Annotated in this window: 43 protein-coding genes and 2 pseudogenes (1 of these 45 running past the window's edge); 5 read left to right on the plus strand and 40 right to left on the minus strand. The window is 44.1% G+C overall.

Annotated features, from left to right (window positions below):
- Positions 1 to 988: 988 nt before the first annotated feature.
- From pckA to FU659_RS20045, 5 genes and pseudogenes are all read right to left on the minus strand, one after another.
- Positions 989 to 2487, minus strand: a pseudogene (gene pckA, locus FU659_RS20020) (phosphoenolpyruvate carboxykinase (ATP)).
- 49 nt (positions 2488 to 2536) lie between these two features.
- Complete coding sequence (locus tag FU659_RS20025) at positions 2537 to 2683, minus strand: GapA-binding peptide SR1P (protein ID WP_315971340.1); 147 nt, start codon at positions 2681 to 2683, stop codon at positions 2537 to 2539.
- Positions 2614 to 2817: a glyceraldehyde-3-phosphate dehydrogenase gene (locus FU659_RS38375; RefSeq protein WP_147949198.1), complete on the minus strand. Its 204-nt coding sequence runs from the start codon at positions 2815 to 2817 to the stop codon at positions 2614 to 2616. Before FU659_RS38375 ends, FU659_RS20025 begins: the two co-directional genes overlap by 70 nt.
- 378 nt (positions 2818 to 3195) lie before the next feature.
- Positions 3196 to 5949 (minus strand): aconitate hydratase AcnA, encoded by a 2754-nt coding sequence (gene acnA, locus FU659_RS20040; protein ID WP_147949200.1) that lies wholly within the window; start codon positions 5947 to 5949, stop codon positions 3196 to 3198.
- A gap of 35 nt (positions 5950 to 5984) precedes the next feature.
- Positions 5985 to 7115: a PrpF domain-containing protein gene (locus tag FU659_RS20045; protein ID WP_147949201.1), complete on the minus strand. Its 1131-nt coding sequence runs from the start codon at positions 7113 to 7115 to the stop codon at positions 5985 to 5987.
- 208 nt (positions 7116 to 7323) lie between these two features.
- Between FU659_RS20045 and FU659_RS20050 the strand changes: the two genes are divergently transcribed.
- The gene (locus tag FU659_RS20050) at positions 7324 to 7878 is read left to right on the plus strand and encodes an RraA family protein (RefSeq protein ID WP_147949202.1); all 555 of its coding nucleotides are present in this window, start codon (positions 7324 to 7326) and stop codon (positions 7876 to 7878) included.
- 64 nt (positions 7879 to 7942) lie between these two features.
- On the opposite strand, the gene FU659_RS20055 is transcribed toward FU659_RS20050, so the two are convergent.
- The 8 genes from FU659_RS20055 to FU659_RS20085 form a co-directional block, all read right to left on the minus strand.
- Positions 7943 to 8815 carry a LysR family transcriptional regulator gene (locus FU659_RS20055; RefSeq protein WP_147949203.1) on the minus strand — a complete coding sequence of 291 codons (873 nt, stop codon included), beginning with the start codon at positions 8813 to 8815 and terminating at the stop codon, positions 7943 to 7945.
- 23 nt (positions 8816 to 8838) lie between these two features.
- Positions 8839 to 10284 carry a bifunctional 2-methylcitrate dehydratase/aconitate hydratase gene (locus FU659_RS20060; RefSeq protein ID WP_147949204.1) on the minus strand — a complete coding sequence of 482 codons (1446 nt, stop codon included), beginning with the start codon at positions 10282 to 10284 and terminating at the stop codon, positions 8839 to 8841.
- 44 nt (positions 10285 to 10328) lie between these two features.
- Positions 10329 to 10670: a beta/alpha barrel domain-containing protein gene (locus FU659_RS37395; protein ID WP_261807939.1), complete on the minus strand. Its 342-nt coding sequence runs from the start codon at positions 10668 to 10670 to the stop codon at positions 10329 to 10331.
- Positions 10667 to 11209 (minus strand): isocitrate lyase/phosphoenolpyruvate mutase family protein, encoded by a 543-nt coding sequence (locus FU659_RS37400; RefSeq protein WP_261807946.1) that lies wholly within the window; start codon positions 11207 to 11209, stop codon positions 10667 to 10669. The genes FU659_RS37395 and FU659_RS37400 overlap by 4 nt, the downstream gene beginning before the upstream one ends.
- A 61-nt stretch (positions 11210 to 11270) precedes the next feature.
- Entirely contained in the window at positions 11271 to 11567 is a 297-nt protein-coding gene (locus FU659_RS20070) for a cache domain-containing protein (protein ID WP_187274282.1), read from the minus strand.
- A gap of 295 nt (positions 11568 to 11862) precedes the next feature.
- Positions 11863 to 12957 carry an ABC transporter substrate-binding protein gene (locus tag FU659_RS20075; protein WP_147949206.1) on the minus strand — a complete coding sequence of 365 codons (1095 nt, stop codon included), beginning with the start codon at positions 12955 to 12957 and terminating at the stop codon, positions 11863 to 11865.
- 46 nt (positions 12958 to 13003) lie between these two features.
- Positions 13004 to 13852, minus strand: a complete 849-nt coding sequence (locus FU659_RS20080; RefSeq protein WP_147949207.1) for an ABC transporter permease — start codon at positions 13850 to 13852, stop codon at positions 13004 to 13006.
- Positions 13830 to 14657: an ABC transporter ATP-binding protein gene (locus tag FU659_RS20085; protein WP_147949208.1), complete on the minus strand. Its 828-nt coding sequence runs from the start codon at positions 14655 to 14657 to the stop codon at positions 13830 to 13832. Before FU659_RS20085 ends, FU659_RS20080 begins: the two co-directional genes overlap by 23 nt.
- A 215-nt stretch (positions 14658 to 14872) precedes the next feature.
- Between FU659_RS20085 and FU659_RS20090 the strand changes: the two genes are divergently transcribed.
- Both FU659_RS20090 and FU659_RS20095 read left to right on the plus strand, forming a co-directional pair.
- The gene (locus tag FU659_RS20090) at positions 14873 to 16465 is read left to right on the plus strand and encodes an ATP-binding protein (protein WP_147949209.1); all 1593 of its coding nucleotides are present in this window, start codon (positions 14873 to 14875) and stop codon (positions 16463 to 16465) included.
- Positions 16465 to 17154: a response regulator gene (locus FU659_RS20095; RefSeq protein ID WP_147949210.1), complete on the plus strand. Its 690-nt coding sequence runs from the start codon at positions 16465 to 16467 to the stop codon at positions 17152 to 17154. Before FU659_RS20090 ends, FU659_RS20095 begins: the two co-directional genes overlap by 1 nt.
- Positions 17155 to 17758: 604 nt before the next feature.
- Here FU659_RS20095 and FU659_RS20100 read toward each other — a convergent pair.
- From FU659_RS20100 to FU659_RS20110, 3 genes are read right to left on the minus strand one after another with little or no spacing between them, the layout of a single operon-like run.
- On the minus strand, positions 17759 to 19801 hold the full coding sequence (locus FU659_RS20100; RefSeq protein WP_147949211.1) for a WD40 repeat domain-containing protein: 2043 nt from the start codon (positions 19799 to 19801) through the stop codon (positions 17759 to 17761).
- On the minus strand, positions 19792 to 21930 hold the full coding sequence (locus tag FU659_RS20105; RefSeq protein WP_147949212.1) for an NACHT domain-containing protein: 2139 nt from the start codon (positions 21928 to 21930) through the stop codon (positions 19792 to 19794). Before FU659_RS20105 ends, FU659_RS20100 begins: the two co-directional genes overlap by 10 nt.
- Entirely contained in the window at positions 21920 to 22936 is a 1017-nt protein-coding gene (locus FU659_RS20110) for a ComEC/Rec2 family competence protein (protein ID WP_147949213.1), read from the minus strand. Before FU659_RS20110 ends, FU659_RS20105 begins: the two co-directional genes overlap by 11 nt.
- Positions 22937 to 23423: 487 nt before the next feature.
- Here FU659_RS20110 and FU659_RS20115 point away from each other — a divergent pair, with 487 nt between their 5' ends.
- Entirely contained in the window at positions 23424 to 25004 is a 1581-nt protein-coding gene (locus FU659_RS20115; RefSeq protein WP_147949214.1) for an ATP-dependent nuclease, read from the plus strand.
- The gene (locus FU659_RS20120; protein ID WP_147949215.1) at positions 24986 to 26095 is read left to right on the plus strand and encodes a DEAD/DEAH box helicase family protein; all 1110 of its coding nucleotides are present in this window, start codon (positions 24986 to 24988) and stop codon (positions 26093 to 26095) included. Before FU659_RS20115 ends, FU659_RS20120 begins: the two co-directional genes overlap by 19 nt.
- Positions 26096 to 26753: 658 nt before the next feature.
- Here FU659_RS20120 and FU659_RS35680 read toward each other — a convergent pair.
- From FU659_RS35680 to FU659_RS20230, 24 genes and pseudogenes are all read right to left on the minus strand, one after another.
- On the minus strand, positions 26754 to 26966 hold the full coding sequence (locus FU659_RS35680; protein WP_187274283.1) for a hypothetical protein: 213 nt from the start codon (positions 26964 to 26966) through the stop codon (positions 26754 to 26756).
- The gene (locus tag FU659_RS20125) at positions 26954 to 27139 is read right to left on the minus strand and encodes a helix-turn-helix domain-containing protein (protein WP_147949216.1); all 186 of its coding nucleotides are present in this window, start codon (positions 27137 to 27139) and stop codon (positions 26954 to 26956) included. Before FU659_RS20125 ends, FU659_RS35680 begins: the two co-directional genes overlap by 13 nt.
- A gap of 126 nt (positions 27140 to 27265) precedes the next feature.
- The gene (glmS, locus tag FU659_RS20130; protein WP_147949217.1) at positions 27266 to 29095 is read right to left on the minus strand and encodes a glutamine--fructose-6-phosphate transaminase (isomerizing); all 1830 of its coding nucleotides are present in this window, start codon (positions 29093 to 29095) and stop codon (positions 27266 to 27268) included.
- A 435-nt stretch (positions 29096 to 29530) separates the two neighbouring features.
- Positions 29531 to 30870, minus strand: a pseudogene (gene glmM / locus FU659_RS20135) (phosphoglucosamine mutase).
- 30 nt (positions 30871 to 30900) lie between these two features.
- Positions 30901 to 32145 carry a CdaR family protein gene (locus FU659_RS20140; protein ID WP_147949218.1) on the minus strand — a complete coding sequence of 415 codons (1245 nt, stop codon included), beginning with the start codon at positions 32143 to 32145 and terminating at the stop codon, positions 30901 to 30903.
- Positions 32138 to 32956, minus strand: coding sequence for a diadenylate cyclase CdaA (gene cdaA, locus FU659_RS20145; protein ID WP_147949219.1), 819 nt, complete (start codon positions 32954 to 32956; stop codon positions 32138 to 32140). Before cdaA ends, FU659_RS20140 begins: the two co-directional genes overlap by 8 nt.
- A 177-nt stretch (positions 32957 to 33133) precedes the next feature.
- Positions 33134 to 33739: a zf-HC2 domain-containing protein gene (locus FU659_RS20150; RefSeq protein ID WP_147949220.1), complete on the minus strand. Its 606-nt coding sequence runs from the start codon at positions 33737 to 33739 to the stop codon at positions 33134 to 33136.
- 69 nt (positions 33740 to 33808) lie between these two features.
- Positions 33809 to 34405, minus strand: a complete 597-nt coding sequence (gene sigW, locus FU659_RS20155; protein ID WP_147949221.1) for an RNA polymerase sigma factor SigW — start codon at positions 34403 to 34405, stop codon at positions 33809 to 33811.
- 57 nt (positions 34406 to 34462) lie between these two features.
- Positions 34463 to 35185: a DMT family transporter gene (locus tag FU659_RS20160; protein WP_147949222.1), complete on the minus strand. Its 723-nt coding sequence runs from the start codon at positions 35183 to 35185 to the stop codon at positions 34463 to 34465.
- Positions 35186 to 35455: 270 nt separating this feature from the next.
- Complete coding sequence (gene ppc, locus FU659_RS20165; protein WP_147949223.1) at positions 35456 to 38242, minus strand: phosphoenolpyruvate carboxylase; 2787 nt, start codon at positions 38240 to 38242, stop codon at positions 35456 to 35458.
- 377 nt (positions 38243 to 38619) lie between these two features.
- The gene (locus tag FU659_RS20170; protein ID WP_187274284.1) at positions 38620 to 40926 is read right to left on the minus strand and encodes a glycoside hydrolase family 95 protein; all 2307 of its coding nucleotides are present in this window, start codon (positions 40924 to 40926) and stop codon (positions 38620 to 38622) included.
- A 59-nt stretch (positions 40927 to 40985) separates the two neighbouring features.
- Positions 40986 to 42701 carry a sensor histidine kinase gene (locus FU659_RS20175; RefSeq protein ID WP_261807941.1) on the minus strand — a complete coding sequence of 572 codons (1716 nt, stop codon included), beginning with the start codon at positions 42699 to 42701 and terminating at the stop codon, positions 40986 to 40988.
- A gap of 113 nt (positions 42702 to 42814) precedes the next feature.
- Complete coding sequence (locus tag FU659_RS20180; RefSeq protein WP_147949226.1) at positions 42815 to 43834, minus strand: response regulator; 1020 nt, start codon at positions 43832 to 43834, stop codon at positions 42815 to 42817.
- Positions 43835 to 43922: 88 nt separating this feature from the next.
- Positions 43923 to 46058: a TIM-barrel domain-containing protein gene (locus FU659_RS20185; RefSeq protein ID WP_147949227.1), complete on the minus strand. Its 2136-nt coding sequence runs from the start codon at positions 46056 to 46058 to the stop codon at positions 43923 to 43925.
- Between the two features lie 30 nt (positions 46059 to 46088).
- Positions 46089 to 47051, minus strand: a complete 963-nt coding sequence (locus FU659_RS20190; protein ID WP_147949228.1) for a Gfo/Idh/MocA family protein — start codon at positions 47049 to 47051, stop codon at positions 46089 to 46091.
- A 14-nt stretch (positions 47052 to 47065) separates the two neighbouring features.
- Positions 47066 to 48091, minus strand: a complete 1026-nt coding sequence (locus tag FU659_RS20195) for a glycoside hydrolase family protein (protein ID WP_261807942.1) — start codon at positions 48089 to 48091, stop codon at positions 47066 to 47068.
- Between the two features lie 143 nt (positions 48092 to 48234).
- Complete coding sequence (locus FU659_RS20200) at positions 48235 to 49809, minus strand: type 2 periplasmic-binding domain-containing protein (RefSeq protein WP_147949229.1); 1575 nt, start codon at positions 49807 to 49809, stop codon at positions 48235 to 48237.
- Between the two features lie 195 nt (positions 49810 to 50004).
- Positions 50005 to 51576 (minus strand): extracellular solute-binding protein, encoded by a 1572-nt coding sequence (locus tag FU659_RS20205; RefSeq protein ID WP_147949230.1) that lies wholly within the window; start codon positions 51574 to 51576, stop codon positions 50005 to 50007.
- Between the two features lie 125 nt (positions 51577 to 51701).
- Positions 51702 to 52571, minus strand: coding sequence for a carbohydrate ABC transporter permease (locus FU659_RS20210; protein ID WP_147949231.1), 870 nt, complete (start codon positions 52569 to 52571; stop codon positions 51702 to 51704).
- Between the two features lie 29 nt (positions 52572 to 52600).
- Positions 52601 to 53557 carry an ABC transporter permease gene (locus FU659_RS20215; protein ID WP_147949232.1) on the minus strand — a complete coding sequence of 319 codons (957 nt, stop codon included), beginning with the start codon at positions 53555 to 53557 and terminating at the stop codon, positions 52601 to 52603.
- 130 nt (positions 53558 to 53687) lie between these two features.
- Positions 53688 to 54494 (minus strand): hypothetical protein, encoded by an 807-nt coding sequence (locus tag FU659_RS20220; RefSeq protein ID WP_261807943.1) that lies wholly within the window; start codon positions 54492 to 54494, stop codon positions 53688 to 53690.
- Between the two features lie 92 nt (positions 54495 to 54586).
- Positions 54587 to 54880, minus strand: coding sequence for a hypothetical protein (locus FU659_RS37405; protein WP_261807944.1), 294 nt, complete (start codon positions 54878 to 54880; stop codon positions 54587 to 54589).
- A 33-nt stretch (positions 54881 to 54913) separates the two neighbouring features.
- A complete protein-coding gene (locus FU659_RS20225) occupies positions 54914 to 55906 on the minus strand; it encodes an aldo/keto reductase (protein ID WP_147949233.1) in 993 nt (330 codons plus the stop codon).
- 35 nt (positions 55907 to 55941) lie between these two features.
- Positions 55942 to 57671, minus strand: the 3' portion of a protein-coding gene (locus FU659_RS20230) for a glycoside hydrolase family 36 protein (RefSeq protein ID WP_147949234.1). It continues 46 nt past the right edge of the window; 1730 of the gene's 1776 nt are visible here — the last part of the coding sequence; the start codon falls outside the window, past its right edge; the stop codon is at positions 55942 to 55944.

Here is a 57671-nt window from a genome sequence, read left to right on the forward strand (position 1 = left end):
CCTCCTTGATGTATTGGGTTAAAACCCTTCGACAAATCCATCATACCGAGGCGCTCCTTTTTTGACAAAGCCCAAATCTTAGGCCTTACAGGAATGTTTGGCTTAACGCCATCGCCAGTCTACAACTTTTTTTACGTCTAACGCTTTTTCGCGAATCGAATGATTTCCAATGCTAATGCGAAATTAAAACAAAAACAAGCCCAAGTAATGCTTTCCCTCGGGCTTATTCACCAATGTCTCATAGTACATCTTGAAATCTGATCCAATCCCAGTCCTCTCCCCCGTTGAACAGATCAAGGGTGTCCAAACGAAATTCTCCATGCTTGCTGCGCGTCACTACACCCGAAACAGTTCGGAACTGGTTTTGTCATATATCGTGAGTTGTACAGTTCTTTTGTATATGGGATTGGCTAAGTGTAGCAGAAATGAAATGAATTTCATGCTTATCGAGTACTTGTCGCTGAATGTATTGCTTTTCTTCAGGCAACTGATTGCGGTCTCTCTATGTTGGGGAAGCATCATCCGATTTGAATCCCATAAACCATTCACTTCTAGTTTTTTGCTCATTTATAATGCCCCCAATTTTCCCCAACCCGTCCGCTGCCAATCCTGATTTGTTACGTCACAATATATTGCCTTTCTTGATTGATTCTCGAATGTAAAGCTAGCTACGCTTATCTGCCCTTAGCTTAATAGCGATCCAGTAGTAATACTATCTTTTCACTAACAAGAGGCTAACTAATTCTCCAGTTTTCTAAGTTCTAACTTTAGTTTCATAATCTCCATTATTTCATTTTGATGATGGGTTGCTATTTCCCTACTCTATCTCACTAAGATTCCCTTGTAAAAAAAGAGCCCGAACTTTGTTCGGGTCCCAAAAAGTCAAGATATAATACATCTTTCTACTTCACTTCGATTCTGATTTACTGAAAATATACACAATAGTATTTAAAAAAAATACCGCCACAAGGCGATATCTTTACTTGTCTTAATAATTGGAAAACTTCCCGTAATTTTGAATAAAACGGTTTGAAAGCTCCTTCGCTGCTGCGTCATAAGCCTCTTTATCCCGCCATGTGTTGCGAGGTTGCAGAACTTCGCTGGGAACATCTTGGACGAAGTCGGGGCAATGAAGCCCAAATACTGTATCGGAAGTGAAATTCGCTTGCTCGATAGATCCGTCTAAGGCTGCGGAAACCATAGCCCGGGTATAAGACAGGTTCATACGTTTCCCGCCCCCATAAGGACCGCCGGTCCAACCGGTATTGACCAGATATACTTTGACTTGATGCTCCTCGATTTTTTTCCCCAGCATTTCGGAGTAAACAGTTGGATGAAGCGGCAGGAACGGCGCACCGAAGCATGCGGAGAAGGTAGCTTCCGGCTCCGTAACTCCTCTCTCGGTTCCTGCCAGCTTAGAAGTATAGCCTGACAAGAAATGATACATCGCTTGTTCTTTAGTCAGCCTGGAAATCGGGGGCAGCACTCCGAAGGCATCGGCCGTCAAGAAAATAATGACTCCTGGATGTCCGGCCTTACCCGGAATCAACGCATTCGGTATCATCTCGATCGGATAAGCCGCTCTAGTATTTTCGGTAATGCGGATGTCATCATAATCGGCTTCCCCGGTCTTCCGGTCCAATACGACATTTTCTAAGACCGAACCGGAGCGAATGGCTTGCCATATTTGCGGCTCCTTCTCCTCAGAGAGATGGACGCACTTAGCATAACAGCCGCCCTCAAAGTTAAATACGCCTTCATCCGACCAGCCGTGCTCATCATCACCTATCAACCGGCGGTTCGGATCGGCGGAAAGCGTCGTTTTTCCCGTACCGGATAGTCCAAAAAATAAGGCAACGTCATCCTTTTCACCCATATTTGCCGAGCAGTGCATAGGAACGACACCTTTGAAAGGAAGCAAATAATTCAATACGCTGAAAATCGATTTTTCATCTCTCCCGCATACTCGGTGCCGCCGATTAATACCAGCTTTTTTTCAAAGGACAAGCAGATGAACGTTTCGGAACGGGTTCCGTCAACAGCCGGATCGGCCTTTAAGCCGGGAAGCGCGATTACCGTAAACTCCGCTTTATGCGTCAGCAGTTGCTCCTTCGAAGGGCGGATAAAAAGCTGATGGACAAACAAATTATGCCATGCATACTCATTCACAATGCGGATAGGCAGCTGGATCTTTATATCCGCTCCGGCATATCCATCAAAAATGAACAGTTCTTTTTCCTCCATATAGTCCAGCGCTTTTTTGAATAATTGATCGAATTGAGCTTCGGTAATTGGCTGGTTGACAGGCCCCCAATCGATTTGAGACCTCACGGACGGGTCGTTGACAATAAATTTATCTTTAGGGGAACGGCCGGTGTATTTGCCTGTGAGTACCTGCAGCGCTTCTGTGGATGCAAGCTTCCCTTCGTTTCGTTCCAGAGCGATCTTTATTAGTTCAGTTACAGGCAAATTATGGTGTATAGTCATTACTTCGACGGCTCCACCTTAACATTCATCTTCTCTTCACCCCTTCTTTTCAATCATTATCCGGATTTTCCGTTATGGCCCTTTTTGCCAAGCATTCTTGAGCCTGGCAGTCCGAATAGTAAGTTGTTACCTTTTCCGCATCGAACGTTGCGATCTCATTCTGACAATGCTTACATAAGATGCGATTACCGCTGATTTAGAACAACCGATGTAATCTGAGGATACTAAAGGCTCGTCCGTATAGCCCATGTAAGGAGATAAATTTTGTTCGGATGCCGTTTTAAAAATCCTTTTGACCTGCTCGGAAGTGTAGGAATGAACGGTTGTCATCCAACCTGCCTGAGCCTCGAATGCTTGATCCAAAATTCCTTTCGGAGACAATATTTATGACATTTTCATTGATTATTAATTTGCCTTCGGAGACGGAGATGTTGGCGTCCCACCCCCGATGAACAGTGTCATATTTCAGGAGGTGAGTCCAAACGACCCATTCCACTGATCCCTACACCAACACCCAATATAAATCACTCCTTTACGCGTTTAATAGTGTGTATCATTCGGTATTTAGTGTATCCTATTCAGGAATTGATGTACACAATAATATAAAAATTAGGCTAACAACAAAGTTTTATCAGTGTTTCAAATTATTTATGACATACTATTTAACTAAAATAACCCCGCCGAGAATATTCGATCAGGTTATTTTAGTTAAATGCTTGCTTGTTTGTTCGTCATTATATTTTCGGATAATTTGCCTCGAATGACCATTGGCAATACTCCACCGTGGCGATAATAGTCGATCTCCACTTCGCTATCAAATCGGACAACCGCTTCAAATTGTTTATGGTTCCCATTCTCATCCACCGCGGTCACTTTTACCGTTTGACGCGGTTGAATATTCTCATCGATATCAACCTCATAAGACTCTCTGCCTGTTAAATCTAACGTATCCGCATTATCGCCCTCTTTGAATTGCAGCGGAAGAACTCCCATTAATGCAAGATTGCTTCGATGAATACGCTCAAAGCTTTCTGTCAATACCGCCTTGACACCAAGAAGCTGCGTCGCTTTTGCCGCCCAGTCCCGTGAGCTTCCCATGCCATAATCGATTCCAGCTATAAGGATAAGTCCGATACCGTCTTTCTTGTATTCCATACCTGCATCATAAATGGACATGACTTCTCCAGTTGGGAAATACGTCGTGACGCCGCCTTCCGTTCCCGGAGCAACTTGGTTTCTGAGCCGGATGTTGGCGAAACCGCCGCGCATCATAACATGATGATTACCTCGACGGGCTCCAAATGAACTCAAATCGTCCAATTCAACACCTTGCTCCAGCAAATATTTTCCAGCGACGCTGTTTTTCGGAATCGTCCCGCCTGCTGGTGAAATGTGGTCCGTTGTTATGGAGTCGCCCAACTTAGCAAGCACTCGAAGACTATGTAACGGGAGAATTTTCTGAGGCTCACGGGCCATATTTTCGAAGAATGGAGGATTTTGAAGAAAAGTCGAATGTTCTTCCCACTCGTAAAGCAATCCTTCACTTGTTTTCAACTTGTTCCAGTTTTCGTTTCCGGTGAAAATATGTTCATTTCGATATTCGAACAGATCCGGTGTCACTGTGTCGGCAAAAACTTTATGTATTTCCTCATTAGAAGGCCACAAGTCTGACAAGTAAACGTCCCTGCCCTTATTATCCTGACCGATGGGTTCAGTCCGCAGATTTATATCAATCGTCCCCGCAATGGCATATGCGACAACGAGGGGCGGGGAAGCAAGGAAGTTCGCTTTGATCAGCGGATGAATGCGGCCTTCAAAGTTGCGGTTTCCGGAAAGAATACCGGATACGATCATATCATTCTCTACAATTGCACTGCTGGTTTCCTCAGGAAGGGGACCGGAGTTGCCGACACAAGTGGTGCAGCCGTAGCCCACAAGATAAAAGCCGAGCTGTTCAAGAAAAGGCAGCAAGCCTGCTTTTCGCAAGTAGTCTGTCACAACTTTGGAACCCGGCGAAAGGCTTGTTTTGACGTAAGGAGGAACGGTCAAGCCTCTCTCTACAGCCTTTTTGGCAAACAGCCCTGCACCGATCATTACATGAGGATTGGACGTATTGGTGCAGCTTGTGATGGCAGCAAGGACGATTGATCCTGTTTTTAATGTTGATATTTTTCCGTTTGGGTGATTAACTTGCACCTCTTTGTTGATTTCATCCTCAGGAAGACCATAACCATGATTACCGACTTCGTGCCTTAACACTTTTTTGAAGGTTTCTTTTACTTCTGAAAAACGGATCAAATCCTGCGGTCGCTTCGGTCCTGCCAAGCACGTTTCTATGACAGAAAGATCAAGGTCAATTACCTCGTTATAAACAGCTTCTTCGGATTCCGATGTCCAGAACAAGCCGTTCGCTTTGCAATACGCTTCAACAAGCTGAACCTGATCTTTCGTTCGCCCGGATAAGCGCAAATAATTAAGCGTCTCCCGATCAACCGGGAAGATGGTAATCGTTGCTCCATTCTCGGGAGACATGTTGGAAACCGTAGCTCTATCGGCAGCAGATACATTGGCGACGCCTCTTCCGAAAAACTCGACGAATTTGCCAACCACCTTTTTCTTCCGAAGAAGATTCGTTACATAAAGCGCCAAATCTGTACCAGTCGTTCCGGCAGGTAACATGCCGCTCAAGCGAATGCCTATAACCTCAGGTGCCGGAAAACAGGATGGTTGACCGAGCATGCCTGCTTCCGCTTCAATTCCTCCGACACCCCAGCCGACCACGCCGATACCATTTATCATCGGAGTATGTGAGTCAGTGCCGAAGCATGTGTCGGGAAATGCCAAGTATCCCCCGTTTCCATCTTCTTCACTTTGAACTACGGACGCAAGGTACTCCAGGTTTGCTTGATGAATAATTGCTGTAGAAGGCGGAACGGCGAGAAACTTATCTATAGAATTAGTAGCCCATTTAAAAAACTTGTATCGCTCACTATTAAGCTCGAAACCACGGTCCACGTTATATTGAAGCGCATCGGGCGTGCCGAATTTATCCACCTGTTCCGCGTGGTCAATAACTAGATCAACCGGAATCTCAGGGTTAATCCGCTCCGGGTCCCCACCCATATCCTTCATTGCTTTTCTTAAAGAGGCAAGATCGACGACAACAGGTACTCCGGTGAAATCCTGCAGTACAATGCGAGCCGGCTTGAAAGGAACATCAACGTTCTCTTTCATCTCGTTTGTGCCCCATTTGCAAAGATTTTCAATGTGCTCTCTTTGGACGGCTTTTCCGTCATACTGGCGCAGAATAGATTCCAACAATATTTTGATCGAATAAGGAAGCTTTGAAATGTTACCCAATCCTGACTCTTCCAATACTTGAAGCCGATAGTACGTATATGTTTTTCCGTTCAATTCAAAGCTTGTGCGGGCATTAAAAATATCATTGCTAATAGTCGCCATTCTGTTGCCTCCCTATCCTATACTGCAGCAGTGTTTTATTCCGGGATAAATAAATCCCCTTTCATGATTCTCCGAGCCGTTCTATCGAGCCCGACCGAGACCACATCTTTACCGTCCTCCGTTAAAGAAACACGAACCTCCGTAACTCCTTCCGGGTGTCCGATTCGTATGATTTGTCCCTGGGAGCCGTCTTTCTTGGCTGCGAAGCGGTTTGGCAAAGTTCCCGGCAATAAAGCAGCTGCAGCAATATTATAAAGTCCGCTGCCCGCATAAGTCCGATGAAATTTCCCCATCGAAATCATCTTAGCCACAATGTCGACTTCTTCCTTCTTGATCAGCTTACCTACTGAAGTGACATAGTCCTGCGGCTCGGTAACAATAGCAATTTTAGGGACTGATCCCGCAATATCCTCCGTAGATTTGGCCATTCCCGAATATATAGCCATCCGGCTGCGAATCGTTTCTATTTCAGACAGCAGAGCCTCGTTCAATGACAGCTCGCTGTTCAGCTCCGTCCCTTTGATTCCTAAATCTTCCGCAGCAACGTAGACGAATGGATTGACAACATCCACGAAAGAAACTTCGTAGGCTCTTGACTCTGTTTCCACGGAATTCTGAACGCCAACCGGAAGTGTCTTCCCCGTCTTACCCCCGCCAGGAGATAGGATATCGACAATAAATTTCGCGCCTGTGCCATAAATCCCGGGCATTGCATAATCGCCGGACACTTTTGCTTTGCCGTTCACAACCGGTACTTTCAAACGGAGTATTTTCTTAATATTCGTGTTAAATACTGTAACATCCACATAATTAGCAGTAATATCCACTTTAACTAACCCCTCATCGATTGCAAAAGCGCCTACTGCTGCCATTAAATTTCCACATGTCCCTTTGTCGTCAACAACTTCTTCTCCGATTCCGATCTGGTAAAAGGTATAATCGACATCGGCGTCATCCAGCGTGGAGGGGGAGATGACACATACTTTACTTGTATGAGAGGTTCCGCTGCCCAATCCGTTAATTTGGGACATGTTATAAGCATCGATTCCGTTAAGAAATATTTTCTTTTGAATATGTAAATCTTCCGGCAAGTTACTTTTTGCGAAAAATAACCCACGGCTCGTACCTCCTCTATAAACTGCGCAAGGAACTAAAAATTGTGACATGTCAAACCGCCTCCTTTTAATATGACCGATCAATATGGCTTCATTCTAAAGCGAATTCATTCAAAAAAATAATACAAATCCTGTATCACCGGCGATCAGAATTTTAAATATCTAAAGGTATCTGTTTTATTTATGACTGTGCATAGTTTTTTTGAATTTCATTTATTTGTATGCCAAGCATATAGTTATGGACAAGGGGGCGATAAGCATGAGCAACATTATTGAGCAGTTTCAAGTGATTCCAACAACTTGTATTTCCGATGCCATGCAGGGACTGAATAATTTGGATCCCCATATTAAGCCGTTAAAGGAAGCATATCAGGTAGCAGGCAGAGCCCTTACCGTAAAAATGCCTGTAGGGGATAACCTGATCGTCCTCAAAGCGATTAGGGAAGCGAAACCTGGAGATATTTTGGTCATAGACGCCAAGGGCGATGATTACCGTGCCGTAGCAGGCGATTTTGTTGTTGGGATGGCGATGTCCTTAGGAATCAAAGGCATTATTGTCGACGGCGTCATACGGGATCTCGTAGGCATCAAGCAGCTCAATTTCCCTGTTTTCTCAAGGGGGACCACGGTTCAATCGGGTGATATCGTTGTAGGAGATGCGGATGGTGTCGTTGTCATACCCCAAGCTATAGAGGAGCAGGTGCTTAGAGATGCACTGAACAAACTGGACAAAGACAACCATCGGGCTGCACAAATTTCCGGTAAACCGGAAATGATCATTCAATATCTGGATGAGATTATTGGAAACGGATAATACAAAAAAAATGGGTTGAGGAATGATCCTCTTCCCCATTTTTATCCCCAGCCATCCTTCACCGCTACAATGGTTTGCTCAAATCCAAACCCTGTACATAATGAACGAAAGCGTTCACTAGATTTAACTCCAACGATTCCTGGTGATAATACATCCACGTTCTTTTTAATATCGGATTCCCGTTTTTATCGGTAATATTTATTTTGTGAATATTCGGCGCTCCCTCAAGAACTAAGCTGGGCATAATGGCGTAGCCTAAACCTTTAAGAACCATCTCTCGGCACGTTTCTACTTTATCCACTTCCATGCCGACAACCGGGGAATAGGCATAGTTTTCTGACCACCAATTATTCACAAGCAATTTAAACAAGTGGTCCGTTTCGTAGTCTATTCGTGATAAGCCTGGAAGATCATCCGCATTTATTTCTTTTCTCGAGGCGATACAAATCGTCTCTTCAAATAAGAGATGCTTCTGTCCCCCCCATTGATAATCACCCCGAACAATACCAATATGAACCTGCTGGTTATAGATCTGATTAAACATGTCTCTGCTCCAGCCTGTAACAACTTTGAATTCCACGTCAGGATAATTGTTTTTAAACAGCTCTAAAATTCCGGGTAGTTTACTCCGCGTAAAATAATTAGAAACACCAAGTCTTAATGTTCCCGCAACCTCACCGCGCATGTTTATTACATGATCTTTAATTTTATTGATGTTTAGGAGCATCTCGTTGGCACATTTAGCTAAATACTCGCCTTCTGGCGTAAATGCAATACCCCTTCTTCTTCGTTGAACGATTTGAACGCCGAATTCCTTTTCAATCTGCTGCAATCGGTTTGTTAGAGCAGGCTGGGAAATAAATAGAATCTGCGCAGTTCTTGTAATATTCTGCTGCTCGTAAAGCACCTTTAGAATGGTCCAATCCCTGTCCTCCATGAAGTCTTCCTCCGATAAAGCTTTTAACTACACACAAACCGGTCGACAAAGAGATGGACAGGCATTTGCTCCAGTTCCTGCTGGTTTAAGCAGAGCTCTTTAATGGCTTGCATTTGCTTCTGTGGAAACCGTGTAGCAAGGTTCGAGACAAACTTCTGTTCCAGCAGCGGAATCCCCTCCGCACGTCTTCTTTTGTGACCGATCGGAAACTCAACTTCCACCCTCTCCGTGCAGCTCCCGTCGTTAAAGAAAATCTGCACCGCATTAGCTATCGAACGCAGGTCAGGTTCGTGGTATTCACGGGTGTAACGGGGATCTTCCTCCGTCATCATTTTATCCCGCAGCGCGTCGATCCGGGGATCGCTTGCAATTGCGTCTTCATAATGATCCGCAGTCAGTTCGCCAAAAATCAAACCTATCGCGACCATATACTGTAAACAGTGATCGCGGTCTGCAGGATTATGCAGCGGCCCTTTTTTATCGATGATGCGAATAGCCGATTCGTGCGTTGTTAACACAATGCGATCGATATCTTCCCACCGCCCCTGTAATTCGGGATGCAGCCTTATGGCACACTCCACGGCGGTTTGCGCATGGAATTCAGCCGGATAGGAAATTTTAAACAGCACGTTCTCCATCACATAGGAGCCGTAAGGCCGTTGAAACTTGAATTCGTTTCCTTTGAATAAGACATCGTAAAAGCCCCATGTTTTTGCGGTAAGCGCAGAAGGATAGCCCATCTCGCCTATTAATGCCATTAAGGAGAGACGAACGGCCCGGCTGGTGGCATCACCTGCAGCCCAAGATTTACGTGATCCTGTGTTAGGCGCATGACGGTATGTGCGAAGCGCCTGCCCATCTACCCATGCGTTTGAAACCGCATTGATCATCTCCTCTTTCGATCCGCCCAACAGCTTCGTAACAACCGCTGTAGAAGCCACCTTTACAAGCAGCACATGGTCCAACCCTACGCGATTAAAGCTGTTTTCAAGCGCAATTACGCCTTGTATCTCATGGGCTTTGATCATCGCGGTCAGCACATCTTTCATCGTCAAAGGCGCTAAACCTTCGGCGGCGTTCCTTCTGCTGATATAGTCGGCCGTGGCGAGAATTCCTCCAAGATTATCGGAAGGATGTCCCCATTCGGCGGCAAGCCATGTATCATTGTAGTCCAGCCAGCGGATCATACAACCGATATTAAACGCCGCCGTCACGGGATCTAATTGATATGGGGTTCCCGGCACCTTTGCCCCGTGAGGAACTACGGTTCCCGGAACAATAGGGCCGAGGTGCTTCGTGCACTCCGGATAGCGCAACGCCAGAAAACCGCAGCCGAGCGCATCGATCATGCTAAAGCGAGCCGTTTGATAGGCTTCCGGGCTCTGAATCTCAACATCGTATACATAATCGGCCAGGTCCAACAATACCTGATCCGGGTTTGGTCTTATATTGCTAATATGGGATGACATAGAAATCCCTCCGATTTGTCTGTATAGTTTTGCTTTTATAAAGGCTATTTTTCAATTTCTTGTTTAAATAACCGGTCAAGCTTTTGTTCGTATTCGTGGTAATTAAGGAAATCGTAAAGCTCCATCCGCGTTTGCATAAGCTCTACCACATTCTTTTGTGTACCCTCACTGCGAATCCCCTGATAAACTTTCAAGGCGGCGGCATTCATAGCGCGAAAGGCGGATAATGGGTACAACACTAGATTGACGCCCGCTTGTTCCAGTTCATTGACAGTAAAGAGGGGGGTTTGTCCGAATTCGGTAATGTTGGCAAGCACCGGCACTCCGACAGCCTTAACGAATATATCGTATTGCTCCAGAGTAAGTACAGCTTCAGGAAAAATCATATCGGCGCGGCTTCCACACACGCACAGGCTCTCTCAATGGCGGCATCCAGACCTTCGACGGCAAGCGCATCCGTCCGCGCCATCACCACAAAATCCGGATCCGTCTTAGCATCTACGGCCGCCTTGATTCGATCCACCATCTCGGAGAGGGTGACAATTGCCTTGTTGGGCCGATGACCGCAGCGTTTGGCCGATACTTGGTCTTCGATATGAATTCCGGCCGCGCCGGCTTGAATCATCAAGCGGACCGTACGTCCGATATTGAAGGCGCCGCCGAAGCCGGTGTCCGCATCGACCAATAGCGGCAATGAGGTTGCGTTCGAGATCCGCCGAACATCCTCGATAACGTCATTTAAAGAAGTTATGCCAAGATCCGGCAGCCCGAACGAAGCATTGGCCACGCCGCCGCCGGATAAATAAATGGCGCGATAACCTACACGCTCCGCCATCATAGCCGTATATGCATTAATAGTTCCAACTACCTGCAGCGGTTTTTCTGCTTTCAAGGCTTCCCATAGCCGAGAGCCGGGCGATATCATGCTGTTCAAAAACGTCACTTCCTTTGGTTAAATTAATTAGTGATCCTTAAAAATCAGAAATTTAGTCAAGTGCAAACGTCGGAGTTTTCGCGCCCATGCTCCCACCTGAATAAACATCCTCCCGAGAATCTAACCATACGGTACCGCTGTTATTTCCAACAATCTTTTTAAACCAATCCTCTTGCGAGAATTGCTCTTTTCTCGATCCATTGTCCATTGAATTTATCAGTTCGCCGTTCGGTTTGATCAAAAGAATCGACTTGACAGCTATGTTGGAGTTGGAGTAAGCGAACATCTTTTCACTGATTTTTTGCTGAAGCTGCACATATTCGTAGCTTCCTTTCTTGGCGTTTTCCATATCCAATAGGACCTTTATTACATCCTCGTCAAGTACGATTTGCGATGACAAACCCGACGGAAATAACAAAAAACAAAATGCTTATTAAAAAAAGGATAAATATCCTGGTACCCATAGTCTTCAACGACTGCATTGGTATGCCTCCTGTAGTTTACCGAACTAAAAGAGGCATCTACAACGCCTCTTTCAGATAAATGGACCGCGTGCTACTTGTATTCTCATCATGTATATAGCACTGAAGCTTCATCGTTCCGGCAGCAAATGGAGGTCTCACTTTGATACTTGAATCACTTATTTATTTTTTCACTTTATCCACGTACTCGTTGGAGAATGTTTTGCCAAGGTCGATTTTGGCGTCCTTAAGTGTCGGAGTATTTACCGTTAAAATTTCCAGCACTTTTTCCGGTCCGCCGGCAGGCATTTTTCCGTCAGGTGTGAACATGGAAAGGCTCGCCTGGAGCGACTTCACATACAAGTCTTTATCGCCTGCATAATATTCCTTCGGCAATTTATCGGCAATTTCTTCCGCTTTATGCGTGCTCATATATCTCAATGTTTTGACAAAAGCATTAGCTAAACGCTGAGCCACTTCCGGATTCTTCTTAACATAATCCGCATTCATGTATAAGCTTGGGGCCGGGTAAGTGCCTCCGAGAGTTTGTTTCGAGCCTTCCTGACTCTCCATGTCCACAAACGATGTAGCAATGCCTCTTTGCTCAAGCACCGCTGTGGTAGGCTGAGTCGCCCATGCTACATCTACCTTCCCTTGTTCCATGGCGGCAACCAATGTTGCGCCGGCGCCTACAGCCAAAGGAACATAATCTTTCGAGGTGTTACCGCCTTTCGTCACTAAATAGTTGACCAAAAAGTGCGATGAAGCTCCTGAGCTGGTAATACCGATATTTTTACCCTTCAAATCGGCTAAGGTTTTGAACTGATCCTTCACTTTGTTCGCAACCATTATTCTGCCTCCGGGGTTCGAAGCCAACAAGACTACAGCTTGAAGCTCTTTACCCTTAGCCTGCATATCGATTGTATGGTCGTAAAAACCGACAACCCCCTGCACTTCACCGGCAATAAGCGCCTGCTCGGCATTGACACCGGAAGCCTGGCTCGTAAGTTCCACTTCGAGTCCTTCCTCTTTGAAATAGCCCAGGTTTTCAGTCAATTTAGCAGGAAGGTAAATAATTTTTTCCAACCCGCCAACCATAATATTGACTTTCGGAAGCTTAACCGGAGCTGGAGTTGGAGTTGGAGTGACGGCCTGCTGATCATTCCCTTTTGGAGCCGGTTGAGAGGCTGGCTTATCCGTAGTGCCGCAGCCTGCCAAAATCAAACCCAATGACATGATTATACTTGCGCCAAACTTTGTGCTTTTACTAAGTTTCATCGATCATTACCCCTTTATATTATGAAATAAATTCGTAAAACCGCAGCTATTGACGAACATGCCTCCACGCGATAAAGCGCGTTTCCAATTTGGTAACTGCCCAGTTAGCGGCCAAAGCCGTAACCGATAAGAGTACCATCCCCGCAAAAACCCCGGTCGTGTTGAAAGCACCTTGGGCTTGCGCAATGAGAAAACCAAGACCTTTGGTAGAACCTATAAATTCCCCTACGACCGCGCCAACCAGCGCAAAGCCGAAGCTGGAATGCAAGCTGGATAAAATCCAGGTTAACGCCGAAGGAATGATGACATGCTGGGCCAGCTGTCTCCTGTTGGCTCCGAGCAAACGGGCGTTGTTGAGCAAATTTTTATCCACTTCACGCACGCCTTGGAAAGCATTGAAAAATACGATGAAAAAGGTAAGCGTTACGCCAAGCGCTATCTTCGATGGCATGCCGAGTCCGAACCAGATAATAAAAATCGGCGCCAGCACAACCCTCGGAAGCGCATTCAACATTTGGATATAAGGTCCGAAAATAACCGAGAGAATATCGTTTCTGCCTAGGGCATATCCGGCAACGACCCCCAAAATGACCCCGATAAAAAAGGCAATGACTGTTTCCTCAAAGGAAACCACGAAATGAACATATAAAGGACCTTGACTCGTACCTTCCATAATCCATTCCATAATTTGTTTAATAACGGAAAACGGACTGGAGAAAAAGAACGGGTCAATAATTTTATTAGCCGACAAGATTTGCCAGGAACCGAATATCGCTATGAAAACAATAATTTGTAATGTCAGATTGCGGGCCTTGATTTTTGCGGCTTTTGCCCTCATTTCCTTTTTCCGTGTTACAATCTCCTCTTGCGTGTTAAGCGTTGTTTGCATTTGCATAGCTGATCATCACCTCATCCCGTAAATCATTCCAAATTTGCTCATGAAGCTCCGCGAACTGCCGTTCAAAACGAATTTCCGCCACATTACGCGGCCTATCCAGATTGATCTTATAATCGCCCTTGATAGTTGCTGCTGGGCCTGCCGTCAGAACAATAACCCGATCACTCAGCGCAATCGCTTCTTCCAGATCGTGCGTGATGAAAAACACGGATGCGGACGTCTCCTCCCAAATTTTCAGAAGCTCGTTCTCCATTAAATGCCGGGTGTGTACGTCAAGCGCGGAAAATGATTCGTCCATAAGTAAAATTTCCGGTTGGGTGATCAAGCATTGCGCCAAGGCGACACGCTTTCTCATTCCGCCGGAGAGTTGGTGAGGATAATGTCCCTCAAAGCCTTTCAATCCCACCTTTTCGATCCAGTGTCTCGCCTCTTGAAAGGCATCACTTTTGCTCGTGCCCTTTAGTCGTAAACCGAGAGAAACATTGTCAATGACGGTCTTCCATGGGAATGCATTCTCTGTTTGAAAGACGCATGAAGCCCAGGGATTGATCCCCGTCAACTGCTCTCCCTTGATTCGAACTTTCCCCAGTGAAGGCTCCTCAAAACCGGCGATCAGACTTAATGTCGTCGATTTCCCACATCCGGTCGGTCCGACAATGGCACAAAACTCCCCTTTTTCTACTCGAAGATTAATATTGCGCAAAACGGTATGAACCTCGCCCGAAGGCTTTAAAAATTCTTTAGTTACGGCTTGCAGATCAATCATTGGAGAATCTGACAAACGAGTGCTCGGCTGATCCATGCTGGTGTCTCCTTTATAAACGTTTTTGTTAGCGCTTCCACTTTATTCTAAATCAATCCATTGAGTTTGAAATATTTTGCCGATATTATGATTATTCTCGGTAAAATTAATTTTGGCGATATTGTTAACGGGCATAAAGGGAATTACCTCTTTACTCCATAGAACATAAAACATTAAACTATAAAAAAAACCTTTTCATCAAGGGAGCAGCTTTTATGGGCAGATTAAAGAAGATGACACTTCGAAGTAAAATTAACGCGCTGGTCACTTTGAATGTTCTTTTTGTTCTAATCTTGGTTATCTCAGCCATGTTCTATATCATCGTTGACAAACAATTCAGGGAAACAGGCGAGAAAGCGCTGGGGGTAGCCAAAACTGTAGCCGGCCTTCCGCAAAGCGTGGAAGCGTTTGAACAGACCGACCCTTCTTTGACGTTCCAACCGATCTCGATTCAAATCCAAAAAAATTTCGGGGCCGACGCGCTTGTCGTCAGTAATATGGATTTAATCCGTTACAGCCATCCCAACCCGGAGAATATCGGCAAACGTATGGTGGGTGACGATAACGAGGCGGTTTTAAACGGGAAAACAAGCATTACCCAAGCCAAGGGTACTCTTGGTTATTCCGTTCGGGGAAAAGCCCCCATCTTTGACGGCAACCATAAACAAATTGGTGTGGTTTCCGCTGTTTTTTTGGTCGATAACGTTTGGAGCCAATTGTTTATTTTACTGAAAAAAGTAGTCGGGATCGCTGCGGCTGCCCTTCTCTTTGGCCTGTTGGGCGCATACCTGTTGTCCGGTCATATAAAAAAACAAATTTTTAACATGGAGCCGCATGAAATCGCTTTCGTTACGCAAGAGCAAGCGGCAATTCTGGATGCGATTTGCGAGGGGATTATTGCCGTCAACAAAGAAGGGAAAATCGTTACCTGCAACCGGGAAGCCAAAAAAATGCTAGGCATGGAAGATATGGAGCTTATCGGCAAAAGAATTTCTGAAGTTGTTCCTATGACCCGTTTACCTGAGGTGCTTGACAACGGAATTTCGCAGAAGGACCAGCCTACGATCATCGGCAACACGCTAGCCGTCGCTAACCGCGTACCCGTAACACTTTCCGGACGGGTGGTCGGTGCGGTCAGTACCTTCCGCGACAAAATGCAACTCGATCAAATCGACGATCACCTTGCCGGCATCGGTCGTTACGCCGATACATTACGGAGCCAAAGACATGAGTTTATGAACAAGCTGCATTTAATTTCCGGCTTAATCAAAATATCCGAATATGATAAGGCTAAGGCGATTATTCAGCAAATTAACGAAGAATATCAGGAAGCGGTCGAGTTTTATTTAGCCTGTATTCGGGATCCAGCCATTGTGGGAATATTAATCGGTAAAACTCACCGGGCAGGAGAACTTGGCATTCAACTGCATGTCAGTTCGGATTCCTATATACCTGAAAACTGCCCCTATCGGGAAATCGTCCTTACGATTTTAGGGAACACAATTGAGAACGCTTTCGAAGCCTTCCAAATGTCCGCAGTCAAAAAGGACTCCCCTACGGTAACTGTGTTTCTAAAGGAAGAAGATGACGACCTGCTTATCTATGTGAAGGACAACGGACCCGGCATCGATCCCGCAGTTAAAGAATCCCTGTTCAACGATGGGATAACAACCAAAGGAGAAGGCCACGGCTTCGGGCTGGCCTATGTTTCCAGATTAATATACAAAAATGAAGGCTTTATCACATGCGAAAGTTCCCCAGACGGAACGATGATTCGTGTTAGCCTGCCCATTAGGAGGAATCTGTAATGGACCAAACAAAATTGCGCGTGATGGTCGTCGATGATGATTTTATGATCGCCAAAGTTCATGGAAGCTATATCGAGCAGCAAAAAGGCTACGAACTGGTCGGATTAGCCGGCAGCTTTGATCAAACCATAATGAAGGTCCGTGAACTGCAGCCAAACCTGCTTATTCTTGACGTGTATTTGCCCGATCGTTCAGGTATTGATGTATTGAGAACCATCCGATCGGAGAAAATTTCCTGCGACGTGATTCTAATTACCGCCGCCAAGGAAATTGACATTATTGAAGAAGCGTTCCGGCTCGGAATCTTTGACTATTTGATCAAACCTTTTGACCTCGATCTGCTTCAAGACACATTAGAGAAATATAGACAGTTTAAAATCCACCTGCAATCCCCTTCTAAACCAGATCAACAATTTGTCGAAGGGCTGAAAAAATTCAGGTCGGCCAAGCCGATGACGATGCAGCAGCCGCAAAAAGGAATCGATCTCCGTACATTAGAGCGAATCAAACAATATATGATGAAAGACGAGGAGCCCAGCAGCGCCGAGGTCATCGCTCATATGTCCGGAGTCAGCCGTTCGACGGCACGCGCTTACTTGGAATATTTAATGGAACAGGGAATTGCGGACGAGTTCCTGCAATACGGTACGGTTGGACGCCCCCAACGGTTATTCCGCTTAAAAAGATAGCATTAAGAAAAGGACCTAGTGGAAGAATTAATGCGACTCATTTCACTCTAGAAAATCTTTTTTTACCTTCCGATAGTGCAAATAGCTGAATCGTCCCGCTCTACATTAACGTCAGAGAAGCTGCTTCAACACTAGTGCTCATTTTCCCGACTTCATCAAGTTTACTTTCCCATACAAGGAAAAAAGCCCGTCATCACTGAGTTACTTCAGTGCCGGGCTTCAAATTTTGTGACGTTTTATAATATATATCTGTGCGTTTATTTATGATATCTTATGCTATTTGTTGATATAACCCAATGTTAGATGATATAAATGTCTGGAACTAATTTTGTTGATTTTACTGGGTTTGCCGCGGTACGTGATAAAGATGAAAAAAAGAAAGTGTGGAACCACTAAAAATTTCCATATAAAGAATGTTAGAAACCATTTTTCGCCACAGTAGTTCTACACACTTTGTCACAGAAAAATCTTTCCAAAATGCATGAATCACTAAGAGGCCAACATGGGAAAGAAATAGCTCCTTCTCTGGGCATGAACGAAAAGGGGAAAGTCCAGCAACAGATAGCACCAGTTTCACAGTGACGTTATTGCAATAAACCTTGCTCTATGACCTGACAATTCCACCGTAAGTCCTTACCATCTCTTTCAGTTGTTCCGTGTCAAACTCCGCATTTGAAAAGTCGCAGTCAACGATATCTATGCCGGGCGTGATAGGAGACCTCCACATACATTCCTTTCTCTCAATACTCCATATCTGCATGCTTCCATCATAGGAACAAAATACGAATTCTTCGTCCCCAGGCAAATATTGTATCTTAACATTGAATTTGTGACTATACCAGTCCGAGCGGTAGAGGGGTATCTCCTCGATGACAAACTCTTCAAAATTGCCAGTTTCCAAATCCCATTCTCTAATCCTTCCAGAAGACGAGTAACTAAGCATCCTAGATAAACACTGCGTTACCGCAATGCCAAGCATTTCCTCGTTAGTAATGGCTTTTCGAACTCCATGGCTTCCATTCTCGAGACTTATCTCGACTAGAGACCCATCATGTAAGCTTAGTAAGACAAACTTTTCATCTACGTAGAACACACTTGCATTGATCTTCGATGTGGCATGATAAATTGTCCTCTTTTGCCCAGCCAGTAAGTTAATTACAACGAAACTCTCATTCTCTATACAATAGAGGTTATTCTCAGAATACTTGATGGCGCGAAGCCCAGTTTCATTTGAAATCGTCTGAATACGTTGTCCAGTTAATATATCCCATTCTTGAAATTCTAACTCTTTTTTACACATGACGATAAGACGTGATCTATCCTCATCATAAAAACCGACCGAATCCAACTGTTTGTCGACATTGATCCTCTGAACGAGGGCTCCCGTTTTTATGCACCATTCTTCAAGGTAATGACCTATTCTAAAGTCATCATAGCGATTTAGAAACATTCTGCCCTGCATTTGGGAATAGGCTAAGCATTCTATTATGCTGCTAGATGTTATACCTGGGAACTGTTTCATAATGAAATTTCGAGTTTGGGATTCTAAATTCCATATGCTCAAGCTCACATCACTATTGTTAATGTAACAACTTATTCCTTCGTTTCTGCATAGATAGCTGTAACTTTTAGTGAATTTATCTTTATAATAACCCTTAATCGTTTGGATTTCTCCACCTGTGTCCACATCCCACTCCTGTAAAGACAGATCGCTGTTCCCGCTAATAATACGCTTTCCATTCGGCGAATAACCCAAGGTGTACACGCTTTTTGACGAACTCATTTCACTGAATACTCTAAGGCAGTTTCCAGTTGTTAAATCCCATACCCGAACGGTGCCGTCATAAGAGCCACTAATCGCCTTTTTCCCATTGGGAGAGCATCCTACATCACTTACTTTCTCTTCATGCCCTCTTAGGACTCTGAGACATCTCCCGGTCTCTACGTCCCATACTCTTACAGTTCCATCATCGGATCCGCTTAACAAATTATCCCCTATACTTGTAAAACGAACGCATCTTACAGCCCCGTTATGACCTGAGAATGAGAGCAAGCAAGCCCCTGTCCGTATATCCCACACTTTAACGAATCCGTCGTAAGAAGCCGTGGCGACTTTCATCTGATCAGGCGAATAGTCGATCCCTCTAATTCCTTTGGAAGTGCAGCGTATTGACTTAATGCACGTAAAGGTATGAGCATCCCACTCTTTTAATAAATTATCAAATGAGCCGCTAATTACTTTTTTCCCGTCTGCCGAATATTTAACACCGTAGACTGCCGAATCGTGCCCTTGTATCGAGTGCAGGATTTCTCCCGTTCTCAAGTCCCACTCGATCATCAGACCGTTATAAGATCCAGCGAGTACTCTTTTCCCATCAGGCGAATAAGCGACAGAATTCACATACCAGGAATGTCCCAATAATACTCTTATGCACTCACCTGTAGTAAGGTCCCATTCGCGAACGCTTCTATCAGCAGAGCCAGTCAGTACTCTTCGACCATCAGGTGAGTAGGCAATTGAATAAATACTATTCTGATGCCTGTCGTCAAAGAATGTACGCTGACTGATTTTAGAATATCTAAAACTTGCTTTTTGCTTATTCGTTGACAATATAACCCCATTTAAGGAAATATATCTTAAATCCATATGATCAAAGGAAAGGTCTGAAAGATCGACAATTTCATGTTTCCGACGAAAACTACGATAGATCTGGAGCGCATTAAAAATCGTATAGTCTGTAGGAATTCGTGACTTCCCCCCATGAATCCCCACGCACGTTGTACAATAGCCTCCTCTAATAGATCTGTAAGAAAGTTCAATACATAATAATCAATCGGCCTTCGCGCAAATTGGGTAAACTCTGAATCGTTCCGTAAAAGCTCGATATAGTGCACTGCGCTAAAGAAGTCTCGGAACTGCTGGTGCATAAACGATACTTTGTTATCGGCTCTTAAGTGAAATAAATGCAATTCCTGAATAAGTATGCGATACTGCCTTTGCGGATCCTCCCACGGTTTTGACATGCAAGAATATTGGCGCGCTAGAGAACTAATTCTTGAAGGAATTCCTCCGCACCACAGGGCTTGATAATATGTATTTGCTTCATTAATGAGCGCATAGAATCGATCTTCGTCGATAAGATAAAGCGACTCCGCTTCAAACCGAAAGCCAATAAAAGGCGTAACGAATTCCAGTGCATATAAGTAAGCAAGTATCTCCGGTCCGTCAAACTTAATGGACATTACTTTGCCGAATTGGCATTGGAAGTAATTCCAAATCAATGCTCCTGTGTTCACCCTGTCATGGTACCAAAATAAGCCAACCGTAGACTTGAATTGATTGTATTGAGCTTCCGTGTTTGCATATAACGTTAACAGCATAGGAATTTCTAATAGGTTCATTAAAGTTTTGTTTTCGGAAGGAATCTCAAGTCCCAATGATATTAAGTAATTACTAATCTGACGTTGATCCAAACTCTCCAAACGCAAGTGTTCTAATTGAGATAACCAGCCGTAATGATATTTAAAGTTGGTTCTCGAGGTTACAATCAGCTGTACTCCTGATTTTTTGGTCCACTGATCAATTTCTTGCACTACCATTTTCTTGCTATCTTCAGGCAATTCATTCATGCCATCTAAAAAGAGAAGAAGTGAAGGTTTTCCGTCCCTCGAATGTTGCTGCCCAATTCTGAAGAATAGATCCGCTTGTTCCTGATCACCTTGCCAGATGTATTCCACCAAATAATTTTTTATTGGCGCGTTCGTTCCCGTCTCAAGTGATACCATTGGAATATAAGCAGCGAAGATATTCTGCTCCAAAACATAATCGCACGTCGACAATAGGGATACCGTTTTTCCAGTGCCACCTTCACCAGTAATCAATAAGCTTTTGCATAACGAAACTGATCCCACCCAGGAGTTTCTTAAGTAAGTTAAGAGCGATGCTTCTCCTTCGGCACCGAACGTTTCTCCTTTGTCATTCACCATCTTAGGGAATAACTGGTCGTTTAAGGAATCCAAGTAATAAGTGCCTGCTTGTTGCTTCGCCTTACCTTGGTACTCTTTGAAAAGTCGACGATTTTTAATATAACTTGCATCTAGATCTTCATTTTGCCACGGGAGCTTAATTCCGTATAATTCGAATGCGGCACGAATACACCAATCGTAGGTAAGTACGTTTGTGATATAATACGACTTTTCTTGGCTAGGCACATTTTTTTGCATACCAAGGAAATAGAAACGTCCGTTTCTATGTGTATACATAGGACAACCCGACATACCTACAATGGCTTCGTATAAATAGGTGTCAGGTTCCGAAGGCTCACTCAGTTTTACCATCCATTTTGACTTTTTCTCGTCGTTATACCCTTGTATCTTTCCTTCTAACGGAAGAAACGGTAAATCCAATGCTTCTATGGCCTTTGGATACCCCGCAAAGAGAACCTCAGAATACAATAAGTTTCCGTCACCATTAGGAATTACCATATTATCGTCTGGTTGCAACCAAGTAAGTTTCTTTACAAAGATGAATGCTATGTCGTACTGGTCCCTACTACTTCGCTCGTACAACAACCTTGTAATTGTAAACAGGTCTGTTCGACCTGACCATGCTTCCAAACCTATGTTGTTCATATCGCCGGAAAACCCATCGAATAAATGGAATACTGTGATAACAAGATCTTCTTCCGTATTATCAGGTAAGGAGATTAGCATGCCCGTAGCTTGTCCGTTTGGGATTTTTATTTTTACAATAAGCTTCGTAATATCAGGGAACATAAATACTCCTTTGAACGATGCATTGTCGCTTATACGGACTCAGAGGCTCGTTCCTAAATAATTCCTCGATTCTTCCTTCGTAATTAAAATAAAATACGGAGTTTCTGTTGTATTGCCAGATACGTGCTAATGTTTTCTTATCCGGATGATTGTATCTAGTCCCATCCGTTGATATAAGGAAATTGGAACAATCCACAAGCTCAAGGAACTCGTTGGATAAATTACCGACGCTGCCGTGGTGTGATAACTTTGTGTAATTTGCCATTAATTTATTGTCTCTTGTAAATCCCATGCTAATTAGTTTATCGCATACAATCTCATAATCGCCGTCGCCTAACATTATCAATGCACTCTCGGTAGAATTTTCTTTAATGATAGCTGCAATGCTAACGCGATTATATGCGCTAAGCTTGTGTATTTCCGTGTTTAACATTAAAGTCTCTATCTCGCTATCATAATCACTTTCTCTCTTCCCTCTTGTTTCGGCATCTTTATCCACTCTCTTCTGCATGTCTCGCAGATATTGATCATGAAATGCCTCCAAAGTCGATTCGGTTGGAGCTAAGTAGGTTATGGAAATTCCGTTCTCCTGAATATCTCCATTCCCGTCGTTTAACACAACCTTATCTTCTAGCAATTCCAAATCGAACAACAGTTCTTGAATTTCTTTTGCCGATGCCGCACTAGTGTCGGTAGATAGATCCCTCGTTTTCTTTACTAATGGGTAGGTCGGGCGTTGTAGATGCTTTGCAATCTCGTGTGGGGAGTTATAAATCACTTTCTTTATTCTAGACCTCTTAGTCGGGCACTTTAGTAATTTATTGAACAATCGAGAAAACCCTTTAATATGGTCTTCATCGCTATGAGTAATGATTATTAAATCCAGAATATTTTCTTCCAAAAACTTATCGATTATTTTCTCATTGTGGACCGAATATGAAATGGCAGTTCCACTGTCCACTAGAATATTATATGGGGTGTCATCGTCTGTTTTTAATTTGATCAAGAAGCAGTCTCCATGCCCCGCTTTCAACATTTGTATTTCCACTCTATCGCTTCCTCCAAGTTGTCGGAGCTACCCACTATTCGCCCCTCAAATTCATTCCAAAAAAATGTTTATTGGTCCCCGATAACATTCGAAAAAAAGTCTCTGGAACTATCTCGAATAGCTTCAATTAAAATCCCCCCTCCCAAAGACCCACTTCTTTTTATTAACATTATTCGACGAAATAAATAATTATCCCTCTCTATTTACCATGTTATTCACTGTTTAATTTAAATATTAGATCTTACTAACTAATAGAAAAAGAGTTCCAAAGGAACTCCCATAACATTTACTACTTTTCTACTATAGAATGGTGTATACAAACATTCCCAGCTAAAGTATTCTTAAAATGATGCTCGTCTTGTTAGTGCCATCATTTAACTAGAACCTCATATATTAATTTATTAATAATCGCTGATGATTTCCCGGCCGATTGAGGAGGACCTACATGTATATAGAACAGATAAAGATTAAAGGTTTGAAGAAGTTTAAAGATTTTAATATTGCCTTCAATAAAAATATTAATGTGCTGATTGGTGAAAATGAAGCTGGCAAAAGTACCATATTAGAGGCTATTGATATCGTACTTAATCAAAAAGTCTTTAATTCTACAAATAACTCAGAAAAATATTTCAACAATGATATTATTAATCAATATAAATCTAATCCTTCTATAGATACTCTCCCTAGAATTGAAATCGAGTTATTTTTTAATGATGAAGAAGAATTGAATTCTGAGTATTTTAACGGACTCCATTCATCATTTGCTCCTAAACTAAAGAACGGTATTACTTTCACGTACAAATTCGATGAGAGTTATCGTGAACTTCTCGAAAATATGTATGACGGGAGTTATGATGAAAACTTTATCCCAACAGATTACTACATAGCAGAATGGGTTACTTTTGCTGGAAGAAAATACATTAACAAAAAATCCCCTATAAAAAACGTATTGATTGATAATTCAATTAGAAAAAATAATCTCTTTGATTCTTATTCAAAAAGAATTTTTAATAACAATATTAAAGTAACAGATAGACAAAATCTTTCGTATCAATTCAGAAAGAAAATTCAAAACTTTGTAAATGAAAATACCCAACAACTTAATATAAAAGAATACAATTTTGGAATTGATGAAGACAAAACTGTATTAGAAAATTTACTCGATCTAAAGAGTGATGGGGTCTCAATTCAAAACAAAGGAAAAGGGAAGGAAAATTTAATTAAAACTGAAATTGCCTTAGAGGTCGAGTGTGATCTAATTTTATTAGAAGAGCCCGAAAACCATTTGAGCTATATCAATACCAGGAAGCTAATTAATGATATTCAAACTATGTGCCGCGATGCTCAAATGATTATTACTACGCATAATCCATTGATCGTCAGCAGATTAAATTTGCAAAATACAATATGGATTAATAAAGAAAAAAGTCATTCTCTAAATAAAGTTGATGAGGTTGCCGCGGATTACTTTATGAAAACAGATAATTTGCAGTTATTAAATTTTATATTAGCTCAAAAGGTAATTCTTGTAGAGGGAAATAGCGAATATATTCTATTACCACAACTTGTAAAGAATTCTCTATCGTATACATTAGAAGAAAAGAATGTTGAGATTTTATCTGGTGGAGGTATTACTTATAAACATTATATTGAACTATCAAAAGTAGTTAATAACTCTTTATTAGTTATAACCGATAATGATGGAGATCAGGAAACTGTTGATTCTATTCGTGAGTTAAACAAGAAAAATACTAATATTCAAATTCAATGTTCAGTTTCTGTTAATGAGTTTACATTTGAAGTTTGTCTTTTTAATAAGAATGCGTCAAAACTTAGTAATATTTCGGATGTTAAACCAGGTACAAAAGCTGAATATCGTGACGCACCTACAGATAAAAATTTAGCCTATATGCTTAAAAATAAAACTGAAGCTGCTTTAAGGATATCCGAAGAAGATGTTTATAAAGAGGTCGTTGTATTACCGGAGTACATCCAGGAGGGGATTGAATGGCTCGTTCAACAATAATGCTTGCAGCAGCCGGTTCAGGAAAAACGTATTATATTGCGAAGCATTTAAATCCAACTTCAAAAAATCTAATCATTACATATACTAAACAGAATGTAACGAATCTCAAGAGAGAGATAAAAATTATACATGGAGAACTACCTAAAAACACACAAGTTTTAACGTTTACTAGTTTTGTATATAGATGGCTTTTGAAACCCTTCGAGCCGATCTTAGCCATTGGAGATAGAACGTCTATAATAACTGCTGGAGTGGAAATAAATAAAGAACCCGAGCCTCAAAGAATTAATGGAAAGCCAAATTATAAATATCGTAAACAAGATGACTATAGACACTATCTAAATAATCAGAAATATTATTCATCAAGAATCTCCAATTTAGTTTTAGCTCAATCGAAGGAAGTAAAAAAAGTAATAATTCAACGTTTACTTAAATTTTGTGATCAACTTTATTTTGATGAACTACAGGATTTTATGGGTAAAGATTTTGATTTATTATCAATGCTTATAAAAGAAAAAAATGTAAAAGTCTTTGCTGTAGGGGACTTTCACCAACATTCAGTTAGTAAGTCTAATTTTACAGCCAGTAAACCATTTACAAAAGGGAAAGACTATATTTCAAAAGATGAATACAAATTACTATTTAAAGGAACACATATAGATGAAAACACTCTAATAAAAAGCAGACGTGTTCCAAGAGAGATATGTGATTTCATTAGTACTAAACTAGGTATCCATATACAATCATCAAGCATAGTTAAAGGGCACTTTGAGTTATTAGAAGAAAATTCTAGAATAATCGAGGTTATAGAAGATATCAATGTAATAAAGTTGTTCTTTAGAGATAGTCGTAAGTATAACTGCTTGCCAACTATAAACTGGGGCTATTCTAAAGGTGATACCTACAAAAAAACTTGTATTATACTAACCAAGACGTTTGAATCATTATTTGAAGAAGATTTCTCTTGTGCTCATTTAACACCTGCTCAAATAAATCCACTCTATGTAGCAATGACTAGAGTTACAAATGAACTTTATTTCATTAAAGAAAAAGACTTTAAGAGTCTCAAAGAAAAGTATACTGTTCTATAAGAATTGGGCAACACTTACGCTTTGCCCGCGAACGCACCGAGGAATCTACTGATGACCGTGTCGATTATCTGAACTCCCGAGCCGAGCGCGGAACCGCAGTAAATCCGTCAACCCGTTCATCCTCAACAATGAGTTGTTCCATTCTGTTGTGGAAGAATGATTGATCAGATCGTCCAAGTTGACTGTTACGTTAATCTTGCATCGACCTGCACAGAAGTAATTACAGGCCCACTTTCAATAGGTATTTGAAGCTTCATGAGCTCGAGGGGTTTGCTTTTATTGTTGGTAAATATTTTATCTAATATTCCGTTGGTATTGCCAACTGCTGTGTTTTTAAGTTCGTTACCTTACTTCTTCTCTTTAAGGAAAGATGCCGGCCATAAATAGCTTTGCGTTGATACACTACCTTCACTTCGCGGTCCACTCCATTCACTGAAGGAGCAATTAACTTAACCTTGTTAGTATTTAAGTTCTTCACAATTTCTGAACTTTTGTTAGGATTGCCCCCAATCGCTCATTTCTGAATCACCTCATAATCATTATGGGTCAACTTCTCACGAATCTCCCCTTAATATTAAAATGTTATAATAAGAAGATGCTTTAAAAAACACACTCATTCGTAATCGCAACTTCGACAGATCTGTAAATCGAAAATCATTTAATTCCATTGTTTAGTTAGCTTTATTTTTATAATCTCCACTACTTCTTCCTGATTATTAAGATGAAGTTTACGGAATAGAGATACTGACTCTATTTCAAGGTCAGATAAGTATATTTCCTCATCAGTGAAATTATATACTTCACCTTCCTTAAATATTCTGAATGGCGGCTTATCGCCATCTTTATAATTGCCGAAAATTAACCATTCCATATTAATAAAAATTGTTTTCCTAATGCTTCCATTGTCTCAAATGACGGTTTACACCTATTGTTTTCGATATCGCTTAATGTGCCTTGTGAAACACCAATGAATTGTGAAAATGATTTTTGTTCAAGATGATTTGTCTTTCTAATAGATTTAATGCGTTCCCCGACTGTTTTCAACGAAGATCAACTCCTATGTAAAGTGAAAAGAACCCGACGTTCATCGGGTTCTTTTCGTGACCTTGATACAACTGCGGTTCCACACTTTTTTATCACCAGACACCCAACAGACTGAAACTTTCAAACCTACTCCACAGTCACACTCTTCGCCAAATTCCGCGGCTTATCCACATCATTACCACGAGCCAATGATGCATAATACGACAGCAGTTGCAACGGAATTACTGCTAGAGCCGGTGAGAGCACATCCAGCGTTTTAGGAATCAAGAAGGTGCTGTCCACAGATTTCTGCAGCTCACGCTCGCCTTCTACGGCAATACCAAGAACATTGGCGCCGCGCGCTTTTACTTCTTTAATATTGCTCACTGTTTTCTCTTGAAGTTCATGCTGTGTAGCCAGAGCAATAACAGGGATATCATCCTCGATCAACGCAAGTGTTCCGTGTTTAAGTTCACCGGCTGGATAAGCTTCTGAGTGGATGTAAGAAATCTCTTTCAGCTTCAATGAACCTTCCAACGCCACGGCATAGTCCAAGCCTCTGCCAATGAAGAATAGATTGTCATGTTTAGCCATTTCTTCGGCGACAACTTTAATCGCTTCTGCTTGCCCCAGAATCTCTTCTACTTGAGCAGGAAGCTCCCTTAATGCGGTAATCGCTTCTTTAATTTCCACAGCGGATTGCGTTCCCAATGTTTGCGCAAGGTGTAGTCCTAATAAATAGAAAGCTATCAGTTGTGAGGTGTAACCTTTTGTCGAAGCAACGGCAATCTCCAGCCCTGCCCATGTTGTAATCACATCATCTGCTTCACGTGCCACTGAACTTCCAACTACATTCGTAATCGCAAGAACATGCGCACCTTGGTGCTTAGCTTCACGAAGAGCAGCAAGCGTATCCGCTGTTTCACCGGATTGGCTAACCACGATGACTAGCGTATCTTTGGTGATAATAGGTGAACGATAACGGTATTCAGAAGCCACATCGGTTTCCACCGGAATGCGAGCCAGCTTTTCAATGACATACTTTCCAACCATACCTGCATGATAAGCAGTTCCGCAAGCCACAATATGAATGCGGCTAATGTTACGAATAGCTTCGGCAGATAGCACAAGTTCATTCAATGTTACTGCGCTGCCATCTGTCGAAATACGGCTTCCCATGGTATCACGATAGGCTTTGGGTTGGTCATAAATTTCTTTCAGCATAAAGTGATCATATCCGGCTTTTTCAGCTGTAATAATATCCCAATCGACATGAAACATTTCCCGGGAAATGAAATTACCTTCCAAAGTCATCAATTCGACACCATCTCGTGTCAAAAGTGCCATTTCGCCGTCATTTAAAATGAACACATTTCGCGTGTATTCCAAAATAGCCGGAATATCCGAACCGATAAAGTTCTCTCCTTCACCGATACCGATGATCAATGGGCTAGCTTGACGAACAGCAACTAGTCGATCTGGTTCATACTCTGTCAAAACACCTAATGCAAAAGCGCCAGTCATATGCGTGACCGCTTTTTGTACCGCTTTGAGAATATCTCCTTCGTACAAATCAGCGATAAGATGAGAAATGACTTCTGTATCTGTCTCCGAAACAAAGTTGTGCCCTTTGGCCGTCAACTCTTCCTTCAAAGTGATGTAATTTTCAATGATTCCATTGTGTACAACAGAAAATTTCAATGAATTATCCGTATGAGGATGAGAATTTACGTCCGATGGTTTACCGTGGGTTGCCCAACGTGTATGTCCAATTCCTACGCTTCCTTGCAGGGGAGTTTCTTCTAATTTAGACTCCAGATTGGCTATACGTCCCTTGGCTTTCTTAATCTGCAGCCCGTCAGCTGTAAATACCGCTACACCTGCTGAATCGTACCCTCTATATTCGAGCTTTTTGAGCCCTTCTAATAAAATTTCCTGAGAATTCCGCTTACCAATATAACCAACGATTCCGCACATAGTGTAGTACCTCCATAGTTTTATAAGCCTCTCCTAAAAGGGCTTTTTTTCAAAGATCTTGTTTTTGGGCAAAACAAATAAACCGTATATAATCGACTTTCATTACGTTCATCTCAAAAATTGAATTGATGTTGGATACTTGTCAGCCTGGTCGCCCAAGCGTTTTTGCTTTCCAACTTAACGGCATTCAAGATGCCGGAAGGTCCCCGCCGAATGTTTCGAACACCTTCACCTCGTCAACTCGCTGCGTAGTAGGTTCGCTACTTTTCCGATCGCTTGCGAGTTCTGGCGCTATTTATTCCATGATTAACCTCTACCCTGCCTTTCCTTCTTGAGTCAAATCCATCATATTCATTTTGGAGCGAGCTTGCAACTCCTTTTTTCTTGAGAAAATCCCCATTTCGCCAAATCAAACGAAAAGGGGACTCGAAAACACTACACTAACTGTTCTTGAATCACCTTGGCAATATCATGAACGTAGGCTTCTACTTGCTCTTTATCAGGGCCTTCTGCCATGACTCGAATCAATGACTCCGTTCCGGAAGGACGTACCAATACACGCCCGTTGTCGCCTAATTCTTCTTCAACTTTGCGAATGGCCTGTTCAATGATCGCGTTATCTTTGAGCTTACTCTTGTCAGCCACACGAATGTTGACCAAAAGCTGCGGGTATTTACGCATAATCGCTTTTAATTCACTCAGTTTTTGGCCTGATTGCACCATCGTGTTAACCAGCTGTATAGCCGTAAGAATACCATCGCCCGTAGAAATATAATCTAGGAATATGACATGTCCAGACTGCTCTCCGCCTAAGTTATACCCGCCTTTACGCATCTCTTCCATCACGTAGCGATCTCCTACAGCGGTTTGCAAAGATTTAAGACCTGCTTTCTCGATACCTTTAAAAAACCCTATATTAGCCATCACCGTTGTCACGATCGTTCCGTGGTTCAGCTTCCCTGTTTGGTTAAGCGCGTTGCCTAGAATGCTCAGGATGAAATCGCCATCTACTTCAGCTCCCGTTTCATCGATCGCAATCAGACGATCGGCATCTCCGTCGAAAGCCAGCCCAATAGCCGCTCCGTGCTTCACTACTTCTTCGCGTAACTTCTCAGGATGCGTAGAGCCGCACTTATCGTTGATGTTGCGACCATTCGGCTCTGCACCGATGGTAATCACTTCCGCTCCTAGCTCGCGGAAAACTTGAGGCGCCAGCTCGAAAGCTGAGCCATTCGCGCAATCCAAAACAACCTTGTATCCAGTAAAAGACTCGGATACGGTCTCTTTTAAGAACGCCACATAGGCTAGTTTAGCATCTGGCTGATCTGATACGGTTCCTATCTCTCCGGCAACAGGGCGAGGCAATTCATCTACTGCCGCGTCAGCAGCTGCTCAATTTCAAGTTCAGTCTCGTCCAATAGTTTAAAGCCATCGCCACCAAAAAACTTAATCCCATTATCTTCAACCGGGTTATGCGAAGCCGAAATCATTACGCCCGCATCAGCTCCGAGCGTCTTCGTCAAATAAGCTACTGCTGGTGTACTCACAACACCGATCCGAATAACCTCTACACCAATGGATAACAAGCCCGCCACGAGAGCAGCTTCCAACATAGGTCCTGAAATTCGTGTGTCGCGGCCAATAACAACCTTTGGATGCTGCGCTTGTCTCGTTAATACATAACCGCCGCAGCGGCCAACTTTATAAGCTAATTCTGGTGTAAGTTCGCCATTAGCGACACCACGTACACCATCCGTCCCAAAATATTTCCCCATATCTTTGTTCTCCTCTTTCTCTATAACCTTTTATGGATTTGCTGTTTTTGGTGCTTTCTCACTGATTTCAACTGTTGCCTTCACTTGCTGCGGCGTAGCAAATTTCACATAAGTTGGTAAATTAACCGTTACATTCACCTCATGCTTACCAGGCGGCAAATTACTTACATCCAGTATAGCCTGCACATCCTGCACTTTAATTTGATCAATTAATGTAGGAGCTCCTTCAACCGTCATGGATAGCTTAGCCGTCTCCGGCAGAACAACCTTCGTGTTGTAATTTTCATTTTGACCGATAATGGTCAGCGGAATATTATCCAGCACCTTTGTAATCGAAGGTACTACTTCTACATGCACCGTTACTTTGGCAGGATCCAATTGAGTTACTTTATTCCTAAGCGGGATGTCCAGTGAATAATCCTTCGTTTCCTTAATATCCTGCACGTTAAGCTGCGGGCCTTGATAAAATTCCAGTTTATCGACAACATCTTGTGTACCATAAACCGTTATTTTATCCGGATTTTGCGTCACCTGAGAGATCGCGAACCCCTTTGGCGGTTCTCCGGTTATCTTGATCTGCAGAGGAATGGTTTGGAACGGACTCGTAATCGGAACTTCCACATCAACAACAGATGGATTCATATTCACAGTTACTTCTTTTCCATCCTTATCAAAAGCCTGCAGCCTCACTTGCTTCGTAACAGCAGATTGCGCCTTATCAACAGATACCTCACCGCGTACGTTCTCAATCTGTCCGAGTTTACTGGTGGGCGCCGTAATATAAACCTTATTTGGTTTCACGATAGGCTGGCCTGCTTTAAGTCCTGCCGCAGGTGTCCCTTTCAGATTAATGACAACAGGCACTTCTTTCATCTGCAGCTCTTCAATAACGACATGCACGGTTCTCGGCACAATCTGGACATCGACATCCGAAGGAAAACCGACTGCTTTCAGCATGAGCTGTTGATCGCCTTTGCCCACCTGGGTTAAATCCAACTCGATTTGATAATTGTTGTTCGTCGTTACCTTTTTAACAGAAGCTTCTTTTCCGCTCAGAATAACCTGTACATTAGAAGGCGTCATCGACGAGATGAAATAATGACTTTCATCATACTTGGTCGTAATGGCAACATTATTAATCGTTTCTTCACGTTCTCTAAGCGGTGAATTTCCCGAAAGATTCGTTTGATCCATATGAACAACAACCCACAGCAAAATCCCTATAATAAGCGCGACAACTCGCACTACATTCGTATTACGCAGCCATTTATCCATTTGAACGTCCCCTCCATTTCATGAAAGGGTTCTTTTCTTTTGCTTTCGTTTTTGGCTTTAGTTCTTCAAATAACTTAGCGATCAGAGATTCCTCTTTAATATCCCGAACGATATGGCCATTCATGGTCAATGAGATTTGTCCGGTTTCTTCAGAAACAATAATGCACATCGCATCCGAAACCTCACTCATTCCAATGGCAGCCCGATGCCTAGTCCCAAGCTCCTTGCTAATGAAAGGATTTTCAGACAGTGGTAAATAGCAGCCAGCAGCCATTAACTGGCCCTGCCGAATAATAACAGCTCCATCGTGAAGCGGTGTGTTAGGTATAAAAATATTAATCAAGAGCTCCGCACTGATTTTGCTCTCTATCGCAATGCCGGATTCTACATAATCGGTTAGACCTGTTTCTTTCTCAAAAACAATCAAGGCCCCTATCTTTCGTTTAGCCAAATAATTCGCGGCTCTTATCACTTCACCAATACGCTTATTCACATCTTGATCTTCTTCAGATGAAGACCGGCTGCTGAAAAGCTTACCGCGGCCCAACTGCTCTAAGGCTCGACGCAGCTCTGGCTGGAATATGATAATAACCCCAAGAACCCCAAACGTGAAGGTCTGATTCATCATCCATTGCAAAGTACTTAATTTAAACCAAATACTTAACGCCCATGTAATGACGACCACAAGGATCCCCTTCATGAGTTGAATTGCTCTTGTCCCACGCACTAGCAGGATCAATTTATAAATCACATAGCTAACGATGAGAATATCGACAATATCCTTAGCCGAAATGCTCGTGAGTAAGTCCATTTATTATTCTCCCCCAGGCGACAGCAACCATTGTTCTCTCTAATATAGAATCATAACATAATCCCCGTTATACTTCTATTTTTCTGCCATTACGAGAAATTAATCATGTAATCTTGAGGACTTTTCATACAAAAAAACGCCCTCATCCGGCAGAAGCCGTGTCGATGACGTTTCAATTTAATTCGAAAACATACCCACGAATTCATTTAATTTATACCAAATCCAGCCAAGCGCTTCATCTACTTGTGTTACTTGCCCAGAAATATGCGCGGTTGATGCTAGGTTTAGGGTCCCATCAATAACAATTAGGTTACCTGTCACATCACCTTCCACCTTCAGCGTTCCACGTTGTACAACAAGATCGCCTTTGACCGTATGCCCCTCTGGCACTGTTACCGTATCCCCTTGAATCACAACATCTTGAAGATCGTTACCCTTAACCATCAAATTTTTATCGTCATTCCACATGGACATGAAACTACCGAACATGACTGTTGCGAATACAACAGCTACAGAGATACCTGGATGCTTGCGTATCCAATACATCCAAGAGCTACGCTTCTTAATCGGAGGCAGTCCGCTCATGATTTGTGCAGTCAACGTATTAGGCACACTGATTGGCGACAGCATTCTGACGATCGCATCTGTTTTCTCTAATTCTTTGAACAAAGTATGGCAGGCCTTGCAGGAAATCAGATGCTCTTTCAATTGCCTTGCTTCCAATCCGTGCAAATCACCGTCGAGATATTCATGTATGAGCGGGAGGGCTTCCTTACAATTCATGATTCAGCCACCCCTTTCTTCAGCTTTTGCGGTATGTCGTATACCATACGTTTGGCATTCAAATATGTTTCACAATGGAATAGGATTATTAATTTCAAAATGTTCCTCCTGCTCCAGCTTCTTGCGCAAATACTCACGCCCGCGATGAACACGTGTTTTAATGGTTGTCACCGGCATATCCAGCACTTCCCCGATCTCTTGCAAAGACATATCGTGCAAATAGCGAAGAATGACCACAGATTTATATTTCTCAGGCAGCGTCTCGATCGCACGGCGAATATGTTCCTGCGTTTCCGATACAATGACCTGCTTCTCAGGCGTGTCTTCATGGCTCGGCAGCATGCCGTAATAGTCGCTGCCTTCGCCATCTTGTATTTCCGCATCCAATGAATATATATTTTTCTTTCTGCGCAGCTTATCAATACACAAATTGGTCCCTATACGGAAAATCCAAGTAGAAAATTTTTGATTCTCATCGTATCGATGGAGATTCGTATACACACGCAGGAAAGTCTCCTGTACGGCATCCTCAGCCTCTTGTTTATTATGCAGCATACGATAAGCCAAATGAAAGATCTTATCCTTATAGAGGTCTACAAGCTCTGCAAAAGCATTCCGATCTCCATTCCTGGCTAGCTTCGCCAGACGTGCTTCCACAAAGTTCAATTCGATTTCCTCCGGCTCCTTAACAATTCAACCTCACTACTTATCATTACCCATAACTTATGTTTTGGTTTCAGAAATAATAATGCCTCCCAGAATGAAGCCCATTCCTACCCATTGCAGACCACTAACGGGCTCTCCAATAAGCAAGTAGGCGGCTATAACAGCAACAGGGAGTTCAACCGATCCAAGCATGGCGGCAAGCGTACTGCCAACACGCGGAATTCCGATATTAAAAGCTACGGTAGGGACGACCTGACCCAAGAAGCCAAGTAAAAGTCCCCATAATAGTAAGCTTCCTCCATGCTCACCAACAAATACAGTAGGAGGATACAATATATACATCACAGGCATTGCCGCGGTAAGCATAATCGCCGAATTCATAAGTGGAGGCAGCTTGCTAACAACTTGTCCTGTGCAAAAAAGAAATAGGCCATAAGTCAAAGCCGATAGGAATCCATAAACGATCCCTGATGCACTCATCTGATGCCAATCTATCTCAAATATATTAACGGCCAACAACGTTCCCAGCATAATGATAACAATCGCTGCACCTTCTGCTTTTTTGGGAGCCCGGCGTTTGACGATACAATCCATAGCAATAGTTATCCAAGTAAATTGAAAAAGAAGAATAATGGATATAGAGGCGTTCAGTTGCTGTAATGCCAAATTGTAAAAAACCGTCGTTAAGGACAACCCAAAAATGCCAATCAAACCAAGCTTAATCCAAGGTCCCTTGAAAGGATTGACCCAAGATTTCTTATGAAAAGTATTAACAACCATACAAAAAGAGTACCCATCGTCATCTGAGCCGGTGTAATTTGTCCATCAGAAAACCCTCGATCATAGGCCATTTTGATAAACGAGGACAGCAAGCCATAGCTTGCAGCTCCTATAATGACAAGGCACATTGCTAACCATCGTCCCATTTTACTGTACAACCCCCGTCTTTGCATACCCAGCATAATGAAAAAGCCGAGCTGCCTCCTAAGAAGGCCCCCGACTTCATCATCCTTGTATCTTTAGCTTTGTTCTATGTCAGTCGTTTCATTATCAGCCAGTATTCCTAAGTCCTGCAGCAATACCGTTAATCGTCAATAACACTTCACGGAGCAGGATCGCATCGTCTTCATTGTTTTCACGCAATGCGCGAAGCTCAATAAGCAGCTCTACCTGCATATAGCTTAATGGATCTACATATGGATTACGAAGACGGATAGACTCTTGAATAACAGGAACATTATCCAAAATCTCCTGTTGTCCGGTAATTTGTAAAATGATAGACGAAGTTAACTCATATTCTTCTCTAATTAAGTTAAAGATTCGCTCAGCAATGGCTGATTCTTTTACGAGATGACCGTATTCCTTAGCAATTTGCAGATCTGCTTTGGCCAGCGCCATTTGTAAGTTATCGATCATGCTGCGGAAGAATGACCAGTTTTCATACATTTCTTTCAGTGTTTCTAAATTCTGGTCCTGCCCTTGATAGAAGCTTTGGAGACCTGTACCTGCCGCGTACCAAGCAGGAAGCAAATATCTGGTTTGCGTCCATGAAAAGACCCATGGAATAGCACGTAAATCTTCAAATTTATCGCTATTTTTCCGCTTGGAAGGACGGGAACCGATATTTAGCTCGCCAATTTCCGGCAGCGGTGTGGACTCTTTAAAGAATGTTAAGAAATCTTCGTCTCTGAAAATAAGATCTTGATACTTCGTCTGCGCTTGTTCCGAAATACCGCGCATAATCGTTTCCCACTTGCCTTCCAGCGGATTTCTTTGTGGGGAACGTGACAATTGGGAAGCTGTAATCAAAGCAAATGTCGCCTGCTCCAAGCTGCGGTAAGCAATACCTTGCAAGGAATAACGGGATGACAGCACTTCGCCTTGTTCTGTAATCTTAATGCCCCCGCCTAGTGTTTCCACAGGTTGAGCGAGAATACTGCGATTCAGCGGCATTCCGCCACGACCTAGCGCACCTCCGCGTCCATGGAAAAACTTCAGCTTCACACCAAATTTTTTGGCTGCTTCCGTAATATCCTGCAGGGCCATACGAAGCTCCCAGTTAGCTGTAATAACACCGCCATCTTTATTGCTGTCCGAATAGCCTAACATAATCTCGTGGAGCTGCGTAACTGGATCTAAACTACCCTTATATGCCGGAATGGCTAGCAGAGTGCTCATGATCGCAGGAGCAGCGTGCAGGTCATCTATGGTTTCAAATAGAGGTACGGATTGCAGCGTACTTGTCACACTGCCATCGCTTTCTTGACGATACAAGCCGGCTTCTTTTGCAAAGACAACAACCTCTAACAGGTCACTTGCTCCTTGCGTCATACTGATCAAATAACTATTGATACAGTTGCGTCCGAATTCCTTTTGAGCTAGTTTAACAGTACGATAAACATCTAAACATTCTTGGGTATTTTCCGAGTATTCCAAATAAGTGGAAGTAATCGGTCTTGGATCGTTCAGTACATCCGTTAGAAGTTGGATTTTCTCTTCTTCGGAGAGCTTGCTGTAATCACTTGTGATACCCATTTTCGCCAAAATTTCAGTCATCGCTTGTTCATGTTCTTTGCTGTGCTGTCTGATATCCAGAGAAGCCAAATGGAAACCAAACAATTCAACTTGACGAATCAGCTTCTTGATATATTTATCTGCAACATAGTCCGCGTAGTGGGTTCTAAGGCTAGTCTCTATAATCGTTAGTTCATGTATAAATTCTTCCGGCGTATTGTACTTATGACTTGCTGGCACATTCGGATTACCTGTATGGTGGATTTTCTCGATCATATAAGTAATCTTAATCCGATATGCTTCTTTCGGGTTGCGCCATACATCCTGCACATTGCCAATCGCTTCACGGTCAATTTGAATAGAGTCAATCAGAGCATCGCTAACCTCAACGATATTTCTGCTAAAACTCATGTGTTCGAGTGTTTCTTTAAGGGTTTCCTCATACTTTTGTAAAGCAAGCTGGCGGTGCAATTCAAGTGTTTCCCACGTTACGTTGGCCTTTACAGAAGGATTCCCGTCACGGTCTCCACCAATCCATGAGCCAAATTTCAAAAAGGACGGCACATGCCAAGTTTGTTGCGGGTAATATTTATTTAAACAACGTTCAAGTTCGTGATACACCTCAGGCAGCACATCGAACAAAGTCTCATCAAAATAGAATAAACCATTACGCACTTCATCGATTACCGTTGGCTTACGATCGCGAAGCTCGTCCGTCTGCCAGAGATTAAGTACCTCACCCAGCAGCTTCTCGCGTAATTGTTCGCGTTCACGATAAGTCAGCATGGGATTATCCAGCTTCATCATATCTTCTGAAATACGAAGATGAATATCAAGCACAGCTCTCCGCATAGCTTCTGTCGGATGGGCCGTCATGACAAGCTCCAACGAGATGGATTGAAGAATTTCTTGAACTTCTTGATAAGGAACTAGATTGTTCTTTAATTCTTGCACAATGCTTTCGATTGAGCCTGGTTGTACACTTTCACCTGATGAGCGCTCATAATCCCGTTTGCGGCGAATACGATGATTTTGCTCGGCAATATTAACGAGTTGGAAGTAAATAGCGAAAGCTCGAATCACTTGATGACGAATATCCGGATCCAAAGAAGATGTCGTCTTCTTGAATTCATCATAGATCTCAATGACATAATGTGCTCTTAATGACTTACTCATTTCACGAATTTTTTCGACAACATCCAGTAGTTCGTTTCCACCTTGATGAACCAGAACTTCACCTAGTATGTGCCCTAGGAAGCGTACATCTCTGCGCAACAAATTATTCGTTGCTTGCTTCTGTAAGCCAATTTCGTTCTCTGACATGACTCTCCACCTCATCTATTCACTATGTTCCATTAATGCTTCTCTCTATGAAAGCTAAACCTTAGAAAAACTCATTTCAGAATATTTTACCACAATACGTTCTCAGCATATAGTGTTTAATGAAAAAAATCGTTTTTCAAGTCATGGTAATTACTGTATAGTAGTTTCACCCGTTTCTCCGCATCTCACTCCCAAAATAACAGAAAAAGACCACCCGTAGGTGATCTTAAAACTTTAAGCGGGCGGCGGGAATCGGAACCCGCGCGATCAGCTTGCAATCGTATCGCCGGGGAGCCCGACCAACCGTTTCACATAACATTCCTCATAAAAAAAATTCCCTCCAAGCAACTCTGCAATCGTTATTCGGGAAAATCAATCTATTGCGTTCCCTCTGAGGATGTCATTGTTGGGTAAAGCTCATACGTCTTACCCCGTTCTATCGGAAATTCCACGATCAACGCTCCATCATCAACGGCTATGTCCATTCCACCACACCTCACAAGAACCGGATTTGGCGTTCGAACCCTACATATACCCGCCTTTGATGCAGTTATGGAAGCCTCTGACAGTTTTCCATGAATCCACATCAAGTCAACGATATAACCTCCGCGACCACGCAGTCCGGTAACGCTTCCTTGCGTCCACGCAGCGGGCAAGGCAGGAAGCAAGGATAGCTCTCCAGCATGTGTTTGAAGCAGCATTTCGGCCATTCCCGCAGTAGCTCCGAAATTCCCGTCAATCTGAAAGGGGGGATGCGCGTCAAAGAGATTGGGATAAGTTGATTTGCGCAGCATTTGACTCAAATGCACATACGCTTGTTCCCCATCTTCCAATCTTGCGAACATATTGACGATCCATGCACTGCTCCATCCTGTATGTCCGCCTCCGTGCTCCAGCCTGCGGTGAAGAGTTGTTGCGGCGGCTTTAGCCAGCTTCGGGGTATATAACGGGCTGATTTGCGTACCCGGGTGCAGCGCAAATAATTGTGAAATATGCCGATGGCCTGGGTCTGCCTCCTCGTAGTCATCCATCCACTCCATAATCTGACCGTGTCTGCCGATCTCCGTTTGGGGCAGCCGCTCCAGCAACGCTGTGAGCCGCTCTCTAAGCTCGGCATTGACATCAAGCAAGCTGCTGCTTTGTTTGCAAGCCTCTATAAGCTCACGAATAATCTGAGTATCCATCGAAGGCCCCATGCACAGCGCCCCTTTTGTCCCGTCAGCTAACAGATAAGAGTTTTCGGGAGACACAGAGGGTCCCGTCACGAGCCGTCCATCCGGCGCTTCAACCAAATAGTCGAGAAAAAAGGCAGCAGCCTCCTTCAGCACCGGATATGCCCTCCGTTCCAAAAAGCTAATATCTTCTGTAAAGGCAAATCGCTCCCACAAATGCAAACTGAGCCACGCTGCTCCCATAGGCCATAGGACACAGGTTGGGAATATGCCCTCAGGCCGCGTTTCTCCCCAAATATTGGTGTTGTGATGAGCCACAAACCCGGAACAGCCATACAACTCCCCTGCTGTCTGCCTACCGCTAGTCAGCATGCGCTCGATATGGTCAAACAAAGGTTCATGGCATTCCGACAACCCGCAAACCTCGGCAGGCCAATAATTCATTTGCGTGTTGATATTAATCGTATATTTAGACTCCCAGGGAGGTGTGAAGCTTTCGTTCCATATTCCTTGAAGGTTGGCGGGCAGACAACCAGGTCGGGAGCTAGCAATCAACAAATAACGGCCGTAATGAAAGTAAAGCTCCGCCAAGCCGATATCCTCTTTCTTCTCCAACATAAGCTTCAACCGTTCATCTGTCGGCAGATTGTCAAGCTGAGCGTCATTCGTCAGGCGCAAAGTCACCCGATCGTACAATTCGCGATAATCGCGGATATGTCGGAGTTCCAGCTCATCATCAGATAGCCGATTGGCTTCATCGATTTGCAGCCTGCATGCAGCTATCGGATCCGACTCACGAAACGTTGTCGCTGCGGCAAGCAAGAGCGTAACTTCACTAGCGTCCTCTACCGACAGGAAATCGCCGATTACGGAAATACGCCCATCTGTGGAGCGCGCCTTCAGCACACAAGCAAATTCTACCCCATGCTTCCCGCATTCCCCACTCATTTGGATACTATCGGCCGTCAAAGCGCCGCTTTCCCCTTCAAAGGGCCTACGATTCAGATTGGCGGAAAAATTCAACATCCCCGGCTGATCGCTCTTTAAACGTATGACGATCACCTGGTCTGGGTAGCTGGCAAACATAACACGGCGGTAAGTGACTCCGTTCATTCGATATTCCATACGAGTTATCGCATCGGTCAAATCCAATTCACGCTTATAGTCCTCCACACCACCTTGCTGATCGGTAAAATATAGCTTTAGATCACCTAAGGGCTGGTACGGATTATAATATTTCGGCGTGGAAAAGAGAGACATTCGAGTCAGTCGCGTGGCTGCCTCCACATTCCCGGCAAACAACTGCTCGCGAATTTCGGTTAAAAAACGGGAACCATCAGGGTTTAGACCATTTTTGGGACCACCATACCAGATGGAATCTTCATTTAATTGAATTCTTTCCTCTTGCACTCGACCAAATATCATCCCGCCAAGCCGTCCATTACCGATCGGCAGCGCTTCTACCCACTCTTGGGCAGGCTGCAGGTACCACAGCTTCTCACGATTTCTCAAAGGCGCCGCCTCCTTATACATTCAACTTCTCCTTAATGATGATTTGGTTCGTACTCTTATCATTTTCTGATCTGCAGCTGAGTGTTAGGCGAAGCCGGCATCAACATGGTCATTTTGGTTCCCTTTTCGGGAATGCTCTCGATCTGTAACCCATACTTCTCCCCGTAGACCATTTGAATACGGCGGTGGACGTTCAATACGCCAATGCCGCCTTTTTTTCCTGCCTTATCCATCTCGCCGTCCGCCAGCCTATTGGCGCTCAATTTTTGCTGCAGCTCCGCGAGCTCTGTCTCCGAGATACCTGATCCGTTATCCTGCACGCTGACCCAAAAAATCCCGTCGTCTACGCCTCCATCGATCCGGATAAAGTGGAAATCTTCCACACCCTCGGGAAAAGCATGTTGAAACACATTTTCAATCAATGGTTGAAGGGTCAAGCGAACCATGGTAAAAAGAAGGAATTCAGGCTTCATAGCAACGTCTATTTCGAATTCTCGGCCGATTCTATGCCTTAGTATAATCATATAATGCAAGACATGCTTCAGTTCATTGGCAACTGTAATTTCCTCTATATTCGTCTGGACGGAGTATCGAAGCATATAAGCCAATGCTTCTACAATCTCGGATATCTCTTCCGATTCCTGAATCGTAGCGTAGCAGACTATAGTCTCCAGTGTGTTATACATAAAATGGGGGTTGATTTGCAACTGAAGAGACTGAAATTCAGCCTTCTGGCGCTCCAACTGAATCTCCGTATTATTCAATTCCACCAGTATAACTCGATCAACCGCTTCGGATAGACGGTTAACCATCACATTGTAGCGCATCATCAGTTCCACGATTTCGTCACGGTGAGGGGGAAGCGGAATGGGTGCCCAATTTCCCTTTTCCGTCTCCCTCATCCCGGATTTCAACAATTGAATCGGCTTCGTAATCGATTTACCGAATCTGTAAGCCAAGAGAATCGCCAATACTAGAGTAAAAAATCCGACAACCAGCGTAGTCGAACGTATGTTCGTAACTGGCTTGCGAAGCTCATGAAGCGGCATCGAAACGACAAGCTGCCAACCGGAATAATCCGATTTACGGCCCAAATACATGCGGTCGTCTCCTTCACTGCTGTCGACAAACGAATTAGTGCCAGCTTGCTTCAGCTTCAATTCAAACGCTACGGGAACCTCCGCTCCTACTTTGCTTGCGTCGGGATGATACACATATTGCCCCTTGTCATCCAAAATAAACAAGTAGCCGTATTTCCCCAAATCGACCCCTTTCCAAAGAGCAGATAAATCTGAAGACCGCATCTCGATGGCAAGCAAACCATTCAAATCACGAGATGACAAACCTCGGATACGGCGAACTAAAGTCAACATCTGATTCTGCTGACCCGCTAATATACTGTGATTCAGAATACTTAATTGCCCGTCAGCACTTGTATTCTCAAGCAGATAGTCCCTCTGCTTCTGAATATCATCCAAGTTGAACGAATTTGCGTCCACATCATTATAATAGTAGATCGCATTTTGCTTATCGCCAATGAGATAAATACAAGCCAATTTCGGGTTACGAATAAATAACGGATCAGCGCTGATTTCACGGATCTGCGTCCAGTAGGAATAATAATCGTATTCCTTCCGCGAAATAGGCGATTCAATGAATTCGAGGACCTTTCTGTTGGTCATAAGCGAGACGATAGACCGTTCGTAATCCTTCAAATACAAATCGGTATGGTGAACAGCATTCCCCACAATTTGATTCATTTGGTTCTCAACCATGACCTCCAACTCTTTGGAAGAAGTAATGTAAGAGAAAACGCCCAAACTAGAGAGTGAAAGGATAATGACTATTAGAAAATATATGAAGAGCTTCTGATATAAGCTTTTGATTTTCATTTTATACCGAGCCCTGTGCGATAGTCAGACGGCGAGATTCCGACAATTTTTTTAAAAGTTTTTGTAAAATGGGGATAATCGTCATACCCGACCTCTGTTGCTACATCTACGATTCGAATATGCGGAATGGCCAGCATTTCCTTCGCCTTCTCCATCCGTTTATTGATCCGATACTGAACAAAAGTCTCATGCGTTGTTTTTTTAAACAGCGAGCTGAAATATGTAGGAGTTACTCCGACCATAGCTGCAACTTGATCCAAAGAGATTTCCTGGGCCAAATGGCTGTCGATAAAGGCTTTAGCCTCTTCGATCGGGTCCTTGAAATTGCCGTTTCTGCTCGCCAGCAGATCCTTTGCCATTTGCAGCAGGCCGTTCCTGAACGTATCAAGCGCTTCCTTCACACTACTAACCTGCACGTGCGTCGGTACGGCGGAAGGCGAAAAATTACGGGCTTGAAACCGCTTTAAAAGCATGGCATTACAGTCGTCCAAAAGCTCCTTGATCTGCGCAAGCGACAAATTGGCGGAAACGAAGTATTCACGAAAGCGGACGATCAAGCAGTTTAATTCATCCATCTGCAGTGCCCATATATGCTGTTCCATCCGATCCATCCACTCGACATATTGGGAAGGCGGAAAATAACCCCGCGTAGGTTTTTTGACCACTTGATCCAGCATATCATGCACATTCGCTTTGGTCGCCGGTTTCAATAAATAGTGTCTAACACCGTAATTCATACTTTTTTGCGCATATTCAAAGTCACTGAAGCCAGAAATCACAACCATTTTAATGTGAGGGAATTCCTCATGAATGATTTTGCAGAGCTCCAATCCGTCCATCTTTGGCATGCAAATATCCGTCAACACCAAGTCAGGCTCTGAGGCGCGAATCCGCTCCAAAGCAGCTACACCGTTTTCGGCCGTCTGGATTTTGGAGAAGGAAGGCGAGTACATCTCCGCCATCTTCACCATCCCTTTACGAATGATAGGTTCATCGTCAACTATTAATATGTGCATGTCTGAACCTCCTTGTGATTCCAAAAAATGCTATTCAAATATGATAACTCACGATCACAGGTTCTTCAATGGAAAAACCGCAGATAAGTCAGCTATCTGCGCTTTCCAAACGGGTTTGTGCGAAACGCCAGATTACAGTGTCATAGGATGGCAGTCCTTCGTCTGGCCCTATCAATTCCCCTATGTACTCACCATTCGGTTTTTGTGCGACCCTCGCCTTCCACCAGCCGCATTTCCCTTTTTCATAGTCGAAGGTTTCACCGTCATCGTCATAGAGCAACTCCTCACCGGGTTCGGTACCGAAATGCACGAGTTCCAGCGTTACACGTTCACCGGATGGCGGAACGTGCGGAAGGTCAGGCATCATCGGAATGATCGAACCGCTTTTGACAAACACTGGAATGCTCTCCAACCCTGCTTGAACCCGAATCACACGTCCTCCCGAATATGGCTCGCCTGTCTCTAAACCATACCACATTCCAGGCGGAAGCAGTACTTCCCTCTCCAACTCGCCCTCAGTCAGCGGGGCCACTAACAATGCATCGCCGACCATATACTGATCGTCCCATTCTCTTACCCTTCTCTTTCCGTAAGCCGCATCCGTCGTATTCAATATTTGAAGACCCGCTTCGGATCCACCTGCTTCCGCTTGAGCGATTTCCGACGGCGACATGACAAACGGCATCGCACGGAAAGGAGGAATGCCTTGCTCCCGATAGCGTGCGAATGCTGAATACAAATAAGGAAGCAGCCTCATTCGCAGCTTGATATAATGACGGACAATGCCTTCCACTTCAGGGAAGGACCACGGTTTTGTTCCATCTCCCCAAGCATTCAGCATCGCTAATGAAGAAAAACAAACCGTTTGCATACGCCTCACCCAGTCTTCGGCACTTTTGGCTTTGCGTACTTCAGGTGTCCACAGTAATCCGCTGAAAGAGGAATTGCAAATCGCACGGATAAATTGCTTATGGTCATAAAGATCTGAATAGAGTACATATGGCATCGTCGAGGCCGCCGCATTCGATGCCCTTACGAGTCCATAAGTTCTTCTGTTTTTGCTGCGGAACAGGTCGGAAGTCATCTTTTGGAACATTAATCCGTATATTTGTCTCATTTGTTCGCCGTCCATACCGGAAGGAAAGCGGGCATGTCCTGGAAACATCCATGAATGGTTGGTCAATTCGCTGCCATCGCATTCATCGAGCTTGTAACCGGAAACTCCGAGACTTACATGCTGTTCATCATGTTGTTTTTTATACAGCCGTTCGGCCTCCGGAAGCGAAAAATCCGGTGCAAGCCCTCCCCAAACCGTATGGCTGCCTGAGAGCGGCTGCAGCTTCGCGTACAGCTCGCTCTTCGGCGATACGAAGGGGTGCTCCCACAGGTTCACGTGAAAGCCACTATGCTCCAGCGATTTCACGAATCGCTCCGGCTCGGGAAACCGCGTTTTCTCCCATTCATAGGTTACCGGATAGCTCTGACTGTGCCAGCCAGGCTCTAAACCGATCACATCGCAAGGAATATCATGCAGGCGGAATTGATTTGCTTCCTCCAGCACTTGTTCCTCGTTAAACAGGGTCGGGACACGATGCCAGAAACCAAGGCCCCATTTCGGCGGAAGCGTCCCGCCTCCGCAAAATAAATTATATCTGGACACAACATCGGAGAGGGTTGGACCCCCCAACACATAAACGTCCGCACCTTCGACAGGAATACGAATCTCCACCCGAGAAGCAACAGGTGTAGCCGTCCATGCCGAATCGGTGTTGCGATCGCGTATCTCTCCGCTGTGGGTATCTTCTTGCTTCTGTGTAGACCCGCAATGAAGCGTCACGATCCGCGATGTATCAACCCATACACCGTAGCCGAGATCGCTTACATAAAAAGGAACGGGAGCATGTGTCTCTCCAGTATCCTGTTTGGGGTCGCTGTTCACGCGCAAATAACGGGTTCTCCCCCGCTGATTCATTCTTAATAACTGAAGCCCTGTACCATAAAGCTTCTCTGTATGATTGAGCGGAAAGGACAGAATGAGACTGTCACTCGCTTGCTCAAGCTTAATGCTTTCCCACGCAAAAGGCGGATTAGCCTGCGGCAACTGCCGCATCGCATCCGTTTTCGGAGAAACTCCCATCCAAGAGAGCGGCGTGATCCCTTGTGGATTTCCGATCTCCATACGCCATACGCCAGGTGCCGATTCTTTCCATGCTTTCGTATTCATGCTGAATCCTCCGTTATCGAAATGTTCTACTTATAGAGTGGGAACCGCAATCGCTGTAGTCTGGCCGGTTTCACTAGCTAGCTTCGCATAATGGACTAGCGATTGTGTCTTCAAATAGTCTCTTCCGCTAGTTTCCGCTTCTCGCCCCTCCTGAAGTGATGTTAAAAACTCACTAAGTGTATCCGTCTCATCTACACCGCTAAAGTCATCAATCAGAAGGACCTCTCCATCCCGTATAATGCGGATTTCTTTGTCTGTTAATTCCATAGCTCCATCGGTGCCTTCGATCCGCCAATTGCCGCTCCACGGCGTTTCTCTCCCTCTAGAGGCGATCGATGCTGTATATCCCGCCGTGATGCCATCGTCCATTTCGATCAAGGCATAGGCGTTGATGATGGTCCCTTCTTCTTTCCAGCCACCGATTGGATTGTACAGCTTGGCTTGCACATATTTCCCTTCTCTACCGCTTAAATAACGAAGCAGATCAAAGTGATGAACACCAATGTCGTCCAAAACACTAACGGTATATTTTCTCTGTGCATTATGATACCGGTAGAACTGCACATCGATGGTAGACAAGCTCCCGATAACGCCTTCTTCGAGAAGCTGCTTCATTTTTCGAATGAAAGGCCATCTTCGGTAATTCTCTGCAATCATAAACGGTATATTTTCCCTTGATGCCCGGGTTACAACTTCAATCGATTCATGATAATCAAAGGAAATTGGTTTTTCGCATAATACAGGAAGCTTTCTGTCAAATGCCGCATGATTTACCCGAGTATGAATCATCGGCGACGTTACGTTTACTACAAAATCCGCTTGTTCCTGATCCAAAGCTTCTTCCAAAGATGTATAGAAAGGGAACGGGTCGTCTTCCATCTTCGTTTTCATGGCGATATCAACCTCAACGACCGCTGCCAATAGGCCTCTTTCTCTCAGCCTTTTATACCAGCTAAATCCTGCAGCGCCCAAACCAACCAAGATAGCTTTCATTTTCTATGTACCTCCTATGATTTTAATGGAATAACCATATTCCAAGTATTCGAAGCGTTGCGGAAACCCCCAAGACCGTCGGCAACCGCAGCAAACAGGTGGGTCGGTTCACCATCTTGAAACAGCAGAAAAGGTCGTTCGAGATTACCCATCGTCTGCTCAGTTCCATCATCCCAAAGAACGGTCCGTGAATAGGCTTTCGGCGTATCAGACAATCGCCAATTCCTCCCATCTGGCGAATAAGCGTGTATCCCTCCGTGCTTCTCTCCGCAAAGTGTGCCTTCCATATCCTTTGCAATCAATTCATAGCCTTTCGACGTGTTCCATATGAAAGGGTCTTCAATATGAAAACGATCCGGGGGAAAGATCGGTTCCTCCGTCAATACACGATAAGGACCTCGGTATTCGTCCGCTGCGGCTACCCCAATCGTCATTTTCCCGTGTTGTATGCCCTCATATTTACGGGATTTGTATACTAATAATACCGAACCATCCTTATGCAGACACGGAGCTGGATTAGAAGTCAAATAACTGTCATACCTGCCGGGACGTACAGGGAGGATCGGCAAATTATTTCTCTCCCAAGGTCCAAAAATGCTGCTCGCTACAGCGAGTCCCACTCTTTTATTCGAACGTGCTACGATACATCGCGGGTCTTCCAAGCCAAATCCGTCTCCGGGTACAGGTTCGGGAAGCGGGTGCGTTGACCCCATATAGTATAAAAGATAAGTATCACGGTGCTTGGTGATATGGGGATTATGCGTACTTCGGCCATCCCAATATTCCGCTCCTCTAGCCGGGAGAACGACCTCTTGAAACATATACGGACCTTCCGGAGTATCGGATACTGCTCTCACGATTTCCGACGCCACCAGCCAACCCGGATGCATGGGCAGCGACTTGGGCCATCGGGAAGCAAACATATGATAGCGCCCATCTTCCCCTAGAATGACCGAACCGCACCATACCCAATAGCCCTCCATCCGAAACCCGCCGTTGCGTGGAGCGGGGAGCATACGTTCCGCTATACTTTTATTCAAGATCATCATCCCTCCATTGCTTAGTTCCATCATTATAGGAATTATACGAGCAATCCGAAAGGATAAAACTTAAGGTCTCCCTGTATTTTTTTACGATGGAAATAAAATGGGAATCCTCACTAAGAGTGAGAATTCCCATTCGCTTATTTAATATCGATAAAGACCGCGCCGTCCTTCTTGTTCCAGCGATCAGTCGCTTCCTTAATAATTTCATTGCCACCCTTAGCCTTATACTCTTCAATTACTTTCGGCCAATCGGAGATCGGTTCTTTGCCATAAACCATTTTAATCATGTGATCAATGATGAGCTTCGGCCCTACGTCTGGCGAAGGAAAAGCAAGATCAGGATACTTGGTTAAAGCGTTTAAGTCCGGGTAAAAACCGATTCCAGACAAACCTTCCTTCGTTAATACCTCATCGAATGCCTTTAATGTTGCTTTCCCGTCGTCGTTCAGTGCCAGTCTTTGTTTATTATAGGTGGAGTCATGTACCGCCCATAACGTTCCGCTTCGGAACCCTTCTTCCTCTGTGTCTTCCTTGGTTACCGGGAATTTATAATTGATTTTACCGCTGCTGTCTTTGGTATAGGTATCGCCTTCGAGCCCGAATGAGAAGAAGGTATCCGCCTCTGCCGAGGTCATCCAATCGAACATTTTGATGATGCCTGCAGCCGCATCAGGCTTTACATTCTTGTTAACAAAGAAAGTTCGAATGACCGGTGAATAATAGAAATATCCGCTTTTTCCATCAGGTCCTTTAGGTGAGGGAATGATATCAACCTTCGAGCCTGGAACTGCCTGCGTAATATTAGTGCGGTACCCTGGCAATCCGGAAGCGTTTTGGGACCAGATTCCCGCTTTTCCGGCATTGACGCTTTTGGTGAAGTCCGTTGAGGTAATCGTCGCAAATTCCTTCGCGATCAAACCTTCGTCGAACATTGTTTTATACGTGGTCAAAGCTTTTTGCATGTTCTCTACGTCAAAAAATTTCGGAACGACCTGACCATTCACCAGCTTGAACTGATCTTTATAAGGCAGGACATCATAAGCTCCCAGAATAACGTCGGCATACTTGAAGGTCTCCCTCATTTGATACGGCTGCTCGACACCCATTTTTTTGAAAGCTCTCAGCACATTCAGGAATTCGTCAACGGTCTTCGGTGGCTGTAATCCGGTCTTTTCCAGCAGATCCGTACGGATATAGGTGGAACGTCGGGAAGGATTGCTCAAATATTCCGGAATGCCGTAAATCTTACCGTTGTATGAAAGCGTGTCCCACGCCGCTTTTGGTACCTGTTTCAACAGATTTGGCGCATACTGTTTGAGCAGATCGTCAAGAGGCATAAACACACCGTTTTCCACCGAGCCGGACATCGATTTACTACCAATCCCTCCGATGCTGCCGACAACATCCGGAATATCATTACCTGCGAACATGAGACCGTATTTTGAATCTTCTACTACCTTCATGTCCAAGATCGTGTTGGTTAACTCCCCAAGCTTCAGTACCCACTTGTCTTTGTTCAGATCCGGGATACGCGTATGATACCCCGTACTAACTGTCGTTGGATAAACAATAGAGAACTTAACCGGTTCTTTCTTAACGTTTGCCGAAGGCTGTGTTGAAGGCTGATTCGTTGCCTTTTCACCAGATGAACAACCTGCTACGGCAGCTGCTGTCAGGATAACAGCCAGACTGAGACTGATCGTCTTTTTCATTTACTATCCTTCTCCCCTCAATTGTAAACGATTTCATATACATGTTAAGCATAATCAAAAATGAACTGCAATTGTATGTGTTAAATCAAGGTCAACATGTGTTTTTTACATATCTTCTTTAGAATAATAATGAGAGCTGACCCGATAAACGGAATATCCGTTCACGGGACAGCTCTCTAATGTGACTAGCCTCTTTTATTTCTTACCAAGGAACAGAACACCCTTGTTACTATTGTAACGTTCTGTAGCTTCCTTGATCATCTCATTACCGCCTTTGGACTTCCATTCCTCAATGACCTTCGGCCAATCGGAAATTGGTTCTTTACCGTAAATTATCTTAATCATATGATCCATGATAATCTTCGGTGCAGCGTCCGACATTGGGAAGGAGGCATCAGGGAACTTGGCGGAAGCTTCCAGGTCTGGAGCAAATCCGATTCCTGAGAGACCTTCTTTAGACAGAATGTTGTCAAATGCATTCAGAATATAAGGACCGTTCGGGTCAGTCTGCATTTTCAGACGGTTAACGGTACTTTCATGTGAGGAATGCAATGTACCGCGATGATCTTGTTCTTCTTGCTCTTCTTTATTGGTTGGTTCTTTGTATTTGACTTTTCCGTTTTCCATCGTATACGTATCGCCTTCGATACCATAAGTGAAGAACATTTCCGCTTCTGGTGTCGTCATCCAATCGAAATACTTGACGATTTCGGCTGCAGTTTCAGGTTTCACGTTCTTATTGATATAGTGAGCGCTTGTTACTGGCAAATACATCAGGTAACCGGATTTGCCATCTGGACCTTTAGGAGAAGAGATGACATCGACTTTCCCATCCTTAACAGCGTTTGGAATATTTGTCCTGAAATCGTTAAGGCTGACCAAGTTGGAGGACCACATTCCAGCTTCACCGGCACGAATATTTTTCAACCATTCAGTCGAAGTGATCGTTGCGAACTCTTTTGACATTAACCCTTCATCATACATGGTTTTCAAAACGTTTAACGCTTTCATCATGCCGTCAGCATTGGTGAACTTCGGAACGACTTGTCCATTCACTAAGGTGAACTGCTCTTTATAAGGAAGTACATCGTACGCACCGAGAACCGTATCGGCATATTTCAGGTTTTCACGACCAGCATACGGATATTTAACGCCTATTTCCTTGAACTTTCTGAGCACATTCAGGAATTCATCAATCGTTTTCGGCGGCTGCATACCTGCTTTCTCGAGCAAATCGGTACGGATAAACGTAGCGCGTCTGGACGGATTGCTCAGCCAGTTTGGAATACCATAAATTTTCCCGTTATAGGAAACGGCGTCCCATGCTTCCTTCGGCACCTGCTTCATCAGGTTAGGCGCATTCTTCTTCAGCAGATCGTCAAGCGGTAAAAACATGCCTGCTTCTACGGAACCGGACATCGCACTATCTGTTGCTGTGCCCAAGTTGCCCACAACATCAGGAATATCGTTGCTCGCGAACATTACACCCATCTTGCTTCTTTCAATTACTTTAAGTGTAAGATCCGTATTCGTCAGTTCCCGTAACTTCTTAATCCACTTATCATTGTTGATGTCTACGCGGGTGTGGTATCCGGTATTCGCAGTCGTCTGATAGGAGATCGTAAACTTGGTCGGCGGCCTTTTTGCATTAGATGAAGCTGTTGGGGTTGCGTCTTTGCTCGGCGCTGGTTCTTTGTTGCTTGAACAACCGACAATGGTAACGACGGATAGTACTGCGACAAGAGCGACAGTAGTTGCTTTTTTCAATGGGACCCCTTCTTTTTTGAATATTATGGACGAATATTTTCTATTTTCATATTATACAAGATATACATTTGCGTATTGATAATTTTACACTCGTATTGTCTTTTTTTTGAGACCATGTAAGAATCTTAGGATTTCACAGAGCCTACCATAAGCCCTTGGATAAAATGCTTTTGCAGGAACGGGTAGACCAGCAGGATCGGCAGCGTAGCTACGACAATTACTGCCATCTTGATTCCTTCGGTTGACAAGAATTGAAGCAATTCGGAGGTTACATCCGATTGGCCAAACTGATCTTGGAATACGATTTCCCTTAACCGTACCTGGATTGGATACCATTTCGCTTTATCGATATAAAATACAGCCTCTGCATAACGGTTCCAATGGGCAACCGCATAAATGATACCCATGGTGGCCATAGCCGGTTTGGAAAGCGGAAGTACAATCTTCCACAAAATTCGGAACTCTCCGCAACCGTCGATTTTTGCCGCATCGATCAATTCAACCGACAAATTCATGAAGAATGATCTCATGACGAATAAATTAAAGGCACTAATAGCCAACGGAATCATTAAAGCCCACAAGGTATTCAGAAGTCCCAATTGCTTTACCAGCAAATAATTCGGAATAAGCGGCGCACTTAAAACGAGTGTAACCAGTACCATGATCAGAACCGCTTTTCGGAATAAATATTCTGGCCTCGATAAAGGGTATGCCATCGTGGTGGTCATAAATAGATTGATCAATGTCCCGAATACCGTGATGATGACGCTGTTCCGAAAGCCGGTCCATATGGTCGGATCGCGTAGAATAATCTTATAGCTCCCTAAAGTAAAGCCAACCGGCCAGAAGGATACTTGACCCGAATTAATGGCCACGTTATTGCTTAAGGATTGCGCTAAAATGTGGACAAGCGGAAGCACCATGGTCAATCCGAGAACACCCAAAAAGATGATATTAAATATGTTGAATATTTTATGACCTCTAGTCATAATCATAGCGATTCACCTCCTATTCTCCTCCCGTATTAATACAAACCTTCTCCGGTCATTTTTTTACTGAATGTATTACTGATCACAATTAACACAAATCCGACAATCGACTTGAACAACCCAATAGCGGTCGTGTAGCTGTACTGGCGATCAACTAGACCTGCCCGATAAACGTACGTATCGATAATCTCCCCATTTACATTGTTAAGCGGGTTAAGAAATACAAATACACGCTCGAAGCCAAAGTCAAGAAAGTGACCGATATGAAGCAGGAACAAAATGACTATGGTCGGCATGATACTAGGAATCGTGATTGAAAACACCTGACGAAAGCGGCTCGCTCCATCGATTTGGGCAGATTCATAAAGATCCGGGTTAATGCCTGCAATAGCTGCAAGATAAATGATCGTCCCCCAACCGCTTTCCTTCCAGACACCAGATCCGATCAGAATGGTTCGTATATAGGAATTTTCCCCAAGGAAATAAATAGGTTCGACCCCAAAAAAGGACAATAAATGATTGACAATACCGGTGGAAGGCGACAGTACACCCACAACTATCCCTCCAACGATAATCCATGACAAGAAATGCGGTATATAGACAACCGTTTGAACAATTCGCTTGAACATCATGATTCGCAGTTCGTTCAAGAGAAGCGCCAAAATAATCGGAACAGGGAAGGCAAAAAACATATCGTAAACACCGATAATAATCGTGTTTTTCAGAATAATTAGAAAATCTGCATATTCGAACATACGTTTGAAATTATCCAATCCAACCCAGGTACTTCCTTTTATTCCTTTAAAAATACTGTAGTTTTGAAAAGCGATAACGGAACCTAATAAGGGGACATACTTGAAAAGCAGAAAATAAATAATCCCCGGTAAGGTTATCACGTAAAGCGGCCAATGCTTTCTCATGAAAGCCCACTTTTGACCACGTGTTGAGAATTGGTACACCAATCGATCGGATGGCTGAATTTTACTGGCCATGTTCTCCTCCCCTTTTTTGCAAGCTGCTTCATTTCTTCTTTATCTTACAAGGATCCTCGGGCCGTATATATGGTGTAACTTAAAAGCATGTTGTGTTTTTTTATGATTCCAAGTAACCGAGGCAAAGCGACTATATGCCATAACGCTTCGCTGCACTTCGAAACAGCCAATCTTCCGCTACCTGGAAGGCAGTTTCCTGATCAATCCAACCTGCCTCGGTTTGATTCCATAGGAATTCACTTAGGATCCGTTTGATGAGCAAAATTTTCCCATAGCTCCATTCCATACAGCGGGCATCGGACACGATTAGAGAGCTTTTTATGGCCGGAAGCGCTTCCAGTCGATACTGCATGCTATCCCTGTAAGTACTCGCACGGAAGTTAAACCACCACAAGCCTCCCACATGAACATTCGGAAAGTTCCATGCTGCTTGCACGATATCCAGATTGTTAAGCTCAGAGGCCACCACCAGTTCGAAGGGACAGGAATAAGCTTCGAACAATGCGGTTAACTTCAGGATACGCGCCGTGTCATTAGCTGGAAAGGCCGTTCCGCACCAGGAACGTTCTACGCCCAGAAACAATTGAACCAGCATGCTCCTCTGTTCGGCGGCGGCACAGATTTCGTGCAGAAGCATCATTAAGATCTCATCTTTGGTGCTTCCTTGTCCAATGATTACTTTGCGGTTGGCTATGGTTTCATATCTCGGCAGTGTGGTCATGATTCCTGGACAGCCGTCATTCTTATACTTGTCTAACAATTGAATCATGGTCTCGCGTATTTGCTTGAACGTCTCAGCCGGATCGTACGATTGTTCGATTGTTCTGACCCAGCCGCCCAATTTCCCATCAATCCGCGGGATAAGAATGGCATTTTGTTGCATACCTTGAAACTCTGCGTGCTCTTCTATATTAACTACGAATCTGCGAACATACATGCGGTCCGCAACCTCCTGCGCCCATCCAGGGGTTTGAGCGGAACGTTTGACCGCGGCATCGGCCTCTCGTACGGAAGCTTCGTCGCGGATCTCTATGCCGTACAGATTTTTAAAATCTGTGTCAGAACCCCGTTCATCAATGTGTTTTTTGTCCCATGGTAAGCTTCTAAAAAAGCACTGATTCTTTGATTTTCAGGGAGTTCCATCGCATCCGCCGGATAACCGCCAGCCTGAAGCTCGCGAAACAGCCAAAAATAGTGTGCAATTTCCCAAAAATCGCTCGCACATAGCCGATCTCCTACCAGATGAGTGTGCGTATCCAATACAGGCAGCTGCATGATGCGCGCCGTAAATTCTTCTTTACTGTTTTTCATATCCATGCTCATCCCTTACTCCTCCTCTTGGAACCTATGTATGCCCTAATCCCCGAGAATTTGATCAATGAGATCCAGTTCTTCTTGCGTGAAATTCGGTTGCTTTAATGCAGCGACATTATCTTCGATTTGACTCAATTTGCTGGCCCCAATTAATGCAGAAGTAACATGCCCCTTGCGGAGAACCCATACCAAGGCCATTTGGGCAAGGCTTTGGCCTCGCTCTTGAGCCAACTCATTCAGAAGACGCGATTTGGCGATTTTCTCTTCCGTAATATCATCAGGATTCAAAAAAACACTGCCGCCGGCTGCACGAGAATCTGCAGGAATGTTAGTCAAATAGCGATTGGTCAGTAATCCCCTAGCCAGAGGGCTGTAAGCAATCGACCCGATTCCTTCCCTACTCAAGACGCTCTGAAGCCCTTTTTCCAATCTTCTTTCAAACATTGAATAGTGAACTTGATGAAGAACGCATGGAGTGCCAAGACCTTTCAAAATCTCTGCCGCTTTCTCTGTCTGTTCGGCGTTATAGTTGGAAACACCTACGTATAATGCTTTTCCTTGCCTGACCGCTTGATCCAAGGCACCCATTGTTTCTTCCAAAGGTGTTTCGGCATCAAAACGATGCGAATAAAAAATATCGACATATTCTAGATTCAAACGCTTCAAGCTCTGATCCAAGCTGGCCAGCATGCTTTTGCGGGAGCCCCTTTCCCCATATGGCCCGGGCCACATCCGGTATCCAGCCTTCGATGAGATGATTATTTCATCGCGATAAGGGAGGAGATCCTTTTTCAGAATTTGCCCGAAGGTTTCTTCGGCTGAGCCCACCGGAGGCCCATAGTTGTTCGCAAGGTCAAAATGGGTAATACCCGCATCAAACGCATAACGTACTAAAGCTCTGCTGTTCTCAAATACGTCCACCCCGCCAAAATTGTGCCATAATCCGAAAGAGATCGGCGGAAGCTTAAGGCCGCTTTTCCCGCATTGATGATATGAAATCTGAGAATACCTTTCTTCGTTTGCCAAATAGCTCATGAGATCAACCTCCTATTTTTTACTCGTCACTGAGTCTAGCGAATGGAAATTGTTGCAGTACCTGAAGCAGGGATTGAAAGCTTATGAATTCCTTCCTTGAGGTAGACCGCTAGTTTCTCCGTAATAACTCCGCAGCAGTCTTTGATGACAATTGCAGCAGCGCCGAGCGGCGAGGATACTTCCAGATACAGTCCTCCCTGCCTTCTGCCGTTTACGACGATCCATTGGGACACTGCCCCTGCCTCCTCAATGGGGACAATTCCGTCATAATAGGTGACGATTATCCCGGTATCCCCCTTCACTGCTCGGACTAGAGGATATAACAGTTCGGGATTCATTGGCTCAAGTCGGCCATCCAATAAAACATCACGGTTCTCTCGCCAAAAAGCTAGCCAGTACTGAAGCATAGACAGATGGTCGGAGGGCAGCTTATCCAATAAGACAGACACCTGCGGCACGGAAAATAAGCAGTTGATTAACTGCAATGCGGCGCTTTCCACTGGTTCTTCCGGATGCCACATGATCATATCCGCATGGGCGGCGGTATCTCCGCACAGCAGCCTAATATCTAGTGTTCGCACGCGGTTCTGAATGCTATCGTTCGGGCAATCCGATGCTCGGAACATATTGCCGTATTTTCGCATGGCCGGTCCTATATACGACTGTCGGAATTCAATCATGATATCAGGATTTAATTCCCTTAACCTGCTAATGGAATCAGTCAAAAGACGATCGACAGCAGAAGGTATTGATTCATAATCCCGTCCTTCAACCGTAGAAGGAAGTTGCAGCTCAGGCGAATAAAACGTATCGATAAAATCGAGCTTGAATCCGTCCAAGCCCCATTCCTTCACCGCATTCTCGTATTTGGATATGATATACTCCCTGACATCGGGATATCTCGGATCTAGAACACCCGCTCCTTGCCTTTCGTTGAAGCGCAAAATTTTATCTTTGAATCTATCCCAGATCTTGCTGTTCTTCCCGATATACGGAACGGAATACCAAAGAATCAACTTCATGCCAAGAGCGTGTACCGCATCAACGTGCCCTTTCATGTCCGGGAATTTGCCGGAATAAGCTTCCCAATCGCCACAGTATGCATAACCTCTGCGTTTATCTTCCGTCTGCCAGCCATCGTCAACAATGACTGCATTCATCCCTAACGTCTTGGCTATGCGGCACTGAGCTTCGATATCTGTGGAAGTTATATTCTGGTGCATACTGTACCATGTTGAATACATCGGCTCTTTGGCTGCTTGCGGAACGAACGCCGGACAATAGTCAGACATTCCGCTCCACCACTTCTCTACACCCTGCAGGCATTCATAGTAGGGAATATCTCTCGTATCCACGAGAAGCGTTTCCTCATATTCTTGAAAGGGTGTCGTCGTTTCCGCGAACAATTGAATCATGCAATGAAATTCGGCAGTTTCCTCGCTTACGCCTCCAGCATAGTGGATCGTATTCAACGCATCCGAATAAGCGAACGTCAATCGGTTGCGCCCATCTCCATTAAATAAGGCATAGACAGGAGCCGATGCGGCGGCGTTGGATCGCAGAACCCGCATCCAGTCGGCCTTAAAGCTTTTACCTCGATCGTTGGCGGGATGCCAGCTCGCCTGAATATCACTGGCTGGATGCGTCCAGCGAAGCGTTACGACTGGGGGAGTTGTGTCCTTTTCTGCCTTCAATCGTACCTTTATCAAGTTGATTCCTTCATGCAGCCTCTGGGTAGACATGGTAACGGTAAATTGATCGTCTA

The organism is Paenibacillus sp. N3.4 (assembly GCF_008017805.1).
Lineage (GTDB): Bacteria > Bacillota > Bacilli > Paenibacillales > NBRC-103111 > Paenibacillus_E.

What these genes read in the sequence shown, in the direction of transcription:
- FU659_RS38375 (WP_147949198.1), bottom strand. Translation starts at nt 2,817, where the DNA reads ATGACAACCGTTCATTCCTACACTTCCGAGCAGGTCAAAAGGATTTTT.
- acnA (WP_147949200.1), bottom strand. Translation starts at nt 5,949, where the DNA reads ATGGCGACTATTAGCAATGATATTTTTAATGCCCGCACAAGCTTTGAA.
- FU659_RS20045 (WP_147949201.1), bottom strand. Translation starts at nt 7,115, where the DNA reads ATGTCACAATTTTTAGTTCCTTGCGCAGTTTATAGAGGAGGTACGAGC.
- FU659_RS20050 (WP_147949202.1), top strand. Translation starts at nt 7,324, where the DNA reads ATGAGCAACATTATTGAGCAGTTTCAAGTGATTCCAACAACTTGTATT.
- FU659_RS20055 (WP_147949203.1), bottom strand. Translation starts at nt 8,815, where the DNA reads ATGGAGGACAGGGATTGGACCATTCTAAAGGTGCTTTACGAGCAGCAG.
- FU659_RS20060 (WP_147949204.1), bottom strand. Translation starts at nt 10,284, where the DNA reads ATGTCATCCCATATTAGCAATATAAGACCAAACCCGGATCAGGTATTG.
- FU659_RS37395 (WP_261807939.1), bottom strand. Translation starts at nt 10,670, where the DNA reads ATGATTTTTCCTGAAGCTGTACTTACTCTGGAGCAATACGATATATTC.
- FU659_RS37400 (WP_261807946.1), bottom strand. Translation starts at nt 11,209, where the DNA reads ATGATATCGCCCGGCTCTCGGCTATGGGAAGCCTTGAAAGCAGAAAAA.
- FU659_RS20070 (WP_187274282.1), bottom strand. Translation starts at nt 11,567, where the DNA reads ATGGAAAACGCCAAGAAAGGAAGCTACGAATATGTGCAGCTTCAGCAA.
- FU659_RS20075 (WP_147949206.1), bottom strand. Translation starts at nt 12,957, where the DNA reads ATGAAACTTAGTAAAAGCACAAAGTTTGGCGCAAGTATAATCATGTCA.
- FU659_RS20080 (WP_147949207.1), bottom strand. Translation starts at nt 13,852, where the DNA reads ATGCAAATGCAAACAACGCTTAACACGCAAGAGGAGATTGTAACACGG.
- FU659_RS20085 (WP_147949208.1), bottom strand. Translation starts at nt 14,657, where the DNA reads ATGGATCAGCCGAGCACTCGTTTGTCAGATTCTCCAATGATTGATCTG.
- FU659_RS20090 (WP_147949209.1), top strand. Translation starts at nt 14,873, where the DNA reads ATGGGCAGATTAAAGAAGATGACACTTCGAAGTAAAATTAACGCGCTG.
- FU659_RS20095 (WP_147949210.1), top strand. Translation starts at nt 16,465, where the DNA reads ATGGACCAAACAAAATTGCGCGTGATGGTCGTCGATGATGATTTTATG.
- FU659_RS20100 (WP_147949211.1), bottom strand. Translation starts at nt 19,801, where the DNA reads ATGGATTTAAGATATATTTCCTTAAATGGGGTTATATTGTCAACGAAT.
- FU659_RS20105 (WP_147949212.1), bottom strand. Translation starts at nt 21,930, where the DNA reads ATGTTCCCTGATATTACGAAGCTTATTGTAAAAATAAAAATCCCAAAC.
- FU659_RS20115 (WP_147949214.1), top strand. Translation starts at nt 23,424, where the DNA reads ATGTATATAGAACAGATAAAGATTAAAGGTTTGAAGAAGTTTAAAGAT.
- FU659_RS20120 (WP_147949215.1), top strand. Translation starts at nt 24,986, where the DNA reads ATGGCTCGTTCAACAATAATGCTTGCAGCAGCCGGTTCAGGAAAAACG.
- FU659_RS35680 (WP_187274283.1), bottom strand. Translation starts at nt 26,966, where the DNA reads ATGGAATGGTTAATTTTCGGCAATTATAAAGATGGCGATAAGCCGCCA.
- glmS (WP_147949217.1), bottom strand. Translation starts at nt 29,095, where the DNA reads ATGTGCGGAATCGTTGGTTATATTGGTAAGCGGAATTCTCAGGAAATT.
- FU659_RS20140 (WP_147949218.1), bottom strand. Translation starts at nt 32,145, where the DNA reads ATGGATAAATGGCTGCGTAATACGAATGTAGTGCGAGTTGTCGCGCTT.
- cdaA (WP_147949219.1), bottom strand. Translation starts at nt 32,956, where the DNA reads ATGGACTTACTCACGAGCATTTCGGCTAAGGATATTGTCGATATTCTC.
- FU659_RS20150 (WP_147949220.1), bottom strand. Translation starts at nt 33,739, where the DNA reads ATGAATTGTAAGGAAGCCCTCCCGCTCATACATGAATATCTCGACGGT.
- FU659_RS20160 (WP_147949222.1), bottom strand. Translation starts at nt 35,185, where the DNA reads ATGGTTGTTAATACTTTTCATAAGAAATCTTGGGTCAATCCTTTCAAG.
- ppc (WP_147949223.1), bottom strand. Translation starts at nt 38,242, where the DNA reads ATGTCAGAGAACGAAATTGGCTTACAGAAGCAAGCAACGAATAATTTG.
- FU659_RS20175 (WP_261807941.1), bottom strand. Translation starts at nt 42,701, where the DNA reads ATGGTTGAGAACCAAATGAATCAAATTGTGGGGAATGCTGTTCACCAT.
- FU659_RS20180 (WP_147949226.1), bottom strand. Translation starts at nt 43,834, where the DNA reads ATGCACATATTAATAGTTGACGATGAACCTATCATTCGTAAAGGGATG.
- FU659_RS20185 (WP_147949227.1), bottom strand. Translation starts at nt 46,058, where the DNA reads ATGAATACGAAAGCATGGAAAGAATCGGCACCTGGCGTATGGCGTATG.
- FU659_RS20190 (WP_147949228.1), bottom strand. Translation starts at nt 47,051, where the DNA reads ATGAAAGCTATCTTGGTTGGTTTGGGCGCTGCAGGATTTAGCTGGTAT.
- FU659_RS20200 (WP_147949229.1), bottom strand. Translation starts at nt 49,809, where the DNA reads ATGAAAAAGACGATCAGTCTCAGTCTGGCTGTTATCCTGACAGCAGCT.
- FU659_RS20210 (WP_147949231.1), bottom strand. Translation starts at nt 52,571, where the DNA reads ATGATTATGACTAGAGGTCATAAAATATTCAACATATTTAATATCATC.
- FU659_RS20215 (WP_147949232.1), bottom strand. Translation starts at nt 53,557, where the DNA reads ATGGCCAGTAAAATTCAGCCATCCGATCGATTGGTGTACCAATTCTCA.
- FU659_RS20220 (WP_261807943.1), bottom strand. Translation starts at nt 54,494, where the DNA reads ATGTATGTTCGCAGATTCGTAGTTAATATAGAAGAGCACGCAGAGTTT.
- FU659_RS37405 (WP_261807944.1), bottom strand. Translation starts at nt 54,880, where the DNA reads ATGAGCATGGATATGAAAAACAGTAAAGAAGAATTTACGGCGCGCATC.
- FU659_RS20225 (WP_147949233.1), bottom strand. Translation starts at nt 55,906, where the DNA reads ATGAGCTATTTGGCAAACGAAGAAAGGTATTCTCAGATTTCATATCAT.